The organism is Aeromonas sp. R3-1 (assembly GCF_040908345.1).
Taxonomy (GTDB): Bacteria; Pseudomonadota; Gammaproteobacteria; order Enterobacterales; family Aeromonadaceae; genus Aeromonas; species Aeromonas veronii.
This window is the reverse complement of sequence record NZ_JBFODN010000144.1, coordinates 1-56,057: the sequence shown is the minus strand read 5'-3', so window position 1 is coordinate 56,057 and position 56,057 is coordinate 1. Positions and strand designations below refer to the sequence as shown.

Genomic DNA, 56,057 nt, shown 5'->3' with positions numbered 1-56,057 from the left:
TCGGGTCGCAGCCGTGGTCGGCAGTCAGCACCACTACGTCGCCATCTTGCAGCAGCTCAAACAGCTCCGGCAGGCGGGAATCGAAATACTCCAGCGCACCGGCATAACCGGCAACATCACGGCGGTGGCCGTAGGAGGAGTCGAAGTCGACGAAGTTGGTGAAGACGATGGCGTTGTCACCGGCCGCTTTCACCTCTTCCAGCGTGCGATCCCACAACTCGGTCAGACCGGTCCCTTTCACCTGCTTGGTGATGCCCTGCTGGGCATAGATGTCGGCGATCTTGCCGATGGAGACCACCTGACCGCCCGCATCTTTCATGTAATCCAGCACGGTCGGCGCCGGCGGCAGCACTGAGTAGTCGTGACGGTTGCCGGTACGCTTGAAGTTGCCCTTGCCAGAGCCCACGAACGGACGCGCAATCACGCGGCCGATGTTGTAAGGCTCCAGCAGCTCGCGCACGATGTGGCACAGCTCATAGAGCTTCTCGAGGCCGTAGGTCTCTTCGTGGCAGGCAATCTGGAACACGGAGTCGGCAGAGGTGTAGAGGATCGGCTTGCCGGTCTTCATGTGCTCTTCGCCCAGATCATCCAGCACCTGGGTACCGGAGGCGTGGCAGTTGCCCAGATAGCCAGGCAGACCAGCCTTCTCGACGATGGCGTCCAGCAGCTCCTGCGGGAAGCTGTTGTGGTGATCCTTGAAGTAGCCCCACTCGAACAGCACGGGCACGCCGGCGATCTCCCAGTGACCGGACGGGGTGTCCTTGCCGGAGGAGAGCTCCTGCGCAAAGCCGTAGGCACCGACCACCTCGATATCTTTTTTCAGCCCTTCCGGGAAGTAGCCGGAAGCCTGCTCGCAAGCGTGGCCCAGACCCAGCTTGTTGAGGTTGGGCAGATTGAGGGCGCCACGGCCTTCAATTTCACCTGCCGCACACGCCTTGGCGATATGGCCAAGGGTGTTGGCGCCCACATCTCCGAACTTGTCGGCGTCGGCAGCAGCGCCAATACCGAAAGAGTCCATCATCAGAATAAAGGTACGTTTCATGGGTCTTCCCCTTGTTACAAATCGGCCAGGGTGATACGGCGGTACACTTCAGGCAGTGCCTCCGGCCGCTCGCCACCAATCCGGACAGCCGCCTGCACCATGCTGGCAGCCTGAGCATATTGCTCTTCAGTCTGAGCGTGGATCATCGCGATCGGCTTGTCAGCATCGACGCTTTGACCCAGGCGGATAAAGTCGGTCAGACCGACCGCATAATCAAGTTTGTCACCGGCAGCGCGCCGACCACCGCCCATGGCGACCACAGCCAGACCCAGTTCGCGGGTATCCATGGCGGTCACAAAACCGCTGTTGGCCGCGAAGACCGGGCGCACGATGGCAGCCTTGGGCAGGTAAGCGTCATAACGCTCCATAAAATCGGCCGGGCCACCGAGACCTGTCACCATGCGACCGAAGATCTCGGCCGCCTTGCCGTTATCCAGCACCGCCTGCAGCTTGGTGCGGGCATCGCGCTCGTCGCTGGCCAGACCGGCGGAGATCAGCATCTCGGCGCACAGCGCCATGGTCACTTCGTGGATCCGCGGGTTGCGGTATTCACCGGTCAGGTAACGCACCGCTTCACGTACTTCCACCGCGTTACCGGCGCTGGAGGCCAGCACCTGGTTCATATCGGTCAAGAGCGCAGAGGTGCGGCAACCGGCACCGTTGGCCACGGCCACAATGCTCTTGGCCAGCTCTTCGGAGGCTTCGAAGGTCGGCATAAAGGCGCCGGAGCCCACTTTCACATCCATCACCAGCGCTTCGAGCCCGGAGGCGAGCTTCTTGGAGAGGATGGAGCCGGTGATCATGGCGATGGATTCAACGGTTGCAGTAATGTCACGTACTGCATAGATACGCTTGTCAGCCGGGGCCAGATCGCCGGTCTGGCCGATGATGGCGACACCCGCCTCTTTCACCACTTTCAGGAAACGGTCGTTGTCGACCGAGGTCTGGTAGCCGGGAATGGCGTCCAGCTTGTCGAGGGTACCGCCGGTGTGGCCCAGGCCACGGCCGGAGATCATCGGCACGAAACCGCCACAGGCAGCGACCATCGGGCCAAGCATCAGAGAGACCACATCACCCACACCACCGGTGGAGTGCTTGTCGACAATCGGGCCACCCAGATTGAGGTGATCCCAGGTCAGCACCATGCCGGAGTCGCGCATGGCGCAGGTCAGGGCAACCCGCTCATCCATGGTCATGTCTTTGAAGTAGACCGCCATCGCCAGCGCGGCGATCTGCCCTTCGCCGATGGTGTTGTTGGTAATGCCCTGAACGAAGAATTGAATTTCTTGGGTACTGAGCGCTTCACCGTTGCGCTTCTTGCGAATAATTTCTTGAGGCAAAAACATCTTTCATTCCCTCCGCCATTGCTGGCGTTACACAAGCCTGAATCCTTGCCCGCACACCGCATGGTGGGGGCTAACAGGGCGGACAGCAGTCCGCCCTCTCATCAACCTATTAGTAACCGCTGGTGTTGGCCGGCTTGTCGCCATGCCCCAGAGTGGCCAGCAGACTGGCCAGCAGGCTGGATGCACCAAAGCGGAAGGTACGGGCGGATACCCAGTCGTTGCCGAGGATCTCTTCGGCCATGGCCAGGTACTGACCGGCAACGGCTGCGTCTTTCACGCCACCCGCTGGCTTGAAGCCGACTTTCGGATTCTTGGCCTTGATCACTTCCATCATGATCCGCGCCGCTTCTGGGGTCGCATTGACCGGCACCTTGCCGGTGGAGGTCTTGATGAAGTCGGCACCGGCATCGATACAGATCTCGGAAGCGCGACGGATCAGCGCCTCTTCTTTAAGTTCACCAGTTTCGATGATCACTTTCAGCAGCACGTTGGCACCACAGGCCTCTTTACAGGCTTTGACCAGATCAAAACCGATCTGTTCATTACCGACCATGAAGGCGCGGTACGGGAACACCACGTCCACTTCATCAGCACCGTAGGCGACAGCGGCACGGGTTTCGGCCACGGCGATCTCGATGTCGTCGTTGCCGTGCGGGAAGTTGGTCACGGTCGCAATGCGTACGTCGGCAGCGCCGATCTCACGCAGGGTCTTGCGAGCGATAGGGATAAAACGGGGGTAGATGCAGACAGCGGCGGTCAGGCCAGCCGGTGACTTGGCCTTATGGCACAGGTCGATCACCTTCTGATCGGTGTCGTCATCGTTCAGGGTGGTCAGGTCCATCAGGTTCAGGGCGCGCTGAGCGGCCACTTTCAGATCAGTCATTCTGTTCTCCAAAGTCTCGATTTAATCCAGATAACCGGGCACCACCATACCATCCAGCGATGGATGCACAGGCAGTAATCCCCAGCTATACGGGAATGGAATTACAGTGCGAAGGCACCGGCACTATCGGGATGCTATTCAAAACACCCTGCAGGCACTGCGACTGTAAATAAGGCAAGAGCCCTGTCACTTTCTTACAAAAGTGCGGACTTGGTTCCATGAAGACTTGAGAAAGGCCGACAACATCTGACCCGACTTCCCAATCAATTCCATTTGACCGCCAACACCCGATTTCATCGAGTATTAGTCATTGCCAGCACCCTGCTGGCAACGCCTATTTCAGCCGAGATACCCCCTGTTTGCAAGCCGGATTTGCCAATTTCAGAGGTACCTCACATCTGGCAAATCCAGGTCTAAAAAAGCCTTACGAAAAGAAACGGGTCAGGATCCAGGAGTAGGCCAATCCCCCCAGATAGACCCCGACGATCCCCATTACCCCGGACAAAACGGGAGGCGCCGGGATCGGCAATTTGAGGAAAGAAAACAACAAACCAACTATAAAGCCGGCCACCATCGCCAGTAGCACTTCATTCATATAACCTCCGATTTGACTCATTTTATTATTAGTTTAGATAGGAAAACGGTTGTCACCGCTCCATACGCGAACGCCACGGCAGATGCCGTGGCGTTCGTGTTTATACCCTGTCAGTCAGACGGCGATTACATGCCGGACAGTGCCAGGAAGAAGCCTGCGATAGTGGCAGACATCAGGTTGGACAGAGAGCCAGCCAGTACGGCTTTCAGACCAAAGCGTGCAATGGTGCCGCGGCGGTTAGGCGCCATGGACCCCAGACCACCCAGCAGGATGGCAACAGAGGAGAGGTTGGCAAAACCACACAGCGCGAAGGAGATGATCGCCTTGGTGTGATCGGACATGGCCACACCGTTGATCAGCACTTCGTCTTTCAGGTACGGAGCGAAGTTCAGGTAAGCCACGAACTCGTTCACTACCAGCTTCTGACCGATGAAGGAACCGGCAACCACTGCTTCATTCCAAGGCACACCGATCAGGAAGGCCAGCGGGGAGAAGATCCAGCCCAGCAGCAGTTCCAGAGAGAGTTGCGGATAACCGAACCAGCCACCCACACCGGAGAAGATGCCGTTGATCATGGCGATCAGACCGATGAAGGCCAGCAGCATGGCGCCGACGTTCAGGGCCAGTTGCATACCGGCAGAAGCGCCAGCAGCTGCAGCGTCAATGACGTTGGCAGGCTTGTCATCCAGCTCGGCATCGGCAGAGCTTTCGTCGTAGTTCGGGGTCTCGGTCTCGGGAACCAGCAGCTTGGCGAACAGCAGACCACCCGGTGCAGCCATGAAGGAGGCAGCAATCAGGTACTCCATCTTCACGCCCATGGAGGCATAACCGGCCAGTACGGAACCGGCAACGGAAGCCAGACCACCACACATGACGGCGAACAGCTCGGAGTCAGTCATCTTGGAGATGTAAGGACGAACCACCAGCGGCGCTTCGGTCTGACCGACGAAGATGTTGGCGGTTGCAGAGAGGGATTCGGTGCGGGAAGTACCCAGTACTTTCTGCAGACCGCCGCCCAGCAACTTGATGACCATCTGCATGATACCCAGGTAATAGAGCACTGCAATCAGGGAAGAGAAGAAGATGATGACCGGCAGAACACGGAAGGCAAAGACAAAGCCGCCGCCACCGAACACTTCAAACATCTTGTTGCTGACCAGACCGCCAAACAGGAAGTCGATCCCGTTCTGGCCGTAGCTGATCACGCTGGATACCGCGTCGGACACGCCGACCAGGATATCGCGACCAACCGGAACATAGAGAACAAACGCCCCCAGACCGGCTTGAATTGCGAACGCACCGACAACGGTACGCACGTTGATTGCCTTGCGATTGCTGGAGAACAGCACCGCGATAAGGACGAGCGTCGCCATCCCTACCAGACCCATGAACAAATTCATTATTATCTTCCTCTAGTAGCACCTAGCTTGTTAGTGAGTTGTTATTAAACCCAACTAATCAAGGGGAGCGCATTATACTAATTAAAGTCCGATAAAATAGAATGCTGGTCACATTTTATCGTTATCAAAATGTCCAAGTGTCACAAAATTAGACAGCAAACGATTTTTACGCTCATTTTTTTTCCTGACAACTAAATCAGGTGTTGCGAATTTGTTTCGTGGCTATTGGTCGTGATGGAAAATATGCCGGGCAGTTTCAAATAACACCTTGGCAACATCTGCCGATGATTCCTCCCGCAAGGTCATCAATATTTCCGCTATTTTCGGCAGCGCTTCCGGGGTATTCCGGGTGCCTTGTGCGCCTTGCAACGGCATATCGGGCGAATCGGTTTCCAGCACCAGGGCCTCGAGCGGCATAGCCCGAAATACCTCTCGCGTCTTGTTCGCCCGCTCAAAACTGATTACCCCGCCCACCCCGAGTCGAAAGCCCAGTTGCCAGAAAGCCTCCGCCTGCTGCAACGAACCGCTGAAAGCATGGATCACCCCGCCACGAGGCGGCTTGAAGCGGCGCAACAGCTTGGCCACAGTGTCATTGGCGCGCACCGAGTGGATCATAAGGGGGAGCCCGGCATCTGCAGCCAGCCGGATCTGAGCCTCAAACAGCGCAAGCTGCCCCTCCTGCGGCACGTGAGAACGGAGATCCAGCCCACACTCGCCTATGGCCACCAGCCCGGCAGGCTGGCTCATTACCAGCGTTCGCAGCCGCTCCATCACCCCCTCCCGCTGTTCACCGGCATACCAGGGATGAATGCCCAGACCATAAAAGAGGCCGTCATGTTGCTCTGCCAGTGCCATCACACGAGTCCAGTTATCCTCTGCGATGGCAGGAATGATATACTCCGTCACCCCTAGTGCCCGGCAACGGGCCAGCAGTGCCTCCCTGTCCTGGTCGAACACCGGAAAGTCGAGATGGCAATGGGTATCTATCAGCTGCATATCACTCACACCTGTTTGCGGTATTTAATGGGTCATTGAACATGATGAACAACAGAAACAACGGCTTTACCCTGATTGAACTGGTGCTGGTGATCATAGTGCTGGGGATCCTGGCCGTCACCGCCCTGCCCCGCTTTATCAATATCAAGGATGATGCCCTGAAAAGCACGGTCTCGGCGACCGCAGGCAGCTTTGCCAGTGCAGTTCAGCTGGCTCATGCTGGCTGGGCGGTGAAAGTACAGGGGCAAGACCTCGCGCTGTATAACTTCAGCGGGATGGGTAACAAAGATCTGGATATCAACCATTATGGTTGGCCGGTGGGGACGGAAGAAGGGGGCCAAGGGGTTGATACCATCTTCCACGGCGGCAATAGTGAGGAAATTTCTGTCAACAGCGAAGAGGATTGCGATCTGCTATTCGCAGGGCTACTCGATACAGACCAAACGTCCTCAAGACAAAAAGATGGCAAGGGACATTATTATTCAAAAATAATCAGAGTCCCGGGCCAAGTTGAAAATGGACTACGCCACGATAACTGCCGCTATATCCTGCGCGACTCAATGGGTCGCTTCCAGACAGGTTCAGAGTATGAAAACGGCCTCGGCTTCGAGTACAACAGCGTTACCGGCGCCGTGACCCGCAATTTTGATTGAGCTCAGCCTCTTCTGCGCAAGCTCTCTCTTTGCTTGAATCATCATCATAACGAACCGGCGTGCAGCAGCGCCGGTTCTCCTGAGTGAGCCCCCACTCCTCACACCATGCATCGTAACGGGCCAGCCAACGCAGCAATATCCCCTTCATCGTCACACCTCCGCCAACAGGTTCAGGTCAAAAACCATCCTAATCAGAGTCGGCAAGGGGAGCAAGTCATCCCCATAACCGCGATAGGGCGGAATAAAAAAGAGCCGGTCAGCATGGCTGACCGGCTCTTTTAACATTTCCTGAAGAGGTTATCCGATGAGCGACAGCTCATCCGCCTCACAGACTCTTCAGCTTCTCTTCCGGCAGGGCCAACTCGTCGTTGTGGTTGACGCCGATACCGCGCTCCAGCACATGACGGGCGATGGCGTGCGCCTCTTCCAGCGAGTGCATGCTGTAGGTGCCGCACTGATACTCGTTCAGCTCGGGGATCTTGGCCTGCTCCTGCACGGTCAGCACGTCGCTCATGGCTGCCTGCCAGGCTGCGCCAACACGGGCTTCGTCCGGCGCGCCGATCAGGCTCATGTAGAAGCCGGTACGGCAACCCATAGGGGAGATGTCGATGATCTCCACGCCATTGCCGTTCAGGTGATCACGCATAAAACCGGCGAACAGGTGCTCCAGCGTATGGATACCGCGCTCGGAGAGGATCTCCTGATTCGGTACGCAGAAACGCAGGTCGAACACGGTAATAGTGTCCTTGTTCGGGGTCTGCATGGTCTTGGCCACACGCACCGCTGGCGCTTCCATACGGGTGTGGTCAACGGTAAAACTGTCCAATAACGGCATTTCTGACTCCTGATTTGGTTACCAGAACCAGCCCCCACGGGAGAGCTGATCCTTGCATTGACGGTACTGGGCGCCGTAGCGCTGGGCGCGAGCCTCTACCTTGCGAGAGGTCTTCATCAACCACCCCTTGCTGCGATAGCTGCCACGCCGGTAGCCACCCCACCCTTCGTGATAGTTGAGGTACTGGCCATAGGCATCCCACTTGGAGGTGCCATTTAGCCGCTGGGCTTTGTTAGTGTACCAACCCATAAAATCGATGGCGTCGGCAAAATCATCGCGGTCACTCCAGCTGTTGCCGGTTTCTCGCTGGTAATCGGCCCAGGTTTCATCTTTGACCTGAGCATAACCATAAGCCGAACTGGCACGCCCGGTCGGGATGAAGAGGAAATACTGCATCGGCGGCTGGGCATCATGTACGTAAGAGGACTCCTGATACATCATGGCCATCACCACATGAATTGGCGTCCCCCACTTCTCGTTCATCTTGAGCGCGGCCTTGTGCCACTCCGGCTTCTCGCGAAAGATCTGGCACAGATTCTCCGGCTGGGCCGGCGGCCGGGTACTGCAGGCGGTCAGACCGGCCAGCAGGCCGGCCACCGCAACGAGACGCATCCAGGACATCAGCGGGATCGAGTCTCCATTCGTTGGCTCATCACGAGGCACGGCAATCTCATCAGATCGCGTCTTCGTTCTCTTCGCCGGTACGGATACGAATGACACGCTCCACCTCGCAGACGAAGATTTTGCCATCACCAATCTTGCCGGTGCGAGCGGTATTCTGGATCGCTTCCAGACAGGCATCGAGATCCTCGTCCTGCACCACCAGCTCCACCTTCACTTTCGGCAGGAAGTCGACCATATATTCGGCGCCGCGATAGAGCTCGGTATGGCCCTTCTGGCGGCCGAAGCCTTTGACTTCGGATACGGTCATGCCGTTGATGCCGATCTCGGCCAGGGCCTCGCGCACATCGTCCAGCTTGAACGGTTTGATGATGGCTTCAATCTTCTTCATGGTGACTCCTTACCAGTTCTGTTTGCCGAACCCGGATGTAATGGGGTAACGGCGATCCTTACCAAAGTTGCGAGCCGTAATGCGGGGCCCGACCGCCGCCTGACGGCGCTTGTATTCGTTGAGATCCACCAGCCGAATCACCTTGCGCACCACCGCTTCCTCGAAGCCTTCTGCCACCATGTCGGCGACCGAGGCATCCTCTTCCACGTAACGCTTGAGGATCGCATCGAGGATGTCGTACGGGGGCAGACTGTCCTGATCCACCTGATCCGGCGCCAATTCTGCCGAAGGGGGGCGGTCGATAACCCGCTGCGGGATCACATAGTCAACTGAGTTGCGATATTCGCACAGCTTGAAGACCAGCGTTTTGGGCACATCTTTCAGCACGTCGAAGCCACCGGCCATGTCACCGTACAGCGTGGCATAGCCGACCGCCATCTCGCTCTTGTTACCGGTGGTCAGCACGATACGACGACGCTTGTTAGAGAGCGCCATCAGCAGCACGCCGCGGCAGCGGGCCTGCAGGTTCTCTTCGGTGGTATCGCGGGCGGTACCTTCAAACAGCGGCGCCAGCTGGGCCATAAACCCTTCGAACATCGGCTCGATGGAGATGATGTTGAACTCAACCCCCATCCGCTCGGCCTGCTCCTTGGCATCCTCCACGCTCATCTGGGCGGTATAGCGGAACGGCATCATCACCGCCTGCACCTTGTCGGCACCGATGGCATCGGCCGCGATGGCCAGCGTCAGCGCCGAGTCGATGCCGCCGGACAGGCCCAGCACAGCCCCATGGAAACCGTTCTTGGTGACATAGTCGCGCACTGCCAGCACCAGCGCCTGATAGGTCTCGGCCAACGGCTCCAGCGGCGCAGCGGGTTCCCGCTCCTTCACCGGCTGACCATCGGCAAAGCGCACCAGCGCCAGCTCTTCGGCAAACGGGGCGAGCTTGTGGGTCAACTCGCCCTGGCTGCTGAACACCTTGGAGCAGCCGTCGAAAATCAGCTCATCCTGACCGCACACCTGATTGAGGTAGACCAGCGGCAGACCGGTCTGATCGCAGCGTTCGGCCATCAGCTCGCGGCGGATCCAGGGTTTTTCCTGATCATAGGGCGAGGCGTTGATGGTGAGCAGCAGCTCGGCCCCCGCCGCCTTGGCGGCCAGCGCCGGACCTGGCTGCCACAAATCTTCGCAGATGAGTAGGCCCAGCTGGTGACCACGGAACGGCACCACGCAGGTCTTGGTCGCCGCGGTGAAGTAGCGCTTCTCATCAAACACACCGTAGTTGGGCAAGTCCTGCTTGAAGTAACGAGCAATCAGCTTGCCCTGCTCATAGAGGGAGGCGGCGTTATAGAGTGACTCCCCTTCACGCCAGGGATGCCCGACCAAAATGGCACAGTTGCCCTGCCATTCGGCAACACGAGCCAACGCGGCTTCGACCCGCATCATCAGGTCGGCACGCAGCAGCAGATCTTCCGGTGGATAGCCGGTCAGGGCCAGCTCGGAACAGACCAGCAGATCGGCACCTTGCTGCTCGGCCTGAGCTGCCGCAGCGAGCACTTTGTCAGTGTTATCTTCGATGGCGCCTACCGTCAGATTCAACTGGGCAAGCATCAGAGAGAGGGCTTTTGCCATGGCGATGCATCTTGAATTCGAAAATGATGGGGAATGATAAAGAAAAGGGGGGCAATCTGCCAGTTCAAGACAGGCGTAACCGTGTGACAGCAACCAGTGGGAAGGATAAGCTGTAGATAGTCACGGAACGACAGGCCTTCGCAGATATGAAAAACGCCGGATTTACCCTGATGGAGTTGATGATAGCCATTGCACTGGGCGTCATTCTGTTGGGGATTGGTATTCCTTCCCTCTCTAAGCTGCTTGGCAGCAATAATTTGGCGACCCAAGAAAAAAGCCTTCTCAACCACTTAAACTATGCCAGACAACAGGCTATCTCTAACCAACAAACGGTTACTCTCTGCCTGACCACTATCAATAATTCTGTAGAAGAGTGCGTTACTGCCAATCAAAATGGAGCGACCCGGCAGATCGCTTTTATCGATACTAATAACGATCAGAAGCTCAATGGCAGCGAAACAACTCTGACGGCAAGTCCCGAGTTTCCTGCAGAACTGGCCATTTCTGCAGATGCACAGGCGCTTCACTTCACCCCTGATGGCACCATTACGTCTGATAGCGAGGTCATCTTTTCACTCTGTGTAAGCGGTGAAAAGGGCATTGAGATTGCAGTTATGCCTGCCGGGCGTGCCCATAGCCAGGCAAGTGGTGCTGTATGTCCATGACCTGCGCTAACTACCGCGAAACACACACGAGCACAAAAGGATCCATTTCAATCCAATAGCTATGCTTAGAGTCTCCTTTGAACAAGGACTCATACGCTATGGCACGAAATGGATTTACCCTGCTTGAGTTTTTAATATCTGCAAGCCTGACAACCATCCTGCTGACCTTGGGACTGCCGTCATTGGCAAATCTGCTGACATCTACCGACAGCGACATCTACACAAGAAACCTGCAGGACCACCTGATCTTCGGCCAACGGCAAGCTATCACACAGCAGCAACCCGTCACAGCCTGTCTTGCCATGCCTGTCATAAACTCCACAAAAGAAGGCTGTGTACTCGCAAATCAAACCGGCGCCCAGCGTATGCTTGTCTTTATCGACATCAATCAGGATCGCCAATTCGATATTGCAAGTGGCGATATCTTGTTATCAGCAACAGAACCCTTTCTTGAAAAACATACCGTGACGGCCAATCGACAATTTGTGCGATTCAGTCCAGATGGCACTGCGATTGGCACCAACATGACACTCCGGTTTTGTATCGACCAGGCCCCCCGAGTCGATATCATCGTTTCCCCATCCGGCAGAAGCAGAAGCGAAAAAAAGGGGCTGAGTTGTTCTTAGCCCCTTTACCCTACTCAATAACCAACGTTATCTGGGTTGGATTTCATCTTGTTTTTTTGCATCAGCCAGCGAAAAGGTGGCCGCCAAAGGAACGCACTCGATTACCTCTGTGACAAGATGCACCACCCCATCAATCTCATAACCTTTCTGTTTAAACACCCTGACCAGATTTGCCTTGCTCGTATCAGTTACCGGTTGCTGCAACACCATCTGCACACCACCTTCCAGAGTGACATAACATTTTATGTCTTCCGTTTGGGCATGAACCAACAAGGGCAAGCCCACACACCAGAGCAGCATGCGTTTCATCCCTGTTCTCCTTCATAGAGATAGATTTTCTTGGGAGACATATCCATTTTTGCCTCTTCCGCACCTTGTGAGCATTCTCCTTCACCGGTACAGCGCTCAGGCTCTCCCTTCCCATCATCTTTGAGGATGACCTCCTTGCCCGGAGCACCACCTATAATCCTGATCCGGCCATCATCCCCACCATGAATAACCAGATCATCAGCAACCTTATTTTGCACCTCTACGTAACGCTGAATAACTTCCTGATTGTTGCTATCCAGTACATATTTGAAAGAAGTGCCATAGTGCATATCAATCATATATTGGCGCATGGCACCGATGGATTGGATGGTACACTGCTGGAAGTCCTGAACCTGAGGCAGGAAAGAGGTGAAATAAAGCTTGCCTTGCAACACCAAACCAGCCCCCATTGATTTTTCACCGCTTTCATTGAGCCAGAATTTCCATCCCAACTTGCTGGTCAACGCCTTGGTGGTGTTTACAATCTGCTCTTCATTCAAACCCGTAAAGGGATCGCTGGTCACATCGTAGAGATCGTTCAGTGTGATACTTGATGGCACCGCTGGTTCAGACGTTGCCCCAAACAAGGTTGGATTAACATTGTAGTCACGTAGCATCACATACACATTTTGGGTTGTCGCCTCCGAGGAGGGGCGGTTTCTATCACCACTGCCTATCAATACGGCATCAAACGGACGCTCGCTGTAAAGATAATTTGTCCCATCATACTTCCAACCTTTATTGATGGTGCGCACCAATACGGGCTGGGTAAAGAAACGGCGATCATCTTCCAGCTTCTTGGCAGTTCCACTTAAATGTGCATTTCCCAAACTGGCAAACTTGATGGCCGTCCATTTGGATTTTTCTGTCCCCTTCATGTCGATGCGCCAGATCTGACCGCCGGTATCACCCGCATAAACCCGGTCAGATACACCATCTCCATCGCTGTCCAGCACAGAAACAGCGCCTGGCATGCTATAAACCATGCCTGCAACCTGTTTGTTGGTTGCACTGGCCACATCTGGGGTAAAGCTTAACAACAGCGTGCCGGCCTCAGCATCCACGATATAAATACCCAACCCTTCACTGTCTTCAGCCCCCTGGCCCAAATAGCTCTTGGCCTGATCATAACCTCCAGAGAATATCAGGACTGGCTTATAGGTTTTTTTACCATTGGTTTCTGTGTAATAACCAGGAATGAACGCAACCTCGGGGATCGACCAGGTTTCGCCCAGGTTGCTGAAACCGGCGCTGTTTTTATCCAACCGCCACATAAGCGAAGGGGAGTCCGGATCGGATATATTCAACGCATAATAGGCCTTGCCACCACCGCGCAACCCGGTAAATAACCACACTTTGTCACCTTGTGACGACTTGATATGACCATCTTTGACTTGCTCATTGACCAGCACAGTGGGCGATGAATCTACACCATATAGATGAGCCGATGAATCCAGGTTTTCTCGCAGCGCTTTCTGATTGGCAATAAATTGATAGGGCATAACGGCCCAGCTTTCATCAACCGTGGTGCCGCTGTCTTTAAACATATGCAAGAAGCCGGCATTACTTCCCATCACAATGCGCAAGTCAGGTGTACATGTAGTCTGTCCTGTCGACTTTGTACAACCGTAGTTGATCACTAATGGCCGTGAATGCAACGGGTCACCAAGAATATGCTCCCGATTATCTGTTCTATCACCATCCTGATTCTCATCAAACGCATCAATACCCTTGGTCCAATTAAGCAGATCATCCATGCTATCAGCACTATCAAGTTTCATGACAGTGCGTAGCTGCGTCGCCCCGCCTGCCATACCCTCAAGAGCAGACTTGCTAAAGGGAGTTAATGTATTAGTGGAAGGGGAAATAATATAAAGATTGCGATTGGTTTTAGCTGCCAGCATCTCTTGTACCCCACCCTCGGCAACCTTGTTACCATCACTGGTGGATGACCAATAGGTTCTTGCTGACTCAAGAATTGTTCCATCACTGGATATCGCAGGTAAGCCACTCTGATCGACTACATAACCCTTATCTGGATTCAGAACCAGCTTTTTAAGATTGCCCTTCCATCGTGGACCAGAACCAGGCTCAAACATTGCATAATAAATATTATTCAGACTGCGAGTACGGTCAAAGTTATTAGTGGCAATGGCGGGAGAGACCAACGAGGTATTCATTTTCAAGATAGCTAGTAATGATGATTTTAATGCTTCGTTAAGTTGGGTTGCATCGGTTGCTGGATAGTATTTACCCCCACCACGACGAGCGGTCTCTGCCAATAATGCACCGGCCCCCTTAATTGCTTCATCTCCAAAACCCACGGTGAATGTTGTGACTGTTTGTTTGCCTATAGCCGAGGTGTTTACATCATTGTTTTTCATATATCCGGCAAGTGCAGCAAGGTAGCTTTTTTCACCAGAAGACCCATAACTAACCAAGCCGCCATAAGCAACCTTATCCTCTGTAGATAACGTGCTGATCAGGTTGGCGACAAGGGAATCTGCTGCTTTATCATTGGTTGGTTCACCATCTGTCATATAGATGATATAACCATTATTGGAACATTTATCATAGGGGGTTTTATATATACCCGATGTTACTTCAGCATTGCTATCCCGCTTTGGAGTACGATTTACATCATCGTCACCAAAGTACACCCCCAAACCGCCAAAGTATCTATATGATTCATATAGTGTTTCACATAAGGGAGTCCAAGTGTCAGAGCTCAAACTATTTACCTTGTCAATCAAATCCTGCGCACCGCTTTTACCAGAGGTGAGGATGGCATCGTTACCTACAATATTGCGGATTATTCTTCCGCCATTTCTACTACCTGGTTCATTGCCATCATTGTAGTTAAAAACAGCCAGACCGAAATCGACAGCTGGCGTAGCCAAAACCAGTTCTTTGACTGCATCCTGAGCAACTTTCAATCGAGTTTGTGTTGACACACCTGTACTACCGTAATACCAACGGACATAATTTGCCGTAAATAATGAGATCTGGGTAGAACTACCACTAGCAAGAGCATTGGCTACATTTGATGTGTAAAACCAGCTTCCCGTTGTGCGATTTGGCTTGTCAACGGGATAACCATCAACAATATATGTTGAATATGGACCTGAATATTGATTATTTGCGTTTTGCTCATCAATATCTTGCTGGCAATCTGCAATTATTATACTGTAAATATCAAAATCATTTAGAGAACGCCAACGCCCCTTTCTATTTTTATCATATATTTCATATCCCCAAACTCGTGACTGAAATCGGCCCACATTATTTAGAGGGCCTTTAGATGTCGCACATGCATTTAAATTCTCACTAAAACGTTTGGTACTGTTGATAGCGGGAACTTTTCCATCACTGGAGAAATAGATGAAGCGATTACTATTATTAACATCTGGATCATTAGCCAATGATGGATAACTTATCGATGAGTCATAAGGCTCTTTAGCAACTTCGGTTGTATTTTTCATACTCCCCGAGTTATCGAAAATAAAGAGCACCTTAGGGCGGAAGTCCCCCGCCTTGGCAAAGTCATAAATAAACAACTCGGTATCATCGGAATAACCAGTACCTACCGCCAAAGATGCCCCTGATACTCCGTAACACAATACCAGCAAGCTTGTAAACAAACAGTTCCTTATGTTCATTACGGGCTCCCTAATTGGCACTGAGCAGGGGCTGTTCTACCCCGGCGGTAAAGGTCATTTGGCTATTTACCTTGCCATAAGCACTGGATGTGGTGGCTTCAGCATAACGACAAGCTGGTGTTACATTCTGGCTACTGGCTTCAAATTTACGTTTGCATACACTTTCTGTATTGACTGTCAGGGTTGTAGCTGGAGTAGTAGTACCTATTGCAGCTGAAACCCCAATAGCCTGTGTAGCAATTTGTGTTGAAAGAGAAGTATCGCTCAATGCAGACTCCAGAGTACCTTCAACTTCGTGCTCCGCTCGTTGCAAACTGGCACTAGAACCCGCCATCTTCAGACTCATACCACTGGATTGCATGACGACTACCGCAATCAGAGTCAAGGGAACCAGAATAACCAGTGCAACTATCAATGCAATCCCTTGATGTTGTTGAAACGATCTCATGTGCCACTCCGGGTAACAATTTGCGGGTTACGCAATGCGATGCTGCTTTCCAACAACAGACGGCGATAGCCATCGCCATTGCCTTTTATCGGGGGCAGATTGCCCAGCTGATAGGTGTTATTATTTTTGTAACGAACAGACTCTTTCGCTGCTCTAATCAATAAAAATAACCGCACCCCCAATACCCGACCTTCATTCCAACTCTGAGCAGCCATCTGGTCAGCTGAAAGATATCTATCGATATGCCCATCGGGGATCACTGAATCATCAATACCGAACATCAGTATCATATGTTCAACCCCTTCCGCCATGGCGCCACCAATCAGAGAAGAACCACCATTGACGGTCAAATAGCGCTTGCGTAAAACAGGAATACCATCTTCTTGTGACAGGTAATAAATGTAGTGCTGGTATTCCCAGATCTGGCTCTCATTATTGGCACCAAAGAGTGGTCTGGTTTCGCTTCCCTTGATGACTCTCGCCTCCTGACTATTGGTTGCCATATAAAAGCGGTTTTTATCCAATCCCTCTGATGCGGGTATAGGACGCCCTACCAATCGCTTGATACTGATAACATCCGAGTTTGCCACCCGATCAGCAGCGAGAATACAAGCGAATCCAGCCAATCCTTTGGTAGTTGATACCCGGCTTACCCATAGCCCCCTGATGGGACCAGCATTTGATGGCAAACTACCGACAGAACGCTCATCCAGACAATCGCTACTGGCAGGAACAATGCTACCAGCACTGAGGGTCAGAGAGGGGCCAACTTGTGTTGACTGACCGGTATAAGCTCCAAAAAAGCCAGCCCATTTGATATCCTGGCTAATCAGCCGAATGGCCAATCGACCATTTTCCTGTAATTCACTTTGATCAAAAGCATCTTCAGAGCTGGAGCGAGACATCACAAAAACTGTGAATACCCCCGCCAACAAAAATAGACCGAGCAGCATAGCGACCAGCCACTCTACCAGTGTGAAACCGCGAGAATTCATAAAGTCGTCGTCAGAATAAACTGGCGCCTCGAAAGATTATTTGCTGTCGAGAGTTGACACTCATTGATCAGCGTTGCTGCGGCGGCAGCAGCCCCCCCATCAGATATCTCTTGTTTGCCAGCCCAGAATATCCCGACCGCCAGCACATTATTGGCCCGCCGCACCACGCAGCCTATAGGTGAATTCAAGGAAGATGCCGCACCCGAAACACTGGCCCCAAGCAAGGCTTGTTGCCAGTAGTGAAGGTCGGCATTACGTAAATCTGCAGCACTGCAATTACTGATAGTGCCATCTTCCGATGCGCAAGTCGGTCGAGTTAAATTAGAGGCAAGACCTACCGCTGCAGAGCTTTCTTCACTCCAGCTGTCCCTGTTGATCCGCACCCGCTCGACCATATCGTTAGCCAGCCAGCTGGCGATGGTACGCTGGCGAGCTTCATAACTGGCAAATTTGGAATGGGTCTGCAAGGCAACCAGACCGAGCAGCCCCAGCGACAGGATCACCGCAGTGATCATCACCTCTAATAGGCTAAATCCGGCAGATGAAATGATCGATGATTTCATATTCACTCCCAACACCCATCAACTTTATTACCAACCTTATCTTCGGCATCTTTTTCTTTTTGCTTATTTCCTTGATTAATCATGAATTTAAAACAGCGACTATCAGTCTCCTGAGCTCCCGAAGCGATTGCTGTCAAAGTAAAGTTAGGGCTAGGGACTCCTGCGGAAATACTAATCTCTAAGCTATAACGGGCATCGGGCTCAAGCACGATGCCTAAGTCGGTAATCGACGAAGCATACTGATTGAAATCCATAAAATAGGTTTCTTGCCGATTGGCCGCATTCAACAGCATGCTCTTGGCTTCGACACGATGACTGGTCAGCACATATTGCTGATAGGCGGGATAAGCGATGGTGCCAAGAATCGCCACGATGGCGATGACAATCATCAACTCAATAAGAGAAAAACCACGAAAGTATCCAATCATATCCCATCCTTGGTGACAGACTGCTTCATAAGTTTAACGCCGAGCCTGTCTCTTGAACAAACCCGGCGTCATTATCAACACACTTTATTCTTAAGCCTTCCTGGCTGCACTCAAATTATTCTAAGTTCGGGAGGAACCTCAAAGACTACGTTCTCTTCACGGCCAGGATGCTCGGCAACTACCTTGCCTCCCAACTCGCGCAGGCGGGCAATCACGTTTTGCACCAGCACCTCGGGGGCGGATGCACCGGCAGTGACGCCGATCGCCTTCACCCCTTCCAGCCAGCTCGCCTCGATCATCGACGCATCGTCGATAAGATAGGCTCTGGCACCCACCTTCTCGGCCAGCTCGCGCAGACGGTTGGAGTTGGAAGAGTTGCGAGACCCCACCACCAGCATGGCGTCCACCAGCCCCGCCATCTCCCGCACCGCATCCTGACGGTTCTGGGTGGCGTAGCAGATATCGTCCTTGCGCGGCCCCTGAATGTTGGGGAAGTGCTTGCGCAGCGCATCGATCACGTCAGAAGTCTCATCCACGCTCAGGGTGGTCTGGGTGACAAAGCAGAGGTCATCCGGATTCTTCACCTTGAGCTTGGCCACATCTTCCGGTGTCTCCACCAGATACATGCCGCCTTCGCGATTCTCGTACTGCCCCATGGTCCCGATCACCTCGGGGTGACCGGCGTGGCCGATGAGCACCGCCTCGGAGCCCTTGCGGCTGGCGCGATGAACCTCCATATGCACCTTGGTCACCAGCGGACAGGTGGCATCGAATACCTTGAGGGCGCGGGACTTGGCCATCTCGCGCACTGTCTTGGCCACGCCGTGAGCAGAGAAGATGACGATGCTGTCATCCGGCACCTCATCGAGCTCCTCGACGAAGACCGCCCCCGCCTCCTTCAGCTTGTTCACCACATAGCGGTTATGTACCACTTCGTGGCGGACATAGATGGGGGCACCGAACTTCTCCAGCGCGCTCTCGACAATACTGATGGCGCGATCGACACCGGCGCAAAAACCGCGAGGGTTAGCGAGCAGAATATCCATTAATGCACCTTCTCCTCATCATCAACGCCCAGGATCTCCACCTCGAAGGTGACGGTATGACCGGCCAGCGGGTGGTTGAAATCGACCGTGACCGACATCCCGGCTACCGCCCGGATGATGCCCGGCAGCTCGCTGCCGTTGGGCTGATCGAACAGGATGATGGTGCCGACTTTTGGCTCAACATCGGCGCCAAACTTGGCACGGTCGAGATGGTAGATGTTGTCGGGGTTGGAGAGGCCAAAGGCCTCTTCCGGCGCCAGAGTAAAACTCTTGCTCTCCCCTTCGCACAGGCCCAGCAGACACTGTTCGAAGGTGGGGGTCAGGCTGCCATCGCCCATCCGCAGGCGGGCCGGTTTGCCGTGCAGCGCCGTGCTGTCGGCAACCGAGCCATCTTCCAGCTTGATGGAGAAGTGGAACAGCACGCTGCTGTTAGCGGTGATCTGCTGGCTCATGCCTGCTCCTTTTTCTCACCACGGAAACCGTCCAGCACAATCATGGCGGCCCCGATAAAGATAAAGCTGTCGGCCAGATTGAATGCCGGCCAATGCGCACGCTGCCAGTAGAAGTCGAGAAAATCGACCACATGGCCCAGCACCAGTCGATCAAAGACGTTGCCGAGGGCGCCACCGATGATGAGTGAATAGGCGATACCGCTCCAACGCTGGGTCACCGACTGCTTGCGCAGCCAGTGGATCAGCAATCCACAGATGGCAAAAGCCAGCACCGCGAAGAACCAGCGCTGCCAGCCCCCCTGATCAGCCAGGAAGCTGAATGCGGCGCCCTTGTTGTAGACGTGAACCAGATTGAAGAAGGGGGTGATCTCCACCCCCGGGTAACCAAATGGCAGCAACTTGACCACGGCAAGCTTGCTCGCCTGGTCTAGTACAAAGGCCAGCACTGCCAGCCACAGCCAACGCAGGCCGCTTTTATGTTGAGTCATGTTCATCAAGCAAATTGACGCGTTTCGCCGTCACCCTCAACGTTGGTCACACAGCGACCACAGATCTCTTCGTGACCCGCGATGGTGCCCACATCTTCTACATGGTGCCAGCAGCGGTCGCACTTGGCGGCAGCAGACTGGGCCACGCTCAGCCACAGGTCATCACGCTCGGTCGCCACAGAGCCTTCCGGCGCAGTGTCAGCCTCCACAACCTTGGCTTTGGAGGTGAGCAGCACAAAGCGCAGCTCATCAGCCAGGGCATTCAGGCGTGCAGCCAGCTCCGGCTTGGCGAACAGGGTCAGTTCGGCCTGCAGGGAACCGCCGATACGCTTCTCGCCACGGGCCACTTCCAGCGCCTTGTTCACTTCACCACGCACGGTGAGGATCTCGGCCCAGAAATCGTCGTTGAGGGTTTCACCCGCTTCCAGCCCGAACAGGCCGTCGTACCACTCTTCGGTGAAGACGAACTCGCCGCGCTCACCCGGCAGCAGAGCCCAGATTTCATCAGCGGTGAAGCTCATGATCGGCGCCATCCAGCGCACCATGGCTTCTGCAATGTGATACAGAGCAGTCTGGCAGGAGCGACGGGCCAGGCTGTCAGCCTTGGCGGTGTACTGACGATCCTTGATGACATCCAGATAGAAGGAGCCCATCTCGATGGAGCAGAACTGCATCAGCTTCTGGGTTACGCCGTGGAAGTTGTACTCGTCGAATGCCGCCATGATCTCGGCCTGTACCGCTTTGGCACGACCCACGGCCCAGCGATCCACCACCACCATGTCGGCAGGTGCCACCATGTCGGTCGCCGGATTGAAACCGTTCAGGTTGGCCAGCAGGAAGCGGGCAGTGTTGCGAATACGACGATAAGCATCGGCAGAGCGCTTGAGGATCTCGTCGGAGACAGTCATCTCGCCGGTGTAGTCAGTGCTCGCTACCCACAGACGCAGGATGTCGGCACCCAGCTTGTTCATTACGTCCTGTGGGCTCACCACGTTGCCGATGGACTTGGACATCTTGCGACCCTGACCATCCACAGTGAAGCCATGAGTCAGCACCTGGTTGTAGGGAGCCTTGTCTTTCATGGCCACACCGATCATCAGGGAGGACATGAACCAGCCACGGTGCTGGTCAGAACCTTCCAGATACATGTCGGCCGGCTTGCCGTTGAACTCGGGACGGGCATCGACCACGGAAGCATGGGTAGAACCGGAGTCAAACCAGACGTCGAGGGTGTCAGGCACCTTGTCGTACATGTCGGCATCGGCACCCAGCAGCTCGGCCTTGTCGAGATCCCACCATGCCTGAATGCCGGACTGCTCGACCCGCTTGGCGACCTCGTGCATCAGGCGCACGGATTCCGGATGCAGTTCCTGGGTCTCTTTATGGACGAACAGGGAGATGGGCACACCCCAGGTGCGCTGACGGGAGATACACCAGTCAGGACGGTTCTCGACCATCGCCTGAATGCGGTTTTTACCCCAGGCCGGTACCCAGCCGCTCTGGCCTTGCTGGGCAATACCGTCCTTCTCGATGCGTTCGATCTCTTCCAGCGCGCGCTTGCGCAGACCCTTCTGCTCCATGCTGATGAACCACTGCGGGGTGGCACGGAAGATGATCGGGGTCTTGTGACGCCAGCAGTGCGGATAGGAGTGGTTGAACACCTTGTGATGCAGCAGGGCGCCGCGCTCGGTCAGCACTTCGATCACGGAGGCATTGGCCTTGAACACATGCTGGCCGGCAAACAGTTCGGTATCAGGCAGGTAAACGCCGTTGCTGCCAACCGGGTTGGCCACTTCCAGACCGTATTTCTGGCCGACCACGAAGTCTTCCTGACCGTGGCCAGGGGCGGTGTGTACGGCACCGGTACCGGCATCCAGGGTGACGTGATCACCCAGTACCACAGGCACGTCGAAGCTGTAGAAGGGGTGGTTAAAGCGCAGCAACTCGAGTGCCGCGCCCTTGGCGTAGCCCAGATTGTGGAACTTCTCGATTCCGGCGCGATCCATCACATCCTTGACCAGCTCTGCGGCCAGGATCAGGCGCTCGGGGTGCTCACCTTCAACCTGCACCAGTGCGTAATCCAGATCGGCGTGCATGGCGATGGCGCGGTTGGCTGGCAGGGTCCACGGAGTGGTGGTCCAGATCACCGCAGAGAGCGGGCCCTTGCCGGTGTGGCCTTCGGCGCAGTCAAACTTGGCGGCAACGGATGCCTCATCAACGGCCTTGAAGCGCACATCGATGGAGGGGGAGTTCTTGTCGTAGTACTCCACTTCGGCTTCAGCCAGCGCGGAGCCGCAATCGGTACACCAGTGCACCGGTTTGGAACCTTTGTGCAGGTGGCCGTTTTCAACGATCTTGGCCATGGAGCGGATGATGTTGGCTTCGGTGCCAAAATCCATGGTCAGGTAGGGATGTTCCCAGTCGCCCAGCACACCCAGACGGATGAAGTCGGTCTTCTGCGCTTCGATCTGGGTCTTGGCGTATTTGCGGCACTCGGCGCGGAATTCGGCAGCGGAAACCTTCTCGCCCGGCTTGCCGACCATGCCTTCCACTTTCAGTTCGATAGGCAGACCGTGGCAATCCCAACCCGGCACATAGGGGGAATCGAAACCGGAGAGGCCCTTGGACTTGATGATGATGTCTTTGAGGATCTTGTTGACCGAGTGACCGATGTGAATGTTGCCGTTCGCATAGGGGGGGCCATCGTGCAGAATGAAAGAAGGCTTGCCCGCTTTGGCGCGGCGAATAGCGCCGTAGAGATCCTGATCGTACCAACGTTTCAGCATGTTGGGTTCGCGCTTGGCCAGATCGCCACGCATCGGAAACTCGGTTTCCGGAAGATTCAGGGTGTGTTTATAGTCGCTCATCAGTCCTGGGTTCCCTTCTTTTCTAAAAGAGTGCTGGGTAAATTGAATTGTGGCAGCCCGAACCAGGCTCGGGCCGCCAGGGCATCTCGTTCGATCTGCTCTTTCAAGGCAGTGAAAGAGGCAAACTTCTGCTCTTCGCGCAGCTTGTGGCGAAGCAGCACCTTGACCTGCTGACCATATAGATCACCAGAAAAATCAAATAGATGTACTTCCAATCTGGCTTGTGTACCGCTCAAGGTCGGCCGTACACCCACATTGGCTACACCGGGGAAGGTCTTGCCGGAACATATCACTTCCACCGCAAACACGCCACCGACCGGGATCACCTGGCGCTTGAGGGCCAGATTGGCGGTGGGAAAACCTATGGTGCGCCCCAGCTTGTCGCCGTGGGCCACCCGGCCGCTGATGGTGTAGGGGCGGCCAAGCATCAGCTCCACCTCCGCCATCCGGCCCGCCTTAAGGGCTTCACGCACCAAGGTGCTGCTGACCCGCTGCCGTTCGAGCTGGAAGCTCTGGGTGCTGATCACCTCGAAGCCGAAGCGATGGCCCGCCTCCTCCAGCAGGTGGAAATCCCCTTCCCGCCCCTTGCCGAAGCGAAAATCATCGCCGACCACCAGATAGCGCACCCCGAGCTTCTCCACCAGCAACTGCTCGATGAAGGTCGAGGCCGCCTGCTCGGCAAAACGGTGGCTGAAACGCACGCAGAGCATGCGATCGATATGCAGCCCCTGCAGCGCTTCGTACTTTTCCCGCAACCGGCTCAGCCGGGCGGGCGCTGCCGTGCCGGCAAACAGTTCCAGCGGCTGCGGTTCGAACAGCATGACGCAGGCGGGCAATCCCAGCTGGGCCGCTTTCTCCTTGAGACGTGCCAATACCGCATGGTGACCCTGATGAACCCCATCAAAGTTGCCAATGGTTAATACACATCCCCGGTGACGGGGCTTGAGATTGTGAATGCCGCGAATAAGCTCCATCAGTGCCTTGTGCGTTGCTGCCATGGAAATCGGCGGATTATATATCAGGCAGCAGGCAGGGTCAGCCCTCATAGCCTGATTTCAACTATCCGGGCCCAATCACGCCCCCTGCGGCGCCATGAGGCACTATCCCCATGGCGCCGCAGGATCACGGCTACTGCTGCCCCGATTTAAGGTGACGCGGCCGAATGCCTAGCAGCAGCAACACCACGGCATAGACCGCAGCCCCCAGCGACAGCAGCATGGTCAGCTGCAAACTGGCCTTGCCCATGCTCCACGCCCCCCACTGGGCCAAATCCGGCGACAGATAGGCGAGCACACAGCCCATCAGCACGCTGGCGACCAGCAGCTTGAGGCAGAACACGCCAGTATGGCGGGAGGGACGATAGACGCTCTGCTGGTACAACCCCTTGAACAGCAAGGCCGCATTCAGAGTGCCCGAGCAGGCGGTCGAGAGCGCCAGCCCCACGTAACCGAGCGGGTAGATGAAGATGAGGTTGCAGACCATGTTGGCAATCATCGACATCACCCCGATCCGCACCGGCGTCTTGGTGTCCTGACGGGCGTAATAACCGGGGGCCAGCACCTTGATCAGCATCAGGGAGAGCAGACCGGTAGTGGAGGCCAGCAGGCTGGCGCTCGACATGCTCACTTCATGCAGGCCAAATTCGCCGCGCATGAACAGCACTCGCAAAATGGGCTCGCGCATGACCGCAATGCCTATCATGGCGGGCAGGCCGAGCAGCATCACCATCCGCACCCCCCAATCCATAGTGCGGGAGAAGTCCGCCGGATCGGCATCCACATGCTTCTTGGCCAGCGCTGGCAGGATCACGGTACTGATGGCCACCGCAAACAGCCCGAGGGGGAACTCCAGCAGGCGATCCGAGTAGTAGAGGTAACTGATGGCACCGGTCGCGAGGAAAGAAGCCAGCATGGTATTGACCAACAGGTTGATCTGGCTGACCGATACCCCGAACAGGGCGGGGATCATCAGGGTGCGGATCTTCACCACCCCAGGGTGATTCCATCCCCACTTGGGCCATACCAGCATGTTGATTTGGCGCAAAAAGGGGTACTGGAACAGAAACTGCACCAAACCGCCCAAAAAGACACCAATCGCCAGCGAGATCTCAGGTTTGTCCATCAGTGGCGCAATCCACCAGGCCGCCGCAATCATGGTGATGTTGAGAAACACCGGCGTAAACGACGAGACCGCAAAGCGGCCGAAGGTGTTGAGGATAGCCCCAGCCATGGCGGTAAAGGTGATGAACCAGAGGTAAGGGAAGGTGATTTTGAGCATCAGACTGGCGAGCTCGAACTTCTCGGCCGCAGGGCCGCCGTGCAGCCAGTCCCAGAACCAGCCCCAGCCAAACAGCGCGGTCAGCACACCAGACCCCAGCACACCGAGCAGGGTGACCACAGTCACTATGCCCCCCAGCGTGCCCGCAACCGCCGCCAGCAATTCACGCACCTCCCCCTCGTCGCCATTTTTCTTGTACTCCGTCATCACGGGAACAAAGGCCTGGTTGAAGGCACCTTCGGCGAACAGACGGCGCAGAAAGTTGGGAATGCGATTGGCAAAAAAGAAGACGTCGGCGGCCACCCCGGCACCAAGCAGATTTGCGATGACTACATCGCGAACCAAGCCCATTACGCGGGATGCCAGCGTCATTCCGGACACTATCATGCCGGATTTGATCAATTTCTTACTCAAGACGAGGCCTCTGGAACTGTCAGAATGAAAAGAATGCTGCTAGAATCGGCCGACAGTTTAACCGTCTCCCTACTGACACACCACCGGGAGGCGGTGTTTATTTGCACAAATCATTTGACAATATGTGGTTGGAAGGGCATATTTCCGGGCCTTTTCAATACACTCGCTAAGACAGTTTTAGGAGTTTTACCTTGGCTAACATCAAATCTGCTAAGAAGCGCGCTCTTCAGTCAGAAAAACGCCGTCAGCACAACGCCAGCCGTCGTTCCATGACCCGTACCTACCTGAAGAAAGTCATTGCTGCTATCGCCTCTGGCGACAAAGCTGCCGCGACTGCCGCTTTCGCTGTTGCTCAGCCGATCATGGATCGTATGGCGACCAAAGGCCTGATCCACAAGAACAAAGCTGCTCGTCACAAGAGCCGCCTGTCTGCCCAGATCAAAGCTATGGCTTAATCAGCGTCTGCTGATCAAAGCTGAAAAAACCGGCCTTAGTGCCGGTTTTTTATTTATCTGCGCTGCAATAAAGTCGATGCAGCAAACTGATCATTTCACGCACCTCATGGCTGCGCAGCGAATAGTAGACCGTCTGAGCCTCTTTGCGTGTCGTCACCAGCTCATCCCGCCGCAACAGCGCCAGATGCTGTGACAAGGCCGACTGACTCAATCCCAATCGCTCGTTGAGCTCCCCCACCGACAGTTCGCGCTCCAGCAACTGGCACAGAATAAACAGCCGCCGTTCGTTGGCCAGCGCCTTGAGCAAGGCCACCGCTTTACTCGCATTGGCTTCCATCTCTTCAAGTTGCATCATATCTCTCCTCTACCACTGATCGCCGATGATACGTGGTGACGGGTCGTTTTAAAACGACAGGGTGGCCGGCTGGATGGCGGAGAAGTTCTCCTGGCCGGAAAAGAGAAAGGTAAAATCGCTCTCACAGACCCGCTTCACCGCCGGATGCTGGATCATCCGCTCGGCGAAGATGACGTAATACTCCTCCATCAGATCCTGAGTTTCCCCGATCAGCATCACCCCCTCCCCCTCAAGGATCTCCTCCCGATAGATGGTGGGAGCCATGAAAATCCCCTGATTGAAGAAGCCAAACGCCTTCATCAAGGCGGCATCATCAAACTCGCCAAGAATGCTGGGGGAGACACCCTGCTGCTCGAACCACTGGGTCAGCTGACGCCCCATGGCGGTACGACGACCGGGGATCAGCAGCTTGCGCTCTTCCAGACAGGCTGGAAAGGGCTTTTCAGGCAGCGGCGCCTTGCAGAAGAAGCTGACGCCACAGCCGCCCAGCCGTTTGGAGAGCAGCCCCGCATGTTGGCTGGAGTCCACCGGACAGTCGGAGAGGATCATATCGAGCTTGTGCTCGCTCAGCTGCTCCAGCAGTAGTTCGTGGGTAGATTCAAAACAGCGCAGATGGATGGAGCCATCATTGGGGATGACAGAGAGCAGCACGCGGCTGGCAAGGCGCTTGGAGAGGGCATCGGCGATGCCAACGTCGAACAGGATCTGGCTCTCCTTGCGGTAGTTGACGATATCGAGCATCTCGTAGGAGAGGCTGAACATCTTGTCGGCATAACGAAACACCAGTTGACCCAGCTCGGTCGCCTCAAGGGAGCGCCCCTTGCGTTTGAGCAGCTTGCCACCGAGGCGCTGCTCCAGCAGCTTGATCTGGCCGGTGACGGTTTGCGGGGTCAAAAAAAGGGCTTCCGCTGCCTGGGTAACGGAGCCCTTCTTCTGAGTCATCCAGAAATAGTAGAGATGGTTGTAGTTAAGGTGTGACATCCGATGGGGTTCCCGCTTGACGCGGACTCCGGTAGCAGCTGAGTTCAACCGCCAGAATGTCATACATGTCGCTAACCGAGTCAACCTTGTTCGCGCCAAACTGCTCCATCAGAGTGGCCTTGAGGCGTGCCTTGTCCGGCATCCGGTCAGCGCAATAACGCTTGTTGGAGCGCTTGACCATCTCGCCAGCCCGGCTGCTTAGCGCCCGCTCGGAGAAGGTCTCGCCAAAGCGCGCCTTGGCCTGCTTGTCCCCCAGCAGCAGGGCACTGTCTACCACCCCGTTGAGATAGGCAGAGCAGTTCGCCGAAGTGGCGTCCTGCTTGCAATCCTCCAGCCCGCCGGCCCATGCCGCGGGGCTCAACAACAGCATCAACAACCCTGTATGCAGCTTCATAGTCCCTCCGTACTCTGTTCCCCTTCACCCTTGGGAAGGGCCATGCGCAAGGCCAGATAGCCGACTACCGCCGCCATGGTGGAGCCCACCAGGATCCCGAGGCGAGAGTAGCTGCCGTAATCCAGCCCACCGTGCTCGAAGGCGAGCGACGCGATAAACATCGACATGGTGAACCCGATGCCACAGAGGATGCTGACCGCAAAAATTTGCTTGAAGTTGACCCCGGGCGGCAACTGGGCGATGCCCAGCTTGACCGACAGCCAGCTGATGGTAAACACCCCGAGCGGCTTGCCGATAAACAGCCCCAGCATGATCCCCATGGGTACCGGACTCAGCAGGGAGGAGAGACCAATCCCCTCCAGCGATACCCCGGCGTTGGCAAAAGCAAACAGCGGCAGGATCAGATAGGCACTCCAGGGGTGCAGCTGATGCTCCAGATACTTGAGCGGCGAGGCGTAACGCTTGCCGTTAAGCGGAACCATAAAGCCCACCACCACACCCGCCAGGGTCGCATGGACGCCAGACTTCAGCACCGCAACCCAGAGCACCAGACCGACCAGCATGTAGAGGCTGATCCTGTCCTCACCACGACGATTCATCCAAAGCAGAGTGAGGGTTGCCAGAATACCGATGGCCAGCGCCTCCAGCGACAACTGCTGGGTATAGAAGAGCGCGATGATGATGATGACGCCGAGGTCATCCATGATGGCCAGCGCCAACAGGAATACCTTGAGGCTCACCGGCACCCGCTTGCCAAGCAGCGCCATCACCCCGAGGGCAAAGGCGATATCGGTCGCAGCCGGAATCGCCCAGCCAGCACGCGCCACTTCATCCGAATAGTTGAAAAAGGCGTAGATCAAGGCCGGAGCCAGCATGCCGCCCACCGCAGCGATGGCCGGGAAGGTCGCCTGAACCCGGGTCGAGAGCGCCCCCTCCAGCATTTCACGCTTCACTTCCAGACCAACCAGCAGGAAGAAGATCGCCATAAAGCCATCGTTGATCCAGAGCAGCAGCGGCTTGTTGATGTCGAGAGCCGCGATGCGCACCTGCACCGGCGTGTCGAGAAACGCCTGATACCCGCCAGCCAGCGCGGTATTGGCTAAAATCATTGCCAGCATGGCAGCCATGATCAGAATAATTCCGGAGGCGGCCTCCAGCTTCAGGAACTTTTTGATTACGTCACTCATGGTTAAATTTTCCACCGTATTGCTTTGGTTTGAGTCTATCTCCTGCAACAACCAATGGAAAATCGTTTCTTGCTGCTCAATACAACGAAAAAACCGAAGGCAAAATAGAACATACCTGCTATAAGCAGGTTTTTCCTCGTCTCTGGCTACCGTCTGATTAATCAATAAAATGAATTTTCAATTATTTAACTGCATAAAAAAGGCGCCCTGAGGCGCCTTGCTATCAGATGGCGACGGGCGCCTTGATGCCGGGATGGGGGTCATAACCCTCGATCTCGAAATCCTCGAACTTGTAATCGAAGATGGAGTCAGGTTTGCGCTTGATCACCAGGGTCGGCAGCGAGCGCGGCTCGCGGGATAGCTGCAGCGCTGTCTGCTCCATGTGGTTGGAGTAGAGGTGCACATCACCGCCGGTCCAGACGAAGTCACCCACTTCCAGATTGCACTGCTGGGCCATCATGTGGGTCAGCAGGGCGTAGCTGGCGATGTTGAACGGCAGGCCGAGGAACACATCGCAACTGCGCTGGTAGAGCTGGCAGGAGAGCTTGCCGTCCGCCACATAGAACTGGAAGAAGGCGTGGCAGGGAGCCAGCGCCATCTTGTCCAGTTCGCCCACATTCCAGGCGGATACGATGATACGGCGCGAATCCGGGTTGTGCTTGATGTCATCCACCGCCTTCTGGATCTGGTCGATGACAGACCCGTCAGCGGCAGGCCAGGAGCGCCACTGAGCACCGTAAACCGGCCCCAGATCGCCATTCTCGTCGGCCCACTCATCCCAGATGCTGACGCCATTTTCCTTCAGATAAGCGGTATTGGTATCCCCATTGAGGAACCAGAGCAGCTCGTGAATGATGGAGCGCAGGTGGCACTTCTTGGTGGTCACCAGCGGGAACCCCTCCGCCAGATTGAAGCGCATCTGATGGCCGAACAGGGAGACAGTACCGGTGCCGGTACGGTCAGACTTGACGGTCCCCTCATCGAGGATTTTCTGCATCAGGTCGAGATAAGCTCGCATTATTTCGCCTCCTTCACGGCATTACCGAACAACTGCGGACGCTTGTAGGCGGCCCAGATCATCAGGGCACCGGCGATAATCATCGGGGTGGAGAGGATCTGGCCCATGCTGATCTCCTGGAAGTAGAGACCGAGCTGGCTGTCCGGCTGGCGCACAAACTCCACCAGGAAGCGGAACAGTCCGTAGAACAGCAGGAACATGCCGGAGATGGCGCCGCGCGGCGGATTCTTGCGCCAGAACAGGTTGAGGATGATGAACAGCACCACCCCTTCCAGTGCGAACTGGTAAAGCTGGGAGGGATGACGCGGCTCGGGGCCGGCCTCCGGGAAGATGATGGCCCAGGGCACATCGGTGACCCGGCCCCACAGCTCGCCGTTGAGGAAGTTGCCAATCCGGCCAACACCGAGACCAAACGGAATGAGCGGTGCCACAAAATCGGCCACGGTGAAGAAGTGGCGCTTGGTCTTGTGGGCAAACCAGATCATCGCGGTGATCACCCCGATCAGCCCACCGTGGAACGACATACCGCCAGTCCAGATCTTGAACAGATAGGTGGGATCCGCGAGGAAGAGATCGAAGTTGTAGAACAGCACGTAACCGACACGGCCGCCGAGGATCACCCCGAGGAAACCGTAGAACAGCAGATCCGACACCTCGTTGCGGGTCCAGCCGCTGTTCGGTGCATCGGCGCGACGGCCGGCAAGCCACATGGCAAACGCGAAACCGAACAGGTACATGAGACCATACCAGCGTACCGATAGTGGTCCCAAACTGAATGCTACGGGATCAATCTGCGAGAAAACCCAATATCCATCGTGCTGCATATGCGGCCCCAGTCAAAATAAAAGCCGCATTTTCCGATCATTCGTCAGCAGGGACAAGGCATGATTATCAATCACTCTGTTTCGATTTATGACCGGCTCGCAGCAAACCGCCCAAACCATGCTCCTCCAGATAGCGGGCAAACAGGCCGCGCAGTACGTGGGGGTTGTCATGTTTGAGGCCATCGGCCATCAGTTCGGTCAACTCGCTCAGGGTGGATTGACGCAGCACGTACTTGATCCGGGCGATGTTGTGGGTATTCATACTGAAGCGGCGATAGCCCATGGCCAGCAGCAGCAACACACCAACCGGATCACCGGCCAGCTCGCCACACACCGACACCGGCTTCTGGTAACAGTGGGAAGCATCAACCAGCTGTTGCAGGGCGCGGATCACCGCAGGATGGAAGGCATCGTAGATGTTGGCAACCCGGGAATTGTTGCGATCTACCGCCAGCAGGTACTGGGTCAGGTCGTTACTGCCCACCGACCAGAAATCGATGAGCGGCGCCATCTCCGGCAAGATAAAGAGGGCGGAGGGCACCTCGATCATCACCCCGAGGCTGGGGTAGCGGATCACCGCATCGCGGCTCGCAGCCTCTTCCGACACCTCCCGCCACGCCTGATCCAGCAGACGACGGGAGGCCTTGATTTCACTGACGCTGCTGATCATCGGCAGCATGATGGCCAGATTGTCCAGCCCTTCGCTGGCCCTCAGCATCGCTTTGAGCTGCACCAGAAACAGTTCGGGGTGATCCAGGGTGATCCGGATCCCCCGCCAGCCAAGGAAGGGATTTTCCTCGACGATGGGGAAATAGGGTAACGGCTTGTCGCCGCCCACATCCAGCGTCCGCATGCAGACCGGCCGGTTGCGGTAGGTCTCCAGAATGCCGCGATAGCGGGCGGTCTGCTCCCACTCGGAGGGGAAGCTCTCCTGCAACATGAAGGGGATCTCGGTGCGATAGAGCCCGACCCCGTCCGCCAGCTGGTTGAGGGAGATCTCGGTATCGGCACTGAGCCCGGCGTTGAGCAGCAGGGAAACCTTGGTGCCGTCGGCCGTCTCGGATGGCAGGTTGTCGGCACTGCGCACCAGGGTATCGAGTGCCCGCTCTTCATTGAGCAACTGACGATACTCGGTCAGGATCACCTGATTGGGTTCGATGAAGAGATCGCCGCTGTAGCCATCGACGACCAGCATGCGACCGCCGATGTCGCCAAGAGGCAGATCCACCCCCATGATGGCGGCAACCCCCATGGCACGGGCCAGAATAGCCGCGTGGGAGTTGGTCCCCCCCTTGAGCGATACCACCCCGGTCAGATACTCGCGAGGTACTTCTGCCAGAATGGTGGCGGTCACCTCATCGGCAACCAGCACCACCGGCTCACCGATGGAGATATGTTCCGGTTCATTCTGCACCAGTCGGCTGATCAGCCGCTGGGCAATATCCTTCACGTCGGTGGAGCGCTCCTGCAGGTAGGGATCCTTCATCCCCTTGAACTGCTCGATCAAGCGATCGCTGATCAGCTTGACCGCAGATACCGCAGTCCAGTGCTCCTTGCTCACCTTGTTGCGAATGGGCTTGATATAGCCTGGATCGTTCAGCAGATGGAGGTAGATATCGAAAATCGCCACCGAATCCTGGCTGTAGCTCTCGCGAAAACGCAGCGCCAGACTCTCCAAGTCGTGACGCACTTCCTCAACCGCCAGCTCCAGCCGCGCCAGCTGGCTGGCATGGTCTTCATCCTTGCGCGGGGTAATGGACGAGAGCGCCTTGCGGGGCCGCCACACCCAGGCCTTAGCCATGGCAATGCCGCTGGCACCGGCAATACCGCGCAGCGGCTTGCTCCAGTCGGTCTTCTGCAACCACCCCTTGGCTTGCGCCTGAGCGATCCGCGCCGCCAGCTGGGCCGCCAGGGTGACCATGAAGGACTCTTCCCCCTCATCGAAGCGGCGGCTCTCCTTCTGCTGCACCACCAGAATGCCGACTACCTGACGCTGATGCATGATGGGAGCGCCGAGGAAGGAGCGGAAGGCCTCTTCGGCCACATCGGGCAGGAATTTGAAACTGGGGTGCGCGGGTGCATCGGCCAGGTTGATCAGCTCTTCCCGCTGACCCACCAGACCAACGATGCCCTGCTCGTAGGGCAGGGTCACCTTGCCAACCGCGGACGGGGCCAAGCCGTCGGTAGCCGCCAGGCGATAGCGGCGCACCTCGGGTTCCGAGACATAGACGGAGCAGCAGTCCACTGCCATGGCGTGCCGGGTCTGGCTCACCAATGCCTGCAAGGCCTGCTCGAGGGTATTGGCCTCGGCCATGCTCTCGACGATACGTCTCAGTTCCGTTAACAACTAATCTGTGCTCCTTAACGGGCGCGGTTGCGCCGCCCATCCTTCTTGTTGACCTGCACTGCCGGCACTGGCATCGCCAGCGGGGCAAACTCTTTCATGACCCGGCGGTAAACCTCCCGCTTGAACGAAACGACCTGACGCACCGGGTACCAGAAGCTGACCCAACGCCAGTCGTCAAATTCGGGATGGCCATGACAGCCGAACTGGATCCGCGACTCCTTGCCCGAATTCAGCTGTAACAGGAACCATTTTTGTTTTTGGCCAATACAGACCGGTGAACTGTCCCAGCGGACAAGACGTTTGGGTAAACGGTACTTTAGCCAGTTACGACTGGTGGCCATGATGGTCACATCTTCGGGCTTGAGGCCAATCTCCTCATACAGCTCTCGATACATGGCCTGCTCTGGCGTTTCACCATCATCAACCCCCCCCTGCGGAAACTGCCAGGAGTGCTGCCCATAGCGTTTAGCCCACAACACTTGTCCTTCACGGTTACAGATCACGATACCGACATTGGGACGAAATCCGTCGCCATCAATCACGTGATCACCTTATAAAGGCTGAATCTATAAGGAGATTGTTCCACATTCACTCCGTGGCAGCAAACAAGGAGTGAATCCCCTGTTTCATGAATAACTTTCAATTTCAAACATACTTATAAACAAATCCAAGGATCCGCGCCCCCAAGTTGCCCACCCAGGCTGTGCATAAAGCTGTTAGCAAACGGGTATATACAGTACTTTTTAACTGTGCGCGAAAAGTGCCCCTCCGTATCACCACGCGACATAAAATATAAAAAATCATTATTTTTTATAAGCTTGAGATAAAACAACTGGATCTAGATCCATGTTCCCCCAAGAGCCAGATCCATGATCCGGATTGTGAACAAGTTCAACTGCTCAAAGATCCACCGCGGCGAAATTATCCACAGGAGTGGCACAATATCTACCCCGTTTACCCTGTGAAAATGGGGTGGCATTCACAATTTTTTGTAACATATCAGCGACTCCAACCACTTTCATCCACTTATCCAAGATTTCTGTGGATAACTGTGTGTAACATCATGCACAAACCCTTGGACAACTATTTCGAGGTCAAACCAGACCTGGCTTACTGCTCGATAAAACAGACAAAATCCTTTAAAATCATCACGATGAGCTGATAGCCCCCAAATTCTCTGCATTTGATCTTATCCACTCAGGATCGGTTATAAAAACAGCGATCCTTCTCGGGATCCTCCCCTGTTAGAATATGGCGAGCAAGATGGAGCCAAACATGCCAAGCAATCCCCAATCCGAGCAGGAGTTATTGAGCCGCGCCTATGCCATGGCCGGCTTCACGCTAGCGCAGCTGGCCGCCGAGGCTGGCGTCGCTGTGCCCAAAGACCTGCGACGTGACAAGGGGTGGGTCGGTCAGTTGATCGAGCTGCAACTGGGGGCCAGCGCCGGGAGCAAGCCGGAGCAGGACTTCCCGGAGCTGGGGATCGAACTCAAGACGATCCCCGTGAATCCTCAAGGCAAACCGCTGGAGACCACCTTCGTCTGCGTTGCCCCGCTGATCGGCGTCAGCGGCCAGCGCTGGGAGGAGTCCAACGTGCGCAACAAGCTATCCCGGGTGCTCTGGATCCCGGTGGAAGGCAGTCGCGAGATTCCGGTTGGCGAGCGGCGGGTCGGCATGCCGCTGATGTGGAGCCCGAATGAAGAGGAAGATCGGCTACTGCGTCAGGACTGGGAGGAGCTGATGGACATGATAGTGCTGGGAGAAGTGGAGCAGATCAGCGCACGCCACGGCCAGGTGATGCAACTGCGGCCCAAAGCGGCCAACAACAAGGCGCTGACTCGTGCCATCGGCCGCGATGGTCAACCCATCATGACCCTGCCCCGCGGCTTCTATCTCAAGATCGACTTTACCCACAGTTTGCTGCAACGCTATTTTGCCTTGCCGACTTGATCTGCCTTATCAACATCTTTGTCATATGGTGGTATAAAAATAGACAGGAGCCATTTTTAACTCACAGACAAGGAGGCGTCATGCCACTGATCAAACAGTTTTTGAAGTCCAAGCCCGAGGTCAAGGTGACCTTTGCCGTAGAGAAAGAGGCGGCTGCAGGAGCGGAACAGGTGATGCTGATCGGCGAGTTCACCCAGTGGCAACCGGTCGAGCTGAAACGCATGAAGAGCGGCGAGTTCAAAGCCACCCTCAATCTGCCGACCGACGGCCCGGGTTACTTCGAATATTGCTACCAGCTCATCACACCGGCAGGGGAAACCCTCTACGAGAATGACTGGGCAGCGGACGACTATGTGCCAGGCCCCTTCGGGCGAGACAACTCGGTAGTTCGGGTCATCCAGTAACGGCTCCCAGATAGCCAATAGACGGATACAAAAAAGGCTCGCCATTGGCGAGCCTTTTCACTACCTGTCGAGCTATTTGCCGACATACCGACACCAATTCGAATCGAATTAGTTGAGCTTCTCTTTGATACGAGCAGCTTTGCCGGACAGGTTGCGCAGGTAGTACAGTTTGGCGCGGCGAACATCACCACGACGCTTCAGTTCTACACTGTGGATCAGCGGAGAGTGAGTCTGGAATACACGCTCAACACCTTCGCCGTTGGAGATCTTGCGAACGGTGAAAGCAGAGTGCAGACCGCGGTTACGCTTGGCAATAACGATGCCTTCGAAAGCCTGCAGACGCTCTTTACCACCTTCTTTAACACGAACTTGAACACGTACAGTGTCGCCCTGGGCAAAAGCCGGGATGTCGGTACGCAGTTGCTCTTGTTCAAGCTGCTGAATAATCTTGCTCATTGTCTTTCCTTACCTAGGATAAACTGAAAACTCTACTTAACGCTGTCACGCACTTCGCGGACATACTCGGCAAGAAGTGATTCTTGCTCGTCAGTCAGAGCTAGGTTGTTAATAAGTTCCGGCCTTCTTTGCCAGGTTCGTCCGAGCGACTGCTTGAGACGCCAGCGTCGAATCACTTCGTGATTGCCGCTTGTCAGCGCCTCGGGCACCGCCAATCCATCCAACACCTCCGGCCGAGTATAGTGGGGATGATCCAGCAAGCCATCCGTAAAGGAGTCTTGCTCGGCACTGGCCTGATCGCCCAAAACCCCGGGGACCAGACGCGAAACCGCATCGATCAGGGTCATGGCAGGCAACTCGCCACCACTTAACACGTAATCCCCGATAGACCACTCTTCGTCGACTTCGGTTTGTATCACGCGTTCATCGATACCTTCGTATCGACCGGCTACCAGAATCAGTTTCTGATTCGTCGCCAACTCGGTTACGCCAGCTTGAGTCAGCTTGCGTCCCTGAGGAGAGAGATAGATGACTTTCGCCCCGTCTCCCGCCGCTTGCTTGGCTGCATGAATCGCGTCACGCAGCGGCTGAACCATCATTAACATGCCGGGCCCACCACCATAAGGACGATCATCGACCGTACGGTGTTTGTCGTGGGTAAACTCCCGGGGGTTCCAGCACTCAATCTGCAGCAGGCCACTCTTGACGGCCCGACCCGTTACCCCGTGCTCGGTAATGGCTCGGAACATTTCAGGGAAGAGGCTAATAACCCCAATCCACATAAGAAACCTCCGGCACCCGTGTTAGCGCGGGAAACTAGAAACCAGGATCCCAATCAACTTCGATTGTTCGAGCAGTCAGATCAATATTCTTGATCACCTGCTCTTCCAGGAACGGAATCAACCGCTCCTTTGCACCAAAGGCATCTTTTACATTGGCCTCAACCACCAACACATCGTTGGAGCCGGTTTCCATCAATTCGGTCACCTTGCCCAGATCGTATCCCTTAGTGGTCACCACGGAGCAACCAATCAGGTCACGCCAGTAGAACTCACCTTCAGGCAACGCAGGCAACAGATCGGCGGGTACACCAATCTCGACATTGGTCAATGCCAGGGCATCTTCGCGCACATCGATACCATCGAGTTTGCAGATCAGACCCTTGTTGTGACGTTTCCAGGATGAAACCCGGATTTCACGCCACGCCCCGTTCTGATTAATCAGCCAGGGGTTGTAATCGAAAATCGCTTCGGCAACATCGGTGAAGGAGTTCACTTTAAGCCAGCCCTTGATGCCATAAACGGTACCCAGGGTGCCCAGAACTACAGGTTTTTCCACCTTAACTCCTTACCGTTGGGCTGATTAAGCAGCTTTTTTAGCGTCTTTGATCAGCTTGGCAACGCGGTCAGAAACAGCGGCACCAGTAGCAACCCAATGCTCGATACGAGCCAGGTCCAGGTTCAGCTTTTCAGCTTGACCAGCAGCAACCGGGTTGAAGAAACCAACGCGCTCGATGAAGCGACCATCACGGGCGCAACGGCTGTCAGAAACTACTACCTGGTAGAACGGACGCTTTTTCGCGCCACCACGTTGTAAACGAATGGTTACCATATCGTCCTCATTAACATCTAATGAACAAGGCCCGCAAACACGCGGACCCTAGCTTAAAATAAGCCGCGTAATTCTACTTGGATTCGTAATAATTGCAACCAAGCCAGCCATTTTTTGCGCAGAGCTGCAATGAAAAGGGGCCTGCCGCAGCAGACCCCCATCAACACGCAGGCCGGATCAGAACGGGCCGCGACCGCCACCGAAACCGGGGGGCATCATGTTCTTCATCTGGCTCATCATCTTGCGCATGCCGCCTTTACCGGACATTTTCTTCATCATGCGCTGCATCTCGGTGAACTGCTTGAGCAGCTTGTTCACATCCTGCACCTGCATGCCGGAACCTGCGGCGATACGGCGTTTGCGGGAACCCTTGATGAGATCGGGGTGGGCACGCTCCTTGGGCGTCATGGAGCTGATGATGGCCTCCATTCGCACAGTGAGCTTGTCATCCATCTGATCTTTCACGTTATCCGGCAGCCCGGACATGCCGGGCAGCTTGTCGAGCATCCCCATCATACCGCCCATGTTGCGCATTTGGGCCAGCTGCTCGCGGAAATCTTCCAGATCGAAACCCTTGCCGCTCTTGACCTTGCTGGCCAGCTTGGCCGCTTTCTCTTTATCGACGTTGCGCTCGACCTCTTCAATAAGAGAGAGCACATCGCCCATACCGAGGATGCGGGAGGCAAGACGATCCGGGTGGAACGGCTCCAGCGCATCGGTTTTTTCGCCCATACCGATAAACTTGACCGGCTTGCCGGTGATGTGACGTACCGACAGCGCGGCACCACCACGGGCGTCGCCATCCGCCTTGGTGAGGATCACACCGGTAAGCGGCAGCGCTTCGTTGAACGCCTTGGCGGTGTTGGCGGCATCCTGACCGGTCATGGCATCCACCACGAACAGGGTCTCGACCGGCTTGATGGTGGCATGCAGATCCTGGATCTCGGCCATCATCTCGCTATCAACGTGCAGACGACCGGCAGTATCGACGATCACCACGTCATAGAATTTCTTGCGCGCCTGATCGATGGCGGCGGTGGCGATATCGACCGGCTTCTGGCTGGCATCGCTTGGGAAGAAGTCGACACCGATGTCATTGGCCAAGGTTTCCAGCTGTTTGATCGCCGCCGGACGATAGACGTCGGCACTGACTACCAGCACCTTCTTCTTGCTGCGCTCTTTGAGCAGCTTGGCCAGTTTGCCAACTGTAGTGGTCTTACCGGCACCCTGCAGACCGGCCATCAGGATGATGGCGGGCGGCTGGGCAGCCAGGTTGAGCTGTTCGTTGGCCTCACCCATTACGGTGACCAGTTCACCGTGCACAATCTTGATGAATGCCTGGCCCGGGCTCAGGGATTTGGCCACTTCCTGCCCGACTGCGCGCTCTTTGACACGCGCCACGAAATCACGCACGACCGGCAGGGCGACATCCGCCTCGAGCAGCGCCATGCGGACTTCACGCAGGGTTTCCTTGATATTGTCTTCGGTCAGGCGACCACGGCCACTGACATTGCGCAAGGTGCGCGAGAGTCGTTCAGTCAAATTCTCAAACATGACGGATTCCGGTTCTTGGCGTAATAAATTGGGGGCATTATAACCCAGAGCGGGCGCGAGGACGATTATTCACCGCACCGCAGCAGCAGGGACCTTCTCCCTATATATGGGCAGATCAGCCGTTGCACAACTGGCGAGCACTTCTCGTGCAAGGTATACTGCCCCTCTTACCCTCAAAAGCTTGTGCAACAACGACCTGGTTATGATCGTAATCTCTGTTCTGGCCCTGGCGTTTTATCTGCTGGCCATCATCGCCTCCCTGCATCTGTTACTGAGCGCCAAGCCGGTGGGACAGCGCTCCCTGTTTGCCTGTATCGGATTGGCCCTGATCGCCCACGCCAGCGCCCTCGGTTCAGAGGTATTGCAGAGTTACGGCCAGAACCTGAGCATGCTCAACGTTGCCTCGCTGGTCAGCCTTATTATCAGTTGCTTCATGACTTGCGTAACCCGCCGCTTCAACGGCTGGATCCTGCTGCCGGTGGTCTACAGCTTCTCGGCCCTGTTGCTGGCTGCCAGCGCCTTGATCCCGGGTCGCTACATAACCCATCTGGAGGCCCACCCCCAGCTGCTGCTGCACATCGGCCTCGCCCTGATGGCCTACTCGGTATTGATGATCGCCTGTCTGTTTGCGCTGCAGCTCGCCTGTCTGGACAAGCAGCTTAAATCTCGAAAAATCAGCAACCTGCCAGCCATGCCGCCACTGATGACAGTGGAAAAACGGCTGTTCCAGTTGATCTCTGCGGGGGTGCTGCTGCTGACACTCTCCATCGCTTCCGGCCTCTTCTTCCTCGAAGATATGTTCGCCCAGGGCAAGTCTCACAAGGCAGTGCTCTCCATCCTGGCATGGTGTGTTTACGTGTTGCTGCTGTGGGGTCATCACACCTATGGCTGGCGCGGCCGCAAAGTCATCACACTCAGTCTGATCGGCAGCTTCATCCTGACTCTTGCCTACTTTGGCAGCCGCTTCGTCAAAGAAGTGCTGTTGAGCTGACACCTATACTCTTTTAGCCATACCATCCAACAGGAGCCCTTTTTGGACAGCATCTCAACGAGTACATTACTGATTGTTCTCGTTATCTTGATCCTTCTTTCCGCCTTTTTCTCCAGTGCCGAAACCGGCCTGATGTCCATCAACCGCTACAAACTGCGGCATCTGGCACAGACCAAACACAAAGCCGCACGTCGCGTCGAGCAACTGCTCGCCCGCCCCGATCGCCTGCTGGGGCTGATCCTGATCGGCAACAATCTGGTCAATATTCTCGCCTCCGCCATCGCCACCATCGTCTGTATCCGGCTGTTTGGTGATCTCGGGGTCGCCATCGCCACCTTCGGGCTGACCCTGGTGGTACTGGTATTCGGTGAAGTGACCCCCAAGACCCTGGCCGCCATGTTTCCGGAGAAGATCGCCTATCCCGCCTCCTGGATCCTCAAGGGGCTGATGGTGCCGCTCTCACCGCTGGTCTGGCTGATCAACGGCATCACCAGCGGCCTGCTCAAGATGCTGAAGATCAATCCTAACAAGGATGACTCCCTCAACACCGAGGAGCTGCGCACCATCGTCAATGAGGCGGGTAACCTGATCCCCCAGCGTCATCAGGAGATGCTGCTGAGCATTCTGGATCTCGACAAGATGCTGGTCGAGGACATCATGGTGCCGCGCAGCGATATCTACGCCATCGACATCAACGACGACTGGAAGAGCATCCAGCGCCAGCTGGCCCACTGCGCTCACACCAAGATCCTGCTCTATCGCGACAATATCGACGACGTTGTCGGATTTTTACACGCGCGCGATGCCCTGCGGCTGGTAGCTAGGGACCAGTTCAACAAATCGAGTCTGTTGCGGGAAGTGGACGAGATCTACTTCATTCCGGAAGGAACGCCGCTCAACGTGCAGTTGGCCAAATTCCAGCGCAACAAGGAGCGAATTGGCCTGATCGTCGACGAATACGGCGATATTCAAGGTCTAATCACTCTGGACGATATTCTGGAAGAGATCGTCGGCGACTTCACCACCTCCATGACGCCAGCGCCGAGCGACGAGATCCATCCCCAGTCAGATGGTTCTTATCTGGTCGAAGGCTCAGCCAATATTCGTGAACTAAACAAGGAGATGAACTGGCATCTGCCCATCGACGGCCCGCGTACCCTCAACGGTCTGATCCTCGAATATCTGGAGGAGATCCCCCAGCCCAACATCGGGATCCGGCTGGCCGGTTATCCTATCGAGATCCTCGATGTGGAGAACAACATGGTGAAGATGGCGCGGATCATGCCGGCATCATACCGAGCGGAGTCGGATTCGCAAGATTGAAAAAGGGCTGCCACTGGCAGCCCTTTTCTATTGCTCATCGTCACTGTTCATCTTCATCATCCGGCTCCAGCACCAGCGTCGGGATCAACTCGCCAAACACCCTCTGTAGCTCGTCACGGTTGGCCAGCAGGTCTTGCAGCGTATAGCTGTCCATCACCGCCAGAAACGCATCCATCGCCTCTTTCAGCGCACTCTTGAGCAGACAGACAGAGACGATGTGGCAAGCGGGCGAGCCGCAGTCAATGCCGTCCAGATTGCCTTCCAGCGCCCTGATCACCTGCCCGATATTGATGGTGGCGGGATCGCAAGCCATACGAATACCGCCATTCTTGCCCCGCTGGGATTGCAGATAGCCCAGCTTCACCAGCTGATTGACCACCTTCACCATGTGGTTGCGGGAAACGCCATACAGGGCCGATACCTTGGCAACGCTCGACAACTCCCCTTCCGGCAGGGTGGCAAGATAGAGCAGGGCTCTCAATCCAAAATCTGTATAACTGGTTAGTCTCATAAAACCTGATTAGCGCGATGCGAAAAGTGGAGTATTGATTCAAATCAAATAAACATCTAGGATGCCACTTATTAAATGACATTTTATATGTTCAATTAGAACGAGGCCCCTATGCTAGATCAAACCACCGTTGCCGTCATCAAAAGCACCATTCCGCTGCTCGAATCGGCAGGCCCTGCCCTCACCCAGCACTTCTACCAGCGGATGTTCAGCCATAACCCGGAGCTGAAAGATATCTTCAACCTGGCCCACCAACGCAGTGGCGGCCAGCCGCTGGCCCTGTTCAATGCAGTCGCCGCGTATGCAAAGAATATCGACAATCTGGGAGCGCTCGCCGGTGCGGTCGAGCGGATTGCGCACAAACATACCGGATTCCTGATCCAGCCGGAACAATATCACATTGTAGGTAGTCATCTCTTGGCCACGCTCAAAGAATTGGGCGGAAGTGCGGTCACCGACGAGGTGCTGGAGGCTTGGGGCAAGGCGTATGGCGTGCTGGCCGACATCTTCATCGGCCGCGAGCGGGAGATCTATCAGGAGAAGGCCAATCAGGATGGCGGCTGGCAAGGTACCCGCACCTTCATCATCAAGGAGAAGCGAGCCGAGAGCGCCCTCATCACCTCCTTCCTGCTGACGCCGGAAGATGGCAAGCCAGTGTTGGCCTTCAAACCGGGCCAATACCTCAGCATCAAGCTGGTTCACCCCGAGCTGGAATATCAGGAAATCCGCCAGTACTCCCTCTCCGATGCCCCCAACGGGCAGGACTACCGCATCAGCGTCAAGCGTGAACCGCAGGGTCAGGTCTCCAACCTGCTGCACGATCACCTGCAGGCGGGTGACAAGATCGAGGTGATGCCCCCTACCGGCGATTTCTACCTGAAAGCCGACAGCCAGACCCCGGTGGTACTGCTCTCAGCCGGTGTCGGCGTGACACCGATGATGAGCATGCTCAACCAGCTGCTGGCGAGCGGCCATCAGGCAGAGATCACCTGGCTGCACGCCTGCGAACAGGGCGCTGTACACGCCTTCCGGGAGGATATTAAGCAAAAATCCCGCCAGCATCCCAACTTGCTGAGCCGGGTCTGGTATCGGGAGCCGGAGGCCAGCGATGTACAGGGTGAAGATTACGACTTGGCCGGCACCATGTATCTGACTGTGGTGAAGGAGCGCATCACGCCAGAGGCCCACTACTACTTCTGTGGCCCTGTCGGCTTCATGCAAGAGATCAGGCGGCAGCTGCTGGCGGCTGGAGTACCAACGGGGCAGCTCCATTACGAAGTTTTTGGCCCCCACCAAGATCTCTAAGGCGCGGGCAGCCATATAACAGAGGGAGGTTCCGGCCTGTCATGGCACGGCGGCTGGAACCGGACCCACAGGTGCTGATCTGTGGGTCATTTTTTTTGGATCAGTGCATCGCCTTGGCGCGGGCCACCACGTTGGCCGGCATCCGGTTGCCAAGACGGTTGAGCAGACTCGCCGCCTTCTGGTGCAGCGCCTTGTCACCGATGACGGAGCCATGGAGCCAGCGATAGGCGTCCTCATAATCGAGCGGACTGCCCATCCCCTGCAGCAGCATCTCGACCCACTCGATGCGGGCCCGCAGAAAACCGAGGCTGGCCGCCTCGCGCATCAGGGTCTCGGCTCGCACCAAATCCTTCTGCACCAAAGTTCCTTTCCAGTAGTAGCGGCCCAACTGCTCCAGCGCTGGCGCCAACCCCTGATTGGCCGCCTCCCACATATATTGCACCCCGAGTTCGGCATTGGATTTGGTACAGACCCCCCACGCCAGCATATCCCCCCAGAGGAATTGATAGGCCGGGATCTTCATCACCGAGGCGCGCGCTTCGATATCCTGAGTCAGCTGACAGCGATCCTGTTTAACCTGAGTGAGGTGGCGCCCCTGCTCAATCCAGTTGAGCAGCTCGTCCTGACGATAGAGCGGCACCGCCTGCAACTCGCCTGCGGCCAGAGGTGCGGGAGGCGCCACCACAGCGGCAGGCTCAACCGGTTTTGGCAGCGGCGCGGCCCCCTCGCCACTGCTGGCAACGGGTGTGACCGGCTCGGCCGGAAGCAAGACGGGGACTGCCTCAGAGGGCGCTGGCGTAGCAGCAGAGACAGGGGCCGTTGCCACCGCAGCACTGCTTGCGGTCGGTGCCGATGCACTTGCTGCAGGCACATCGCTCGATACGGCAGCCGATACCGCCTCGGCACCATAGAGGGGCGCGGTGAATGCACCGACAAGAACGAGAAGGGTAAGGGGTTTCATCATAAGGATCTCCTGCTGCACTCTGTTATCGGCACCAAGCCCCATCCCCTTAGCCTGCCGGGCGGTTCCCATTAATACAAAAGGGAGCCGAAGCTCCCTTGTTGGCACGGTTGACCCGCTTACTTGACGAAATCGACACCCAGCTGGATATCGGCTTTCAGGGTAGCCAGCATGCCTTCCATCGCTTCCTGCTCGAAGGCGCTCAGCTTGCCGTAATCCAGTACAGTTTCGACGCCGTTCTTGCCCAGCAGTACCGGCTGCGCGAAGAAGGTGGCGTGCTCGCCGTTGCCTTCCACGTAGGCACACTCGACAACGTTGGCTTCGCCCTGCAGACCCTTGATGAGGGAGAGACCAAAACGGCAAGCCGCCTGACCCATGGAGAGGGTTGCGGAACCGCCACCAGCCTTGGCTTCAACCACTTCGGTACCGGCATTCTGGATGCGCTTGGTCATGGCTGCAACTTCTTCAGCAGTGAAGGAGGCACCTTCAATCTGGGAGAGCAGCGGCAGGATGGTGACGCCACTGTGACCACCGATCACGTTGACGCGTACCTTGTCGATGTTCAACCCTTTGGCAGCGGCCACGAAGGTCTCGGCGCGGATCACGTCCAGGGTGGTGACACCGAACAGGCGACGCTTGTCATAGACACCGGCTTTCTTCAGCACTTCGGCGGCGATAGCCACAGTTGTGTTGACCGGGTTGGTGATGATGCCGATCAGTGCTTTCGGGCAAGTGGCCGCGCACTTCTCGACCAGATTCTTGACGATACCGGCGTTGATATTGAACAGGTCGGAGCGATCCATCCCCGGCTTGCGTGCCACACCGGCGGAAATCAGCACCACATCGGCCCCAACCAGCGCAGGAGTCGGATCTTCACCGCAGAAGCCCTTGATGGCGACGTCGGTAGGAATATGACTGAGGTCAACGGCCACACCCGGAGTAACCGGGGCGATGTCATACAGGCTCAGCTCGGAGCCAGCCGGCAGACGGTTTTTCAACAGCAGAGCGAGGGCTTGACCGATGCCACCAGCGGCACCCAGAACGGCAACTTTCATGATCAACTCCATGTTTAAGCGTAGGTTTAAGGTTGTTTGTTGTTGTGCGCCCAACCTTAATGGATCCCCCCATAAAAAACAATCTGATAACAGTTGCAGTCACGGGTTCTGTGAGCCACGAAACATGCGGGAGCAAAAATTGGAGGGAAATACAAAAAGTTGGAGGAGAAGCACAGTTTTTCTGCACTTCTCCTTACCATAAAGAGGTAGATCTGAGGGTCTCAGGATTGGAATGCCAGCGCCCGTTTTTCACACCAGCGAAAACCAATTGTTAACAATCCGTTCATCGCCAGATAAAGCCCACCAGCCACCCCGAACACAGCCAGGGTATCGTAGGTCTGGGCGTTCAACCCCTGCGCCAGCCCCATGATGTCCATGATGGTGATGGTACTGGCGAGGGAGCTCCCCTTGAGCACCAGAATCACCTCGTTGGAGTAGGCAGGCACCAGATGACGGGCGGCATGGCGCACCTTCATCCACAAGGTCTGGCGGCCGTTAAAGCCAAGCGCACGACACGCCTCTACTTCACCGGCCGGGATGGCATCGAGCGCCCCCTTGAACAACCGGGTAGAGTAAGCCGCCGTGTTGAGACCCAGCGCCAGCACGGCGCAGAACCAGGGCTGCTTGAGCAGCGGCCAGAGCGGGCTGGCTTTCAGCCACTCAAACTGACCCGGCCCGTAGTAAATCAGGAAGATCTGAATGAGCAGCGGCGTACCGGTAAAGAGCAGCACCCACAGCTGCACCAGCTGGGTCGCCACCGGCAGGCGCAGCTCCAGCACCCAGGTCATCAGGGCCGCCAACACAATCCCCAGCAGCAGACTGAACAGGGTCAGCTCCAGCGTGGTGACCAGACCGCCCAGCAACGTAACGAGATACTCTTGCATCGGTTATCCTCCGTAGCGGCGGGTGTAGCGGGCAGCCAGCCCGAGGCCGTACTCGCTCACCAGACTGATAGCCAGATAGATGAGGGCCGCAGCGGCATACCAGGTGAAAGGCTCATAGGTACTGGCCGAGGCCATCTGCGCCTGACGCATCATCTCGTTGACCCCGATAAGCGACACCAGCGCGGTATCTTTCAGCAATACCAGCCACTGGTTGCCGAGGCCCGGCAAGGCGTGGCGCCACGCCTGCGGCAACACGATGCGAAAAAAGATGTGGCTCTTGCTCAAACCCAGCGCCAGCGCCGCCAGCCGTTGACCTGAAGGCACCGCATTGAGCGCCGCCCGCAGGGTCTGGGTCGCATAGCTGGCGAACAGCAGGGAGAGCGCCAGCACGCCACAGGCGAACGGACTGAACTCCACATACTCGCCAGTGATAAGGAACAGCACCTGGGTCGAACCGAAGTAGATGAACAGCACCACCAGCAACTCGGGCAGGCCACGGATCAGCGTGGTCAGAGTGGCCACCGGCCACACCAGCGCACGCTGTTTGCTGAGCTCGGCGGCACTGAACGCCAGTGCCAATACCATGCCCCCGACCAGTGATGCCAAGGCCAGCCCGAGGGTCATCCAGGCTGCATCCAACAACAGGCTCAACATGGCTTACTGCGCGAAGTATTTGTCGAAAATTTTCTGATAGGTGCCGTTGGCCTTTATCTCGGCCAGCCCCTTGTTCAACTGGGTCAGCAGCTCCTGATTGCCCTTGGCGACCGCGATGCCAAAGCCGGTACCGAAGTACTTGGCATCGGTCACCGGCGCACCCACCACCGCATACTCCTTGTGCTGCTTCAGCCAATCGGCAGCAACGGCGGTATCGGCAAAGACACCGTCGGTACGGCCATTCATCATGTCGAGGAAGGCGCTCTGGTAGCTGGCGTACGGCACGGTCAGCAGACCCTTGCTCACCCAGTTATCCACCAGATAGGACTGGTGAGAGGTACCGTTCTGCACACCGACAGTCTTGTCGACCATCTCTTCCGGCCCCTTGAAGGCCCCTTTCTTGGCGACGAATACTGCCGAGTTCTCGTAATAGATGTCGGAGAAATCGACCTGAGCGGAGCGCTCCGGGGTCACGTCCATGGCGGCGATGGCGGCATCATAGCGACGGAATTTGAGGCTGGGGATCAGGCTGTCAAAGGCCTGGTTGTGGAAGCTGCACTCCAGCTTGGCCTGCTCGCAGATGGCGCGGGCCAGATCGATGTCAAAACCCTGAAACTCGTTCTTGTCATCCAGGTATTCGAACGGCGCGTAGGTGGCCTCGGTGGCGAACTTGATCTCTTTGGCCATGACGGAGGTACTCAACAGGCCCATGACAGCAACCAACAACAGACTCTTTTTCATGACAGCTTCCTTATCGATTCAATATCAATGCATCAAGAATTCGGCAAACCGGCTGGTTTGCGGGGATTGGAAAATGGCAGCGGTGCCGGATTCGATGATCCGCCCCTTCTCCAGATAAATCACCTGACTGGCCACCTTGCGGGCAAAGTCGACCTCGTGGGTCACCACCACTTGGGTAATGCCGGTCTGGCTCAGGTTGCGGATGATCTCGGCCACCTCCTTGGTGATCTCGGGATCGAGGGCAGCAGTCGGCTCGTCAAACAGCAACACTTCCGGGTCCATCATCAGAGTACGGGCAATGGCCACCCGCTGCTGCTGACCGCCGGAGAGACGTGCCGGCCAGGCATCGCGCTTGTCGGCCAGTTGCAGCTGGGCCAGCAGATAGGCCCCCTTCTCGATGGCGGCCTCCTTGCTCATGCCAAGCACCTTGACCGGCGCTTCAATCAGATTCTCCATCACAGTGAGATGTGGCCAGAGATTGTACTGCTGGAACACCATGCCCACCTTGCGACGCAGCAGTTGGGACTGGCGGTTGAATTCGGCAGCTGAGAGGGAGATCGGGAAAGAAAATTCACTTTCGCCAATCCGCAGAACACCCGCATCCGGGGTATCCAGCAGGTTCATCATCCGTAGCAGGGAACTCTTGCCAGCACCGCTCGGGCCCAGCAACACCAAGGTTTCACCGGGGGATGTCCGAAAGCTGACCTGTTGCAGAACCGGCACCTTGTGCCAGGACTTCTCGATACCTATTAATTCAATACCCATACAGCCCAATTGAATAAGTTTTCAAAATTTCATCCCGATTCTATCCCTAATAAAGGTTGATGCAAGCCATTTTTGAATCAATATGCAGAACAAGCGCCGCTTCCTTGCAAAAAACGGCATATGAATGCAAAATGGCCCCGCTGTTCGTATCTGCCGCCTGTATCGCACAGGCCGCCACACCTCCTCATTCGTGAGACCAAGATGAAACACAACGACAAGCAAGAAAAACTGGCCAAGGCCTTTAAAGCCTTGCTGAAAGAAGAGCGCTTTGGCTCCCAGGCAGAAATCGTCACCGCCCTGCAAGAGCTGGGCTTCGAGAACATCAACCAGTCCAAGGTATCGCGCATGCTGAGCCGCTTCGGCGCCGTTCGCACTCGCAATGCCAAGATGGAGATGGTCTACTGCCTGCCGGTGGAACTGGGCGTGCCCACCACCTCCAGCCCGCTCAAGAATCTGGTGCTGGACGTCGATCACAACGGCGCACTGGTGGTGATCCACACCAGCCCGGGCGCAGCCCAGCTGATCGCCCGCCTGCTCGACTCCCTCGGCAAGGCAGAGGGGATCCTCGGCACCATCGCCGGTGATGACACCATTTTCATCACACCGACCAGCGATACCGATATCGAAGAGCTCTACCTCTCCGCCCTCGAGCTGTTCGAACAGACCCCGTAATGGTGGCCACCGCGTCATAGCGGCCACACCAGAACGAAAAATCCCGGCCAAGGCCGGGATTTTTGTTTTCTGCAGCTTCGTCAGGCGGGCTTATTTGCCCTGCGCCATCAGAAAACCTTCCGATGGGGCGAAGAAAGCCGCGCCGGTCACCGCCTTGGTAAAGCGCAACAGGTGATCGAAGTGGCTGCCCTCTCCCTTGTACATGCTGGCCAGCATGGCGTTGAAGTGCTGCGGTGTGCGGCAGCAGGAGATGAAGTAGAGTCCCTGCTCGGTCATGGTGCCCCAGGGCATGCTCTGGCGCAGGATCTCCATAGACTCCCCTTTCGGCGTCTTGAGGTTGACCCGCTTGATGTGGGCGGTCAGCGGTTTGGCGGCAGACTCATACTCGATGTTGTCGGGCTTGGTGCGACCGATAATGTCTTCCTGCTCTTTTTGCGCCAGCTTCTCCCAGTCGCTCATGGCGTGTACCCAGCGCTGGACATGAATGTAGGAGCCACCGGCAAACTCGCCCTCGGCCAGCAGCGCCACTTCGGCGCGATGCTCATCCTGCGGGTTCTCGGTGCCGTCGACGAAACCGGTCAGGTCACGGCAATCCAGATTGCGGAAACCGCGCACCTCTTCGGCCAGCTCAACCACGCCAGCCAGCAGCGCCATCACGCGGTGACCGGCGTGATGCAGCACGTCCACCCGATCGGCACGCAGCTGAATGAAGAGATCAAACGGGGTGTTGGGGGCTTCCTGACCGTTGGCGGATTGCGCCATAAAGCTGCGGAACTGGGGCGGACGGGCGGCAGGGTAGAGACCATCCCAGGCATCGGCGCCAACGGCAACCAGACCGCTGAAACCGGCATCAGGGAAATCGGCGGCGACCGCCTGCCACAAGGCGGGCAGTTTGGCCAGACGGCCGACTAGTTCGGCGGCATCGCCGGTACGATTGAACATCAGATAGAGGGCGTGCAGATTCGGCTCTGCGCAGATCCCGGCTTGGGCTTTCATATATCTCTCCCCTGAATAGGCGTTAGCGTTACGGGCTATTTGCGTTGCGCGATTATAAACCAGAGTGAATCCAGTTCTTTGATTTCACGACGATATCACGCGTTCAGGGCAAAGGGGCAAACAACACCAGCACATGGGGAGCGACCTTGATCCGTGCTCGCATCCCTTCAAGGGGCTCGCCAATGCTCGCCTCCAGCTGCAGATCGCCACACTCGAACAGCACCCGGCAGTGGTGGCCGAGGAACTGCTGCTCCACCACCTTGAGCTCCCCATCTGCGGCGCTCTCCAGCAACAACTGCTGGGGTCTGAGCATCAGCTGCAACTGCTCACCCACCGCCCGGCCATGAGGCTCACTGCCACAAATGACCCCGAGTGCCGTCTGTACACAGTGGCTGTCCACCACCTCGGCGGCCAGATAGTTGACCCCGCCGAGAAACTCCGCCACGAAACGGTTTTGCGGGCGGCGATAGAGCTGCTCCGGCTGCCCCACCTGTTCGATGTGACCGGCGCGAAACAACGCCAGCCGATCGGCGAAGGCAAACGCCTCCTCCTTGCTGTGGCTGACGAAGATGGCGCCGATCCCCTGCTGCTTGAGCAGGGCGCGGATCTCGAGGATCAACTTCATCCGCACCTGGGTGTCGATGTTGGAGAAGGGCTCATCCAGCAGCATCAGCCGTGGCTTGCACACCAGCGCCCGGGCGATGGCCACCCGCTGCTGCTGGCCGCCGGAGAGCTGGTGCGGATAACGCTCCCCCAGCCCCTGCAGATTGACCAGCGCCAACGCCTCGTCAACCTGCTGCTGGCGGGCGCGGCGATCGAATTTGGTCAGACCGAAACCGACGTTGTCGGCCACCGTCAGGTGGGGGAAGAGGGCGTAATCCTGAAAGATCATACCGATGTTGCGCGCCTCGGGCGGCACGCTGGCACCCGGCCCGTCGAGCAGGGTATCGCCGAGGCGAATCGAGCCATCGGCCAGCGGCAGCAGCCCGGCGATGGCCTTGAGCAGCGTGGTTTTGCCGCAGCCACTGGCTCCCAGCAGGCAGACGATCTCGTTGTCTGCCACCGTCAGGGAGAGCTGTTCCAGCACATTGCGGCCGTTATAACGGCAGCTGACATTTTCAACCTGCAAACAGGACAAGGCTGACTTCCTCTCGTTTCTGGCGGTGCGCGGCCTTTTTCAGCGCACCGCATGCAATATCATTGGCCGACGTGGCGACTCAGTGGCCCGGAGTGTCCAGACTGCGGTTGACCCAGATCAGCGGCAACAGTCCCACCAGCACGATGACGATGGCCCCGAGCGCGCCGCGCTCCAGCATCTCGTCCGAGACGAATTGGTAGACGTGGGTCGCCAGGGTATCGAAGTTGAAGGGCCGCAGCAGCAGAGCGGCAGGCAGCTCCTTCATGGATTCGATGAATACCAGCATGGCACCGGCAAACAGACCCCGGCGCACCAGCGGCAGATGAACCCGCCGCAGCATGCCGCCATCCCCTTGCCCCAGAGAGCGGGCCGCCATGTCGAGGCTGGGGGAGATCTTGCCCATGCTGCTCTCCACCGAGCCGATGGCGATGGCCACGAAGCGCACCAGATAGCCGAACACGATGGCGGTGATGGTACCGGTCAGCAACAGCCCCGGCCCCTGACGCCCCAGCCACTCGGCCAGATCGTTGATGGCAAAGTCGAGGGCGGTGAGCGGCACCAGCACCCCGATGGCGAGCACGGTACCCGGCATGGCGTAGCCCATGGCGGCGATGCGCAGGGGCAACAGACTCTTTATCCCGCCATCAAGGCGGCGGAAGAAGCCTAGCAGCAGGGCGATGCCCATCGCCAGCAGAGCGGTCAGCGCCGAGATAGCCAAGCTGTTGCCGGCAAAGCGGACAAACTCCGGTGTCCACGACAACGCGAAGTAGCGCACCCCATAATCGAGCAGGATGACGAACGGCAGGCCAAAACCGGCCAGCACCAGCCCCCAGCACCAGAGACCAGCTAGCCAGCGCCTCATCCCCTTGAGCGGATAGCGCAGCGGCTGCTCATGGCCCATGGACTTCTGGAACACCTGCTGCCGACTGCGCGAGCGGCGCTCCAGCGCGATCAACAGCACCACAACCAGCAACATCAGGCAGGAGAGTTTCGCCGCAGTGGCCAGACTGCCATAGCCGAGCCAGGTGTCGTAGACCGCAGTGGTCAGGGTGTTGATGGCAAAAAAGTGGACAGTGGCGAAATCGGCCAGCGTCTCCATGGCCACCAGCGATACCGCCACCATGATGGCGGGGCGCGCCAGCGGCAGACTGAGGCGACGAAAGCTCTGCCACGGCGTACAGCCGAGCAGGCGGCTGGAGTGGATCAGGCTGACTGACTGCTCGAGAAAAGAGGCGCGGGTCAGCAGATAGACATAGGGGAACAGCACCAGCGCCAGCACCCAGGCGGCGCCGCCAAGGGAGCGAATGGCCGGAAACCAGTAATCGGCCGGACTGTTCCAGCCAAAGAGTGCTCGCAACCCGGCCTGTAGCGGGCCCGAATAGTCGAGCAGGTCGGTATAGACGTAGGCGACGATATAGGAGGGCATGGCCATTGGCAGCATCAAAGCCCACTGCAGAGCGCGCCGCCCCGGCACCTGACACATGGCCACCAGCCAGGCGGTGGGTACGCCAAACAGCAGGCTGAGCAGCACCACGCCGACCACCAGCCCCAGGGTATTGCCCAAATAATCGAGCAGCACGGTATCGGCGAGGTGGCGAAAGAGATCTCCCTCAGCCGAGAAGGCAGAGAAAAGCAGGGCTATAACCGGTAAACCCAGCAGCAGGGCGATGGCCCAGCTGCCGGTCATCCATCCAAAATTTTTCATGAGACCACAGATGTTGATGGGGCCGTTGGCCCCATCTGATTACAAATCGAACTTCACTTCATCCAGCAACTGCAAGGCGTCCTTGCGGTGCTTGGCGTAATCGCTGACCGGTAGTGCGTCAGACTTGAAACTGCCCCAGGACTTGACCATGGCGGAAGGCTCGACTCCGGCCTTGACCGGATATTCGGCGTTCACGTCTGCATACATGTGCTGGGCGGTGTCACCAGCCAGAAACTCCATCAGCTTCTGGGCCTCGGCCTTGTTCTTGGCATATTTGGTCATGGCCACGCCGCTCACGTTGACGTGGGCACCGCGGTCAGCCTGGTTCGGGAAGTTGATATAGACCGCATCCGCCCAGGACTTCTGCGCCGGATCTTTCAACATGGCGCCCAGATAGTAGCTGTTGCCGAGCGACACGTCACAGATACCATCCTTGATCGCCTTGACCTGATCCCGGTCGTTGCCCTGCGGCTTGCGCGCCAGGTTGGCCTTGACCCCTTCCAGCCAGGTTTTGGTCTCGGCCATGCCGTGATGGGCAATCATGGAGGAGACCAGCGCCACATTGTACTCATGCTTGCCGCTGCGGGTGCAGATTTTTCCTTTGAATTCAGGCTTGGCCAGATCTTCGTAGCTGATGGTGTCGAGCTTGCCGAGGCGATCCTTGCTGGAGTAGATGGCGCGAACCCGGGTGGTCAGGGCGAACCAGCGATTCTCCGGATCACGATAGATAGCGGGGATGTTCTCCTGCAGGATCTTGCTATCCACCGGCTGCACCAGCCCTTTGTCCACCAGATCGGTCAGACGGCTGATATCAACGGTCAGCATCAGGTCGGCCGGAGATAGCTTGCCTTCCCGCTCCAGACGCTCGTTCAATCCCTCTTTGGCGAACACCACGTTCACCTTGATGCCAGATTCCTTCTCGAACTGCTGGATGATGGGCTTGATCAGCTCATCCTGCCGGTTGGAGTAGACATTCACTTCCCCGGCCGCCAATGCCGACTGAGCTGCCAACGCAGAGAAAGCCAGTGCCAACATCTTCATTTTCATCATCCATTCCTTGATTAGCTATACAGAGTGATAACGATTTCCGTTTGCATTCTGCATACATCTTATAAGCGGATCAAGAAAGCTCGCCGTCGCCACATCACATATTTAATCGCCCATAAATGAAAAGGGCCGGATGGAATCCCATTCGGCCTCTTCTGAGCAAAACGTTATGTTGATCAGGCTTCAATAAGCGCTCACTCCATCGGGATTCCCCGAGATCGGGAGGTCAACAGATCTGTACGTCACGGATGCGGTTCATCACAGCGCCTCGTCGTCACTCTCGCCGGTACGGATGCGCACCGCTTGCAGCAAGTCGTAGACAAAAATCTTGCCGTCGCCGATCTTGCCGGTATAGGCCGCCTTGCAGATCGCCTCGATCACCCCTTCCACGTTATCATCGGCGGTAGCAATCTCCAGCTTCACCTTGGGCAGGAAGTCGACCTGATACTCGGCTCCCCGGTATAATTCGGTGTGTCCCTTCTGGCGGCCAAATCCCTTGACCTCGGACACGGTCAGCCCTTCCACCCCCAGGTTGGCAATAGCCTCGCGGACATCGTCCAACTTGAACGGTTTGATAATCGCACTAATCAGCTTCATCTGGTTGCTCCCAATCCATGGTGTGTCATGAATCGGGTTTCAATTCTTATGCCAAGTATTTTTATTGTTTTATTTCATATAGATAGAGTTTAATGCCTGCGCCATTCGTCAGGCACATCCCCATAACCGGCCAGCACGCCCCATAATGAGGCACCATGCTGCAGCGGTCAGCGGGTATGCACCAAACAAGAGCAAAACAGCATGTTAGTTATCTCCAACAGCGTCACGATTCCCTGGCATGAGTTGCAATTTCAGACCATGCGGGCACAGGGCAACGGTGGACAGCACGTCAACAAGACCGACTCCGCCGTCTGGTTGCGCTTCGATTACCGCAACTCTCCCAGCCTGACGCCCCTCTACAAGGAGGGTCTCGACAAGCTGAGCGATAGCCGGGTACACGATGGCTTTATCCTGATCCGGGTCGAGAGCCATCGCAGCCAGGACATGAACCGCAAGGAGGCGATGAACCGCCTGGTGGAGTTGCTGAAGAAGGCCGCCTGGCGCCCCAAGGCCCGCCATGCCACCAAGCCGACCCGCAGCTCCCAGCGCAAACGGGTCGATGCCAAAAAGCGCAAGGGGGATATCAAATCCGCCCGCGGCAAACCGGTTCTGGACTGAGCCAACCCCCAACTCCCAAAGGATGTCAGCCGATGAGATACAGTTTTTGCGACAGCGCCCGCGGCCCGCTGCTGGTCGCCATCGATCAGGATGGCCTGCGCTATGTGGAGTTCGTGCAGGGGGAGCAGCCGGTAACTCCGACCGATGAGTGGCTGCGTGATGACCTGGCTCTTGCTCCTTTCGTCGAGCAGTTCACCGCCTATTTCGCCGGAAAATTGCAGCAGTTCGATCTGCCCATGGCAACGAAGGGCACCCCGTTTCAACAATCGGTGTGGAACGCTTTGTGCGATATCCCCTATGGCGAGACCGTCAGCTATCTCGAGATTGCCCAGGCTATCGGCAATCCCAAGGCTGTGCGGGCGGTAGGCGCTGCCAATGGCCGCAATCCGCTGAGCATCATAGTACCCTGCCATCGGGTGATCGGACGCAGCGGCGATCTGACCGGCTATGCTGGCGGCATTCCCATCAAGCGCTGGTTGCTGGCTCTGGAACAGACAGGCACAACATTCGAGCTGGCCCCATGACACGATGAGCCCCCGTGGAGAGGGAATGGACAATATCGTGGCCAGAATGAAAAGGCTTTCTGCCAGTGGCCACGCTTTGCTGACAAGATGAACAGAAAATGAAGAATCGCCTCAGAACTACTTCAGATTGAGCTTGGCATGATGGCTCCATACTTGAATGGCACGGCTCATTCGCTGATTCAAGTAGCACCCATGTGACGCTTCCAATCTGTCTTTTCCCCGCGCCTCCTCTGAGGCGCTTTTTTTGTGCCGACACAACAGGCCACCACCCGGGTTGAGTGGCCTGAACGCCACAAAATCTGCACCAGCCCAAAAACCACGAGGCGAAGGATCATCCTTCGCCTCTGACGTAACAGCTGGCTACTCGCTCTGGGGCAGGAACTGCAGCTCCGGCGCCGAGGAG

At 56.5% G+C, this 56,057-nt stretch carries 60 protein-coding genes (1 of these 60 running past the window's edge); 12 read left to right on the top strand and 48 right to left on the bottom strand.

The annotated features are described in order from the left end of the window. The 6 genes from AB5Y85_RS08820 to AB5Y85_RS08795 form a co-directional block, all read right to left on the bottom strand. On the bottom strand, nucleotides 1-1,042 hold the 5' portion of the coding sequence (locus AB5Y85_RS08820) for a phosphopentomutase (protein WP_257686776.1). The gene continues 167 nt to the left of window position 1, outside the view; the window shows 1,042 of its 1,209 coding nt (coding positions 1-1,042); it begins with the start codon at nucleotides 1,040-1,042; the stop codon falls past the left edge of the window. 14 nt (nucleotides 1,043-1,056) lie between these two features. Then, the gene (deoA, locus tag AB5Y85_RS08815; protein WP_005358033.1) at nucleotides 1,057-2,388 is read right to left on the bottom strand and encodes a thymidine phosphorylase; all 1,332 of its coding nucleotides are present in this window, start codon (nucleotides 2,386-2,388) and stop codon (nucleotides 1,057-1,059) included. A 109-nt stretch (nucleotides 2,389-2,497) separates the two neighbouring features. Further along, nucleotides 2,498-3,271, bottom strand: coding sequence for a deoxyribose-phosphate aldolase (gene deoC / locus AB5Y85_RS08810; protein ID WP_040067479.1), 774 nt, complete (start codon nucleotides 3,269-3,271; stop codon nucleotides 2,498-2,500). Between the two features lie 424 nt (nucleotides 3,272-3,695). Next, complete coding sequence (locus AB5Y85_RS08805) at nucleotides 3,696-3,866, bottom strand: XapX domain-containing protein (protein WP_005340467.1); 171 nt, start codon at nucleotides 3,864-3,866, stop codon at nucleotides 3,696-3,698. A 125-nt stretch (nucleotides 3,867-3,991) separates the two neighbouring features. Beyond that, the gene (locus AB5Y85_RS08800; RefSeq protein WP_019445565.1) at nucleotides 3,992-5,266 is read right to left on the bottom strand and encodes a NupC/NupG family nucleoside CNT transporter; all 1,275 of its coding nucleotides are present in this window, start codon (nucleotides 5,264-5,266) and stop codon (nucleotides 3,992-3,994) included. 222 nt (nucleotides 5,267-5,488) lie between these two features. Then, on the bottom strand, nucleotides 5,489-6,262 hold the full coding sequence (locus AB5Y85_RS08795) for a TatD family hydrolase (protein WP_101531103.1): 774 nt from the start codon (nucleotides 6,260-6,262) through the stop codon (nucleotides 5,489-5,491). 41 nt (nucleotides 6,263-6,303) lie between these two features. Here AB5Y85_RS08795 and AB5Y85_RS08790 point away from each other — a divergent pair, with 41 nt between their 5' ends. Continuing rightward, the gene (locus AB5Y85_RS08790; protein WP_042084377.1) at nucleotides 6,304-6,915 is read left to right on the top strand and encodes a type II secretion system protein; all 612 of its coding nucleotides are present in this window, start codon (nucleotides 6,304-6,306) and stop codon (nucleotides 6,913-6,915) included. On the opposite strand, the gene AB5Y85_RS08785 is transcribed toward AB5Y85_RS08790, so the two are convergent. The 5 genes from AB5Y85_RS08785 to AB5Y85_RS08765 all read right to left on the bottom strand — a co-directional run bounded on the left by AB5Y85_RS08785 (nucleotide 6,884) and on the right by AB5Y85_RS08765 (nucleotide 10,394). Beyond that, complete coding sequence (locus AB5Y85_RS08785) at nucleotides 6,884-7,063, bottom strand: DUF5363 family protein (protein WP_081250401.1); 180 nt, start codon at nucleotides 7,061-7,063, stop codon at nucleotides 6,884-6,886. The two genes, AB5Y85_RS08790 and AB5Y85_RS08785, sit on opposite strands and share 32 nt — an antisense overlap. Before the next feature lie 177 nt (nucleotides 7,064-7,240). Beyond that, entirely contained in the window at nucleotides 7,241-7,750 is a 510-nt protein-coding gene (luxS, locus tag AB5Y85_RS08780; RefSeq protein ID WP_101531102.1) for an S-ribosylhomocysteine lyase, read from the bottom strand. Between the two features lie 18 nt (nucleotides 7,751-7,768). Next, nucleotides 7,769-8,362 (bottom strand): hypothetical protein, encoded by a 594-nt coding sequence (locus tag AB5Y85_RS08775; protein ID WP_272868849.1) that lies wholly within the window; start codon nucleotides 8,360-8,362, stop codon nucleotides 7,769-7,771. A 61-nt stretch (nucleotides 8,363-8,423) separates the two neighbouring features. After that, nucleotides 8,424-8,762, bottom strand: a complete 339-nt coding sequence (gene glnB, locus AB5Y85_RS08770; protein WP_005308848.1) for a nitrogen regulatory protein P-II — start codon at nucleotides 8,760-8,762, stop codon at nucleotides 8,424-8,426. Nucleotides 8,763-8,771: 9 nt separating this feature from the next. After that, entirely contained in the window at nucleotides 8,772-10,394 is a 1,623-nt protein-coding gene (locus AB5Y85_RS08765) for an NAD+ synthase (RefSeq protein ID WP_257686775.1), read from the bottom strand. 146 nt (nucleotides 10,395-10,540) lie between these two features. On the opposite strand from AB5Y85_RS08765, the gene AB5Y85_RS08760 reads away from it, so the two are divergent. Beyond that, nucleotides 10,541-11,059: a GspH/FimT family pseudopilin gene (locus tag AB5Y85_RS08760; RefSeq protein ID WP_257686774.1), complete on the top strand. Its 519-nt coding sequence runs from the start codon at nucleotides 10,541-10,543 to the stop codon at nucleotides 11,057-11,059. A 98-nt stretch (nucleotides 11,060-11,157) separates the two neighbouring features. Beyond that, nucleotides 11,158-11,685: a GspH/FimT family protein gene (locus tag AB5Y85_RS08755; RefSeq protein WP_201980486.1), complete on the top strand. Its 528-nt coding sequence runs from the start codon at nucleotides 11,158-11,160 to the stop codon at nucleotides 11,683-11,685. Nucleotides 11,686-11,712: 27 nt separating this feature from the next. Here AB5Y85_RS08755 and tapY2 read toward each other — a convergent pair whose 3' ends face one another. From tapY2 to murJ, 12 genes are all read right to left on the bottom strand, one after another. Then, nucleotides 11,713-11,994 carry a type IVa secretion system protein TapY2 gene (gene tapY2, locus AB5Y85_RS08750; RefSeq protein WP_043826141.1) on the bottom strand — a complete coding sequence of 94 codons (282 nt, stop codon included), beginning with the start codon at nucleotides 11,992-11,994 and terminating at the stop codon, nucleotides 11,713-11,715. Beyond that, nucleotides 11,991-15,653, bottom strand: coding sequence for a pilus assembly protein (locus AB5Y85_RS08745; RefSeq protein ID WP_257686773.1), 3,663 nt, complete (start codon nucleotides 15,651-15,653; stop codon nucleotides 11,991-11,993). Before AB5Y85_RS08745 ends, tapY2 begins: the two co-directional genes overlap by 4 nt. A gap of 10 nt (nucleotides 15,654-15,663) precedes the next feature. Then, a complete protein-coding gene (tppD, locus tag AB5Y85_RS08740) occupies nucleotides 15,664-16,101 on the bottom strand; it encodes a type IVa pilus pseudopilin TppD (protein WP_157161445.1) in 438 nt (145 codons plus the stop codon). Next, nucleotides 16,098-17,096 carry a PilW family protein gene (locus tag AB5Y85_RS08735; protein WP_157161446.1) on the bottom strand — a complete coding sequence of 333 codons (999 nt, stop codon included), beginning with the start codon at nucleotides 17,094-17,096 and terminating at the stop codon, nucleotides 16,098-16,100. The genes tppD and AB5Y85_RS08735 overlap by 4 nt, the downstream gene beginning before the upstream one ends. After that, nucleotides 17,093-17,659 (bottom strand): type IV pilus modification protein PilV, encoded by a 567-nt coding sequence (gene pilV, locus AB5Y85_RS08730; protein WP_157161447.1) that lies wholly within the window; start codon nucleotides 17,657-17,659, stop codon nucleotides 17,093-17,095. The genes AB5Y85_RS08735 and pilV overlap by 4 nt, the downstream gene beginning before the upstream one ends. A gap of 2 nt (nucleotides 17,660-17,661) precedes the next feature. Further along, complete coding sequence (locus AB5Y85_RS08725; RefSeq protein WP_157161448.1) at nucleotides 17,662-18,087, bottom strand: type IV pilin protein; 426 nt, start codon at nucleotides 18,085-18,087, stop codon at nucleotides 17,662-17,664. A 110-nt stretch (nucleotides 18,088-18,197) separates the two neighbouring features. After that, on the bottom strand, nucleotides 18,198-19,133 hold the full coding sequence (ispH, locus tag AB5Y85_RS08720; protein WP_257686772.1) for a 4-hydroxy-3-methylbut-2-enyl diphosphate reductase: 936 nt from the start codon (nucleotides 19,131-19,133) through the stop codon (nucleotides 18,198-18,200). After that, nucleotides 19,133-19,585: an FKBP-type peptidyl-prolyl cis-trans isomerase gene (fkpB, locus tag AB5Y85_RS08715; protein ID WP_042059691.1), complete on the bottom strand. Its 453-nt coding sequence runs from the start codon at nucleotides 19,583-19,585 to the stop codon at nucleotides 19,133-19,135. Before fkpB ends, ispH begins: the two co-directional genes overlap by 1 nt. Next, a complete protein-coding gene (gene lspA / locus AB5Y85_RS08710; protein ID WP_005340447.1) occupies nucleotides 19,582-20,079 on the bottom strand; it encodes a signal peptidase II in 498 nt (165 codons plus the stop codon). The genes fkpB and lspA overlap by 4 nt, the downstream gene beginning before the upstream one ends. Then, nucleotides 20,079-22,940, bottom strand: a complete 2,862-nt coding sequence (ileS, locus tag AB5Y85_RS08705) for an isoleucine--tRNA ligase (RefSeq protein WP_257686771.1) — start codon at nucleotides 22,938-22,940, stop codon at nucleotides 20,079-20,081. Before ileS ends, lspA begins: the two co-directional genes overlap by 1 nt. Then, complete coding sequence (gene ribF, locus AB5Y85_RS08700) at nucleotides 22,940-23,914, bottom strand: bifunctional riboflavin kinase/FAD synthetase (protein WP_019445579.1); 975 nt, start codon at nucleotides 23,912-23,914, stop codon at nucleotides 22,940-22,942. The genes ileS and ribF overlap by 1 nt, the downstream gene beginning before the upstream one ends. 154 nt (nucleotides 23,915-24,068) lie before the next feature. Next, nucleotides 24,069-25,631 (bottom strand): murein biosynthesis integral membrane protein MurJ, encoded by a 1,563-nt coding sequence (gene murJ / locus AB5Y85_RS08695; protein WP_227341907.1) that lies wholly within the window; start codon nucleotides 25,629-25,631, stop codon nucleotides 24,069-24,071. Between the two features lie 191 nt (nucleotides 25,632-25,822). Here murJ and rpsT point away from each other — a divergent pair, with 191 nt between their 5' ends. After that, nucleotides 25,823-26,086, top strand: coding sequence for a 30S ribosomal protein S20 (gene rpsT / locus AB5Y85_RS08690; protein ID WP_005308808.1), 264 nt, complete (start codon nucleotides 25,823-25,825; stop codon nucleotides 26,084-26,086). Nucleotides 26,087-26,135: 49 nt separating this feature from the next. On the opposite strand, the gene AB5Y85_RS08685 is transcribed toward rpsT, so the two are convergent. The 8 genes from AB5Y85_RS08685 to rppH all read right to left on the bottom strand — a co-directional run bounded on the left by AB5Y85_RS08685 (nucleotide 26,136) and on the right by rppH (nucleotide 33,734). After that, nucleotides 26,136-26,438, bottom strand: coding sequence for a metalloregulator ArsR/SmtB family transcription factor (locus AB5Y85_RS08685; RefSeq protein WP_013724128.1), 303 nt, complete (start codon nucleotides 26,436-26,438; stop codon nucleotides 26,136-26,138). A 51-nt stretch (nucleotides 26,439-26,489) separates the two neighbouring features. Continuing rightward, complete coding sequence (gene nhaR, locus AB5Y85_RS08680; protein ID WP_005340434.1) at nucleotides 26,490-27,422, bottom strand: transcriptional activator NhaR; 933 nt, start codon at nucleotides 27,420-27,422, stop codon at nucleotides 26,490-26,492. Further along, complete coding sequence (locus AB5Y85_RS08675; RefSeq protein WP_042053339.1) at nucleotides 27,409-27,816, bottom strand: hypothetical protein; 408 nt, start codon at nucleotides 27,814-27,816, stop codon at nucleotides 27,409-27,411. The genes nhaR and AB5Y85_RS08675 overlap by 14 nt, the downstream gene beginning before the upstream one ends. After that, entirely contained in the window at nucleotides 27,813-29,003 is a 1,191-nt protein-coding gene (gene nhaA / locus AB5Y85_RS08670) for a Na+/H+ antiporter NhaA (protein ID WP_005348917.1), read from the bottom strand. The genes AB5Y85_RS08675 and nhaA overlap by 4 nt, the downstream gene beginning before the upstream one ends. A gap of 223 nt (nucleotides 29,004-29,226) precedes the next feature. Beyond that, a complete protein-coding gene (thyA, locus tag AB5Y85_RS08665; protein ID WP_201906435.1) occupies nucleotides 29,227-30,021 on the bottom strand; it encodes a thymidylate synthase in 795 nt (264 codons plus the stop codon). Then, nucleotides 30,021-30,845, bottom strand: coding sequence for a prolipoprotein diacylglyceryl transferase (lgt, locus tag AB5Y85_RS08660; RefSeq protein WP_031227775.1), 825 nt, complete (start codon nucleotides 30,843-30,845; stop codon nucleotides 30,021-30,023). The genes thyA and lgt overlap by 1 nt, the downstream gene beginning before the upstream one ends. A 67-nt stretch (nucleotides 30,846-30,912) precedes the next feature. Continuing rightward, nucleotides 30,913-33,192, bottom strand: a complete 2,280-nt coding sequence (gene ptsP / locus AB5Y85_RS08655; protein WP_257686770.1) for a phosphoenolpyruvate--protein phosphotransferase — start codon at nucleotides 33,190-33,192, stop codon at nucleotides 30,913-30,915. Between the two features lie 14 nt (nucleotides 33,193-33,206). After that, nucleotides 33,207-33,734, bottom strand: coding sequence for an RNA pyrophosphohydrolase (gene rppH, locus AB5Y85_RS08650; protein WP_005340421.1), 528 nt, complete (start codon nucleotides 33,732-33,734; stop codon nucleotides 33,207-33,209). Between the two features lie 733 nt (nucleotides 33,735-34,467). Between rppH and mutH the strand changes: the two genes are divergently transcribed. After that, nucleotides 34,468-35,142, top strand: a complete 675-nt coding sequence (gene mutH, locus AB5Y85_RS08645; protein ID WP_257686769.1) for a DNA mismatch repair endonuclease MutH — start codon at nucleotides 34,468-34,470, stop codon at nucleotides 35,140-35,142. A gap of 80 nt (nucleotides 35,143-35,222) precedes the next feature. Further along, nucleotides 35,223-35,546 carry an isoamylase early set domain-containing protein gene (locus AB5Y85_RS08640; RefSeq protein WP_005348910.1) on the top strand — a complete coding sequence of 108 codons (324 nt, stop codon included), beginning with the start codon at nucleotides 35,223-35,225 and terminating at the stop codon, nucleotides 35,544-35,546. 108 nt (nucleotides 35,547-35,654) lie between these two features. On the opposite strand, the gene rplS is transcribed toward AB5Y85_RS08640, so the two are convergent. The 5 genes from rplS to ffh form a co-directional block, all read right to left on the bottom strand. Continuing rightward, nucleotides 35,655-36,002 carry a 50S ribosomal protein L19 gene (gene rplS, locus AB5Y85_RS08635; protein ID WP_005313505.1) on the bottom strand — a complete coding sequence of 116 codons (348 nt, stop codon included), beginning with the start codon at nucleotides 36,000-36,002 and terminating at the stop codon, nucleotides 35,655-35,657. A gap of 32 nt (nucleotides 36,003-36,034) precedes the next feature. Beyond that, on the bottom strand, nucleotides 36,035-36,784 hold the full coding sequence (gene trmD, locus AB5Y85_RS08630) for a tRNA (guanosine(37)-N1)-methyltransferase TrmD (protein ID WP_005340400.1): 750 nt from the start codon (nucleotides 36,782-36,784) through the stop codon (nucleotides 36,035-36,037). A gap of 34 nt (nucleotides 36,785-36,818) precedes the next feature. Then, complete coding sequence (gene rimM, locus AB5Y85_RS08625) at nucleotides 36,819-37,340, bottom strand: ribosome maturation factor RimM (protein WP_005340394.1); 522 nt, start codon at nucleotides 37,338-37,340, stop codon at nucleotides 36,819-36,821. A 24-nt stretch (nucleotides 37,341-37,364) separates the two neighbouring features. Next, nucleotides 37,365-37,613, bottom strand: a complete 249-nt coding sequence (gene rpsP / locus AB5Y85_RS08620; protein ID WP_005340392.1) for a 30S ribosomal protein S16 — start codon at nucleotides 37,611-37,613, stop codon at nucleotides 37,365-37,367. Between the two features lie 177 nt (nucleotides 37,614-37,790). After that, the gene (ffh, locus tag AB5Y85_RS08615) at nucleotides 37,791-39,167 is read right to left on the bottom strand and encodes a signal recognition particle protein (RefSeq protein ID WP_005357987.1); all 1,377 of its coding nucleotides are present in this window, start codon (nucleotides 39,165-39,167) and stop codon (nucleotides 37,791-37,793) included. A 202-nt stretch (nucleotides 39,168-39,369) separates the two neighbouring features. On the opposite strand from ffh, the gene ccsA reads away from it, so the two are divergent. Further along, the gene (gene ccsA / locus AB5Y85_RS08610; protein WP_005340390.1) at nucleotides 39,370-40,158 is read left to right on the top strand and encodes an inner membrane protein YpjD; all 789 of its coding nucleotides are present in this window, start codon (nucleotides 39,370-39,372) and stop codon (nucleotides 40,156-40,158) included. A 42-nt stretch (nucleotides 40,159-40,200) separates the two neighbouring features. Further along, nucleotides 40,201-41,481: an HlyC/CorC family transporter gene (locus AB5Y85_RS08605; RefSeq protein ID WP_005348906.1), complete on the top strand. Its 1,281-nt coding sequence runs from the start codon at nucleotides 40,201-40,203 to the stop codon at nucleotides 41,479-41,481. A gap of 40 nt (nucleotides 41,482-41,521) precedes the next feature. Here AB5Y85_RS08605 and AB5Y85_RS08600 read toward each other — a convergent pair whose 3' ends face one another. Next, entirely contained in the window at nucleotides 41,522-41,992 is a 471-nt protein-coding gene (locus AB5Y85_RS08600) for an Rrf2 family transcriptional regulator (RefSeq protein WP_005340388.1), read from the bottom strand. 111 nt (nucleotides 41,993-42,103) lie between these two features. Between AB5Y85_RS08600 and hmpA the strand changes: the two genes are divergently transcribed. After that, nucleotides 42,104-43,297 (top strand): NO-inducible flavohemoprotein, encoded by a 1,194-nt coding sequence (gene hmpA, locus AB5Y85_RS08595; protein WP_368221333.1) that lies wholly within the window; start codon nucleotides 42,104-42,106, stop codon nucleotides 43,295-43,297. 100 nt (nucleotides 43,298-43,397) lie between these two features. Here hmpA and AB5Y85_RS08590 read toward each other — a convergent pair whose 3' ends face one another. The 6 genes from AB5Y85_RS08590 to AB5Y85_RS08565 form a co-directional block, all read right to left on the bottom strand. Next, nucleotides 43,398-43,982, bottom strand: coding sequence for a tetratricopeptide repeat protein (locus AB5Y85_RS08590; RefSeq protein ID WP_026034955.1), 585 nt, complete (start codon nucleotides 43,980-43,982; stop codon nucleotides 43,398-43,400). 395 nt (nucleotides 43,983-44,377) lie between these two features. Then, nucleotides 44,378-45,313, bottom strand: a complete 936-nt coding sequence (gene mdh, locus AB5Y85_RS08585; RefSeq protein ID WP_005340384.1) for a malate dehydrogenase — start codon at nucleotides 45,311-45,313, stop codon at nucleotides 44,378-44,380. Between the two features lie 221 nt (nucleotides 45,314-45,534). After that, nucleotides 45,535-46,197, bottom strand: a complete 663-nt coding sequence (artM, locus tag AB5Y85_RS08580; RefSeq protein WP_005348902.1) for an arginine ABC transporter permease ArtM — start codon at nucleotides 46,195-46,197, stop codon at nucleotides 45,535-45,537. Nucleotides 46,198-46,200: 3 nt separating this feature from the next. Beyond that, nucleotides 46,201-46,851, bottom strand: coding sequence for an arginine ABC transporter permease ArtQ (gene artQ / locus AB5Y85_RS08575; RefSeq protein WP_043826111.1), 651 nt, complete (start codon nucleotides 46,849-46,851; stop codon nucleotides 46,201-46,203). A gap of 3 nt (nucleotides 46,852-46,854) precedes the next feature. Beyond that, nucleotides 46,855-47,592, bottom strand: a complete 738-nt coding sequence (locus AB5Y85_RS08570; protein ID WP_368221332.1) for a transporter substrate-binding domain-containing protein — start codon at nucleotides 47,590-47,592, stop codon at nucleotides 46,855-46,857. 24 nt (nucleotides 47,593-47,616) lie between these two features. Then, entirely contained in the window at nucleotides 47,617-48,357 is a 741-nt protein-coding gene (locus tag AB5Y85_RS08565) for an ATP-binding cassette domain-containing protein (RefSeq protein ID WP_160881760.1), read from the bottom strand. Nucleotides 48,358-48,558: 201 nt separating this feature from the next. Between AB5Y85_RS08565 and argR the strand changes: the two genes are divergently transcribed. Further along, nucleotides 48,559-49,029, top strand: a complete 471-nt coding sequence (gene argR / locus AB5Y85_RS08560) for a transcriptional regulator ArgR (protein WP_005340378.1) — start codon at nucleotides 48,559-48,561, stop codon at nucleotides 49,027-49,029. Between the two features lie 90 nt (nucleotides 49,030-49,119). Here the strand turns inward: argR and AB5Y85_RS08555 are convergent, their stop codons facing one another. From AB5Y85_RS08555 to glnK, 5 genes are all read right to left on the bottom strand, one after another. After that, nucleotides 49,120-50,025 carry a Dyp-type peroxidase gene (locus AB5Y85_RS08555; RefSeq protein WP_368221331.1) on the bottom strand — a complete coding sequence of 302 codons (906 nt, stop codon included), beginning with the start codon at nucleotides 50,023-50,025 and terminating at the stop codon, nucleotides 49,120-49,122. A 103-nt stretch (nucleotides 50,026-50,128) separates the two neighbouring features. Beyond that, complete coding sequence (locus AB5Y85_RS08550) at nucleotides 50,129-51,163, bottom strand: ABC transporter ATP-binding protein (RefSeq protein WP_368221330.1); 1,035 nt, start codon at nucleotides 51,161-51,163, stop codon at nucleotides 50,129-50,131. 79 nt (nucleotides 51,164-51,242) lie between these two features. Further along, nucleotides 51,243-52,868: an ABC transporter permease gene (locus AB5Y85_RS08545; protein WP_368221329.1), complete on the bottom strand. Its 1,626-nt coding sequence runs from the start codon at nucleotides 52,866-52,868 to the stop codon at nucleotides 51,243-51,245. Between the two features lie 39 nt (nucleotides 52,869-52,907). Then, nucleotides 52,908-53,915, bottom strand: coding sequence for a Fe(3+) ABC transporter substrate-binding protein (locus AB5Y85_RS08540; RefSeq protein ID WP_005340374.1), 1,008 nt, complete (start codon nucleotides 53,913-53,915; stop codon nucleotides 52,908-52,910). A gap of 258 nt (nucleotides 53,916-54,173) precedes the next feature. Continuing rightward, entirely contained in the window at nucleotides 54,174-54,512 is a 339-nt protein-coding gene (glnK, locus tag AB5Y85_RS08535; protein WP_005341406.1) for a P-II family nitrogen regulator, read from the bottom strand. Between the two features lie 201 nt (nucleotides 54,513-54,713). Here glnK and arfB point away from each other — a divergent pair, with 201 nt between their 5' ends. Together arfB and AB5Y85_RS08525 are read left to right on the top strand one after the other, a co-directional pair. After that, entirely contained in the window at nucleotides 54,714-55,130 is a 417-nt protein-coding gene (gene arfB, locus AB5Y85_RS08530; protein ID WP_139430011.1) for an alternative ribosome rescue aminoacyl-tRNA hydrolase ArfB, read from the top strand. Nucleotides 55,131-55,162: 32 nt separating this feature from the next. Next, entirely contained in the window at nucleotides 55,163-55,654 is a 492-nt protein-coding gene (locus tag AB5Y85_RS08525) for a methylated-DNA--[protein]-cysteine S-methyltransferase (protein ID WP_257686761.1), read from the top strand. Nucleotides 55,655-56,057 lie beyond the last annotated feature (403 nt).

Coding starts and splice junctions, on each gene's coding strand:
- AB5Y85_RS08745 (WP_257686773.1), bottom strand. CDS start 15,653: ATGAACATAAGGAACTGTTTGTTTACAAGCTTGCTGGTATTGTGTTAC.
- mdh (WP_005340384.1), bottom strand. CDS start 45,313: ATGAAAGTTGCCGTTCTGGGTGCCGCTGGTGGCATCGGTCAAGCCCTC.
- lgt (WP_031227775.1), bottom strand. CDS start 30,845: ATGCAGCACGATGGATATTGGGTTTTCTCGCAGATTGATCCCGTAGCA.
- deoA (WP_005358033.1), bottom strand. CDS start 2,388: ATGTTTTTGCCTCAAGAAATTATTCGCAAGAAGCGCAACGGTGAAGCG.
- artM (WP_005348902.1), bottom strand. CDS start 46,197: ATGCAAGAGTATCTCGTTACGTTGCTGGGCGGTCTGGTCACCACGCTG.
- artQ (WP_043826111.1), bottom strand. CDS start 46,851: ATGTTGAGCCTGTTGTTGGATGCAGCCTGGATGACCCTCGGGCTGGCC.
- AB5Y85_RS08765 (WP_257686775.1), bottom strand. CDS start 10,394: ATGGCAAAAGCCCTCTCTCTGATGCTTGCCCAGTTGAATCTGACGGTA.
- hmpA (WP_368221333.1), top strand. CDS start 42,104: ATGCTAGATCAAACCACCGTTGCCGTCATCAAAAGCACCATTCCGCTG.
- rplS (WP_005313505.1), bottom strand. CDS start 36,002: ATGAGCAAGATTATTCAGCAGCTTGAACAAGAGCAACTGCGTACCGAC.
- tapY2 (WP_043826141.1), bottom strand. CDS start 11,994: ATGAAACGCATGCTGCTCTGGTGTGTGGGCTTGCCCTTGTTGGTTCAT.
- ileS (WP_257686771.1), bottom strand. CDS start 22,940: ATGAGCGACTATAAACACACCCTGAATCTTCCGGAAACCGAGTTTCCG.
- AB5Y85_RS08775 (WP_272868849.1), bottom strand. CDS start 8,362: ATGCGTCTCGTTGCGGTGGCCGGCCTGCTGGCCGGTCTGACCGCCTGC.
- AB5Y85_RS08790 (WP_042084377.1), top strand. CDS start 6,304: ATGATGAACAACAGAAACAACGGCTTTACCCTGATTGAACTGGTGCTG.
- AB5Y85_RS08525 (WP_257686761.1), top strand. CDS start 55,163: ATGAGATACAGTTTTTGCGACAGCGCCCGCGGCCCGCTGCTGGTCGCC.
- fkpB (WP_042059691.1), bottom strand. CDS start 19,585: ATGAGCCAGCAGATCACCGCTAACAGCAGCGTGCTGTTCCACTTCTCC.
- AB5Y85_RS08805 (WP_005340467.1), bottom strand. CDS start 3,866: ATGAATGAAGTGCTACTGGCGATGGTGGCCGGCTTTATAGTTGGTTTG.
- ispH (WP_257686772.1), bottom strand. CDS start 19,133: ATGGATATTCTGCTCGCTAACCCTCGCGGTTTTTGCGCCGGTGTCGAT.
- trmD (WP_005340400.1), bottom strand. CDS start 36,784: ATGTGGATTGGGGTTATTAGCCTCTTCCCTGAAATGTTCCGAGCCATT.
- mutH (WP_257686769.1), top strand. CDS start 34,468: ATGCCAAGCAATCCCCAATCCGAGCAGGAGTTATTGAGCCGCGCCTAT.
- AB5Y85_RS08785 (WP_081250401.1), bottom strand. CDS start 7,063: ATGAAGGGGATATTGCTGCGTTGGCTGGCCCGTTACGATGCATGGTGT.
- AB5Y85_RS08735 (WP_157161446.1), bottom strand. CDS start 17,096: ATGAATTCTCGCGGTTTCACACTGGTAGAGTGGCTGGTCGCTATGCTG.
- thyA (WP_201906435.1), bottom strand. CDS start 30,021: ATGCGAGCTTATCTCGACCTGATGCAGAAAATCCTCGATGAGGGGACC.
- AB5Y85_RS08545 (WP_368221329.1), bottom strand. CDS start 52,868: ATGAAAAATTTTGGATGGATGACCGGCAGCTGGGCCATCGCCCTGCTG.
- AB5Y85_RS08640 (WP_005348910.1), top strand. CDS start 35,223: ATGCCACTGATCAAACAGTTTTTGAAGTCCAAGCCCGAGGTCAAGGTG.
- AB5Y85_RS08540 (WP_005340374.1), bottom strand. CDS start 53,915: ATGAAAATGAAGATGTTGGCACTGGCTTTCTCTGCGTTGGCAGCTCAG.
- lspA (WP_005340447.1), bottom strand. CDS start 20,079: ATGAACATGACTCAACATAAAAGCGGCCTGCGTTGGCTGTGGCTGGCA.
- AB5Y85_RS08725 (WP_157161448.1), bottom strand. CDS start 18,087: ATGATTGGATACTTTCGTGGTTTTTCTCTTATTGAGTTGATGATTGTC.
- AB5Y85_RS08685 (WP_013724128.1), bottom strand. CDS start 26,438: ATGCAACTTGAAGAGATGGAAGCCAATGCGAGTAAAGCGGTGGCCTTG.
- rpsP (WP_005340392.1), bottom strand. CDS start 37,613: ATGGTAACCATTCGTTTACAACGTGGTGGCGCGAAAAAGCGTCCGTTC.
- AB5Y85_RS08555 (WP_368221331.1), bottom strand. CDS start 50,025: ATGAAAGCCCAAGCCGGGATCTGCGCAGAGCCGAATCTGCACGCCCTC.
- ffh (WP_005357987.1), bottom strand. CDS start 39,167: ATGTTTGAGAATTTGACTGAACGACTCTCGCGCACCTTGCGCAATGTC.
- AB5Y85_RS08800 (WP_019445565.1), bottom strand. CDS start 5,266: ATGAATTTGTTCATGGGTCTGGTAGGGATGGCGACGCTCGTCCTTATC.
- AB5Y85_RS08755 (WP_201980486.1), top strand. CDS start 11,158: ATGGCACGAAATGGATTTACCCTGCTTGAGTTTTTAATATCTGCAAGC.
- AB5Y85_RS08565 (WP_160881760.1), bottom strand. CDS start 48,357: ATGGGTATTGAATTAATAGGTATCGAGAAGTCCTGGCACAAGGTGCCG.
- AB5Y85_RS08795 (WP_101531103.1), bottom strand. CDS start 6,262: ATGCAGCTGATAGATACCCATTGCCATCTCGACTTTCCGGTGTTCGAC.
- ribF (WP_019445579.1), bottom strand. CDS start 23,914: ATGGAGCTTATTCGCGGCATTCACAATCTCAAGCCCCGTCACCGGGGA.
- argR (WP_005340378.1), top strand. CDS start 48,559: ATGAAACACAACGACAAGCAAGAAAAACTGGCCAAGGCCTTTAAAGCC.
- pilV (WP_157161447.1), bottom strand. CDS start 17,659: ATGAAATCATCGATCATTTCATCTGCCGGATTTAGCCTATTAGAGGTG.
- AB5Y85_RS08600 (WP_005340388.1), bottom strand. CDS start 41,992: ATGAGACTAACCAGTTATACAGATTTTGGATTGAGAGCCCTGCTCTAT.
- glnK (WP_005341406.1), bottom strand. CDS start 54,512: ATGAAGCTGATTAGTGCGATTATCAAACCGTTCAAGTTGGACGATGTC.
- glnB (WP_005308848.1), bottom strand. CDS start 8,762: ATGAAGAAGATTGAAGCCATCATCAAACCGTTCAAGCTGGACGATGTG.
- AB5Y85_RS08570 (WP_368221332.1), bottom strand. CDS start 47,592: ATGAAAAAGAGTCTGTTGTTGGTTGCTGTCATGGGCCTGTTGAGTACC.
- arfB (WP_139430011.1), top strand. CDS start 54,714: ATGTTAGTTATCTCCAACAGCGTCACGATTCCCTGGCATGAGTTGCAA.
- tppD (WP_157161445.1), bottom strand. CDS start 16,101: ATGAGATCGTTTCAACAACATCAAGGGATTGCATTGATAGTTGCACTG.
- luxS (WP_101531102.1), bottom strand. CDS start 7,750: ATGCCGTTATTGGACAGTTTTACCGTTGACCACACCCGTATGGAAGCG.
- nhaA (WP_005348917.1), bottom strand. CDS start 29,003: ATGAGTGACGTAATCAAAAAGTTCCTGAAGCTGGAGGCCGCCTCCGGA.
- deoC (WP_040067479.1), bottom strand. CDS start 3,271: ATGACTGATCTGAAAGTGGCCGCTCAGCGCGCCCTGAACCTGATGGAC.
- AB5Y85_RS08675 (WP_042053339.1), bottom strand. CDS start 27,816: ATGAAGCTGCATACAGGGTTGTTGATGCTGTTGTTGAGCCCCGCGGCA.
- nhaR (WP_005340434.1), bottom strand. CDS start 27,422: ATGTCACACCTTAACTACAACCATCTCTACTATTTCTGGATGACTCAG.
- AB5Y85_RS08760 (WP_257686774.1), top strand. CDS start 10,541: ATGAAAAACGCCGGATTTACCCTGATGGAGTTGATGATAGCCATTGCA.
- ccsA (WP_005340390.1), top strand. CDS start 39,370: ATGATCGTAATCTCTGTTCTGGCCCTGGCGTTTTATCTGCTGGCCATC.